Source organism: Paracoccus hibiscisoli (genome assembly GCF_005048265.1).
In the GTDB taxonomy this organism is placed as follows: Bacteria; Pseudomonadota; Alphaproteobacteria; order Rhodobacterales; family Rhodobacteraceae; genus Paracoccus; species Paracoccus hibiscisoli.
In genome coordinates this window covers 1-55416 of the sequence record NZ_SUNH01000006.1, presented here as the reverse complement: position 1 = coordinate 55416, position 55416 = coordinate 1, and the positions used below count along the sequence as shown (strand labels likewise).

Sequence of the window (55416 nt, the reverse complement as noted above, 5' to 3'; positions counted from 1 at the left end):
CCCCGCGCCCTGGTCCAGCATTACGGGCGGCTGTATGGCGCACGGACCCGCGACGTGGTGGCGGGCGCCCGGTCGCTGGAGGGGTTGGGCCTGCATTTCGGCGGCCAGCTTTACGAGGCCGAGGTGCGCTATCTGGTGGCCCGCGAATGGGCGCAGACCCCCGAGGACATCCTGACCCGCCGTACGAAACATTACCTGCACCTGACCCCCGATCAGCAGGCAGCCTTTGCCGACTGGTTCGCCGCATCGGATCTGGCGCAGGCCGCCTGAGAGGACATCATGCCCCTGACCCTGTCGCTGAACACCAACCCGCTGGTCAACCGCATCGCCGATCCGGACGACCTGATCGACACGGTCGCGCGCGACCTTCGCATCCGCGACCTGCAGCTGACGCATGAGTTCATCAACCCCTCCTGGCCCGCGCCGGTCATCCGCCGCCTGACGCGGCAGATGCGCGCGGCGCTGGACCGGACCGGGGTGCGGGTGACCAGCGGCATGACCGGGCCGTATGGGCGGCTGAACCATTTCGGCCATCCCGACGCGGATGTGCGGCGATATTACATCGACTGGTTCAAGACCTTCGCGGACATCACCGCCGATCTGGGCGGGAGGTCGGTCGGCACGCAATTCGCGATCTTTACCTGGCGCGACTATGACGCGCCCGCCCGCCGCGAGGACCTGATCCGCATCGCCATCGACTGTTGGGCCGAGGTTGCCCAGCACGCCGAGGCCGCCGGGTTGGACTACATCTTCTGGGAACCGATGAGCGTGGGCCGCGAATTCGGAGAGACGATCCCCGCCGCGATGGCCCTGCAGGACCGGCTGACGGCGGCCGACATGGCGGTGCCGATGTGGATGATGGCCGATATCGACCATGGCGACGTGACCAGTGCGGACCCCGACGATTACGATCCCTATGCCTGGGCGCGGGCCGTGCCGCGGGTCAGCCCGATCATCCATATCAAGCAGTCGCTGATGGACAAGGGCGGCCACCGCCCCTTCACCGCCGAATTCAACGCCAGGGGCCGGGTCCAGCCTGAACCCGTGCTGGAGGCGCTGGCCCAGGGTGGGGCCGTCGACAACGAGATCTGCCTGGAGTTGTCCTTCAAGGAACGCGATCCCAATGACCGGCAGGTGATCGCCCAGATCGCGGAAAGCGTGGCATTCTGGGCGCCGCATATCGACACCGGCGCGGATAAGCTGAATATCTAGCGCATCGCAGTCCGGGATGCCGCCATGACCAGCCCCTTCGCCTTTGCCACCGCCACGCAGATCCTGTTCGGACGCGGCCAGTCGGCCGAGGCGGCGGGCCGCATCGCGGCGATGGGGCGGCGGGTGCTGCTGGTGCAGGGGGCGACGGCGGCGCGCGCAGACTGGCTGGCCGATGCGCTTGCGGCGCAGGGCTGTACGGTCACGCGCCTGTCGGTGCCGCGCGAACCCGACTTGCCAATGATCCTGTCGGCCATGGATACTGCACGCGGGGCCGAGGTCGTCGTGGCCTTGGGCGGCGGAGCGGTGATCGACGCGGGCAAGGCGCTGGCGGCTTGCCTGACCATGACCCGCCCGGTTTTGGACCACCTGGAGGTGGTGGGGCAGGGCCTGCCGCTGGACCATGCGCCCTTGCCCTTTGTCGCCATCCCCACCACCGCCGGCACCGGGGCCGAGGTCACGCGCAACGCGGTGATCGGCGTCCCCGAGGCACGCCGCAAGGTCAGCCTGCGCGATGCGCGGATGCTGCCCGCGCTGGCCATCGTCGACCCAGGCCTGACCGATGGCTGTCCGCGGGGGGTGACGCTGGCCTCCGGGCTGGATGCCATCACGCAGGTGATCGAGCCCTACGTCTGCACCCGCGCCAACCCGCTGACCGATGCGCTGTGCCGCGACGCGATCCCGCGCGGCCTGACGGCGATCATGCGCCTGATGGAGGCCGAGGACCCGCAGGCCCGCGACGAAATGGCCTGGGTCAGCCTGTGCGGCGGTCTGGCTCTGGCCAATGCGGGCCTGGGCGCGGTGCATGGGCTGGCGGGCCCCTTGGGCGGGCTGACCGGGGCCGCGCATGGCGCGATCTGCGGTGCGCTGCTGCCGCATGTGCTGCTGGCCAACCGGCAGGCGGTGACCGATCCGGCCCTGGCGGCGCGGTTGGATCAGGTCGGCGCCTGGATCGGCGCGGCCTTCGGGCGGGGCGGTGCCACGCTGCCGCAGGCGGTGGCGCTGCTGGGTGACTGGTCGCGGGCGGCGGGGCTGCCCGGCCTTGCCGCGCAGGGGATCGACGCGGCTGCCCAGCAGGCGGCGGCCGAGGCGGCGGCGACATCCTCCTCCATGAAGGCCAACCCGGCGCCCCTTTCCGTGGCCGCGTTGCGGGCCGTCATGCAGGCGGCATCGTGATGACGCGGCGCGGCCCGATCGACCCCGAGCAGAGCCTGGCGACCCGCGCCGCCTGGCTGCATTACGCGGGCGGGCTGACGCAGGCGGCGGTGGCCAAGCGGCTGGGCGTGACCGGTGTCAAGGCGCATCGCCTGATCGCCCGCGCGGTGGCCGAGGGCGTGGTCAAGGTCACCATCGACGGAGAGATCGTCGAATGCGCCATGCTGGAGGACCAGCTCTGCGCGCGCTTCGGCCTGGCGCATTGCGAGGTGGCCCCCGACCTGGGAGAGGAGGGGATGCCCCTGCGCGCCCTGGCCCTGGCCGGTGCGGGCTTTCTGCGCCGCGCCATCGAAAGCGGGGAACATCAGGTCATCGGCCTGGGCCACGGTCGGACCCTGGCGGCGGCAGTCCGGCAGCTGCCCCGGTTCGAGGCGCGCGACATTAGGTTTGTCGCGGTGCTGGGCGGCCTGACGCGGAACTATGCCGCTAACCCGCATGACGTGATGCACACCCTGGCCGAAAAGACTGGCGCGCAGGCCTATGTGATGCCGGTGCCGTTTTTTGCCAATTCCGAGGCCGACCGCGCGGTGCTGTTGTCCCAGCCCGGCGTGCGCGACATCTTCGATCTGTCGAACAGCGCGACCCTGACCCTTGTGGGGATGGGCACGGCGGATGGGGGGGCGCAGCTGGTTGCATCGGGGATGATCGAGCGGCGCGAGATCGCGGAAATCAACGCGGCCGGCGGGATGGGAGAGATGATGGGCCACTTCTTCGACGCACGTGGCCATGTGCTTGAAACGACCCTGACGGCGCGGACCCTGGCGGTCGAACTGGACCGCGCCGAAGGTCAGCGCATCGTCGTCATCGCGGGCGGTCCTGACAAGCTGGCGGCGATCCGTGCGGTGCTGAACAGCGGCCGCCTGTCCGGCCTGATCACCGACGAGATCACGGCGCGCGGCCTGATGTCGGTGTGATCCGCACGGGGGCGTGTCGGGGAAACCCCGACCCGGTCGCTGCCGCTGGGCCCCGCGCGCGCTTTGCGCGCGTGGGGAGCATCGCGTCGAGGCCGCTTGCGGCCTTGACCTTTGGATCAGTGGCCGGTCACCAGACGGGCGCGGGCGATGATGGCCGCGGGGGTGATGCCGAACTCCTGGTACAGGCGGTCGATGGGGGCCGATGCGCCGAAACCGGTCATGCCGATCACATCGTCCTCGGTCGCGACATAGCGGGTCCAGCCGAACTTGCCCGCGGCCTCGACGGCGATGCGGGGCGCGGTGCCCAAGGTCTGGGCGCGGTAATCGGCGGATTGCGCCTCGAACAGCTCCCAGCTTGGCATCGACACGACGGCCACGGCCATGCCTTCTGCGGCCAGCGCCTCGGCGGCCTGAACGGCGATGGCGACCTCAGTGCCGGTGGCGATCAGGGTCACGTCGCGGCCGTCGCCGAACTGGCGGATCACATAGGCGCCCTTGGCGGTCAGGTTCTCGGTCCCGGCCTCAAGGCGCAGCTGCGGCACGTCCTGGCGGGACAGGGCCAGCAGGGATGGCACATTGCGGTTGCGGATCGCGATGTCCCAGGCTTCCAGCGTCTCGACCGTGTCGGCGGGGCGCAGGACGGTCAGGCCGGGAATGGCGCGCAGCGAGGCAAGGTGTTCCACCGGCTGGTGGGTCGGGCCGTCCTCGCCCAGGCCGATGCTGTCATGGGTCATGACATAGATCGTGCCGACCCCCATCAGCGCCGACAGGCGGATCGCGTTGCGGGCATAGTCGGAAAACACCAGGAACGTGCCCCCATAGGCGATCACCCCGCCATGCAGGTTCAGCCCGTTCATCGCGGCGGCCATGCCGAATTCGCGCACGCCATAGCCGATATAGCGGCCGGGCGCGTCGCGGGTGTATTGCGTGTCGACCGCCTTGACGCGGGTCAGGTTCGATCCGGTCAGATCGGCCGATCCGCCGATCATCGCGGGCACGGCCCCGGCCAGCGCCTCCAGCGCCATCTGGCTGGCCTTGCGGGTCGCGGCCTTTTTCGGCGCGGCAAACAGGGCGTCGCGGGCGGCGGTGACGGCGGTGTCATAGCCCGCGGGCAGATCGCCCGACAAGCGCTGCGTCAGGGCCGCGCCCTTTGGCGATGCGGCCAGACGGGCCTCCCATGCCTCGCGGTCAGCAGTGCCGCGCGCGCCGATCTGGCGCCACTCAGTGGCCAGATCGTCGGGGATCACGAAGGCGTCATGCGTCCAGCCCAGGGCCTCGCGGGTCAGCGCGCCCTCATCGGCGCCCAAGGGCGAGCCATGCACGGAATAGCTGCCCGCCCGGTTGGGCGAGCCAAACCCGATGATCGTCTTCATCGCGATCAGCGAGGGCTTGCCCGTCTCGGCTTTGGCGGCCGCCATCGCGGCATCCAGTGCGCGACCATCATGGCCGTCGCAGGTCTGGACATGCCAGCCGCAGGCTTCGAGGCGCGCCGGGATGTCCTCGGAAAAGCTGACCGAGGTCGGGCCGTCGATGGTGATGCTGTTGTCGTCGTACAGCACGATCAGCTTGCCCAGGCCCAGATGGCCCGCAAGACTGATCGCCTCCTGGCCGATGCCCTCCTGCAGGCAGCCGTCGCCCAGCATGACCCAGGTGCGGTGATCGACCAGGTCGTCGCCGAACTCTCCGGCCAGCGCGCGTTCCGCCAGCGCCATGCCCACGGCGGTGGCCAGGCCCTGACCCAGGGGGCCGGTCGTGGTCTCGATCCCCTTGGCGTGGCCGTATTCCGGGTGGCCCGCGGTGATCGCGCCCCATTGGCGGAAGTTCCGGATCTGCTCCAGCGTCATGTCCTGATACCCGGTCAGGTGCAGCAGGCTGTAGAGCAGCATCGACGCATGCCCGTTCGACAGCACGAAGCGGTCGCGGTCGGGCCAGTCGGGGTTCGCCGCATCGAATTTCAGGTGGTTGCGGAACAGCATGGTGGCGGCATCGGCCATGCCCATCGGCGCGCCGGGATGACCGCTGTTGGCGGCATTCACGGCGTCGATGGTCAGCGCCCGGATGCAGTTCGCCAGGGCGAAGTTCTGCGGGTCCAGATCGGCTTTGGCGGCGATGGCGGGGTCTTTGGGGGTGTCTAAGGGCATGGGGGTCCTCCTGTTGCGCCCTCCATAGCCTGTCGGCGGTGTCATCACAACGAAAAATCACAAAGTAACATTCAGGGTGTTGTTATGTGCGGTCTGCGTGTTATGAATGGTCCTCGAACCAGGGAGGACAGTGTGAAACGCGATGAACGCAGGCAGGCGATCATGGATCTGCTGGTCGCGGCCCGGGCCGTGGACCTGGACGACCTGGCGCTGCGCTTTGCGGTCAGCCGGATGACCATCCACCGCGATCTGGACGACCTGGAACAGGCGGGCCTGCTGCGCAAGGTGCGCGGCGGCGCCACCATCGAGGCCGGCACCCAGTTCGAGAGCGATTTTCGCATCCGCGAATTGCAGGACGGCGACGCCAAGGCGCGCATGGCCCAGGCCGCGCTGGAGCTGGTCGAGCCGGGGATGACCGTGATGGTCAATGACGGCTCGATGGCGGCGCTGCTGGGGGCGCGGCTGACGGACCGCGCGCCGCTGACGGTCATCACCAACAACGCCGCCGTCATCGACCGGCTGCGCGATGCCCCGCGGGTGACGCTGATCGCGCTTGGCGGCATCTACAGCGTCAAGTTCAACGGATTTTTCGGCATGGTGACCGAGGATGCGCTGTCGCGGCTGCGGGCGGATCTGGCGTTCATCTCGACCCCGGCGGTGGCAGGGCTGCGGGCGTTTCACATGGATGACGGCGTGGTGCGGACCAAGCGCGCGATGATGCAGGCGTCGGAACGCTGCGCGCTGCTGGTCAACCACGCCCGCTTTGGCCGCAGCGCGCTGCATGCGCTGGCCGACCTGTCGGATTTCGACGCCATCATCACCGACGCGCCCCCCGCGCCCGAGGATCGCGCCGCGATCGACCGGGCGGGCATCGCGCTGACCATCGCAAAGGACCCCGCATGACCCAATTCTGGATCGGCACCAGCTGGAAGATGAACAAGACCCTGGCCGAGGCGATGACATTCGCGGACGGCCTGCGCGGCACGCCCGCCCCCGCAGGCATCCAGCGGTTCGTCATCCCGCCCTTTACCGCCTGCCGCCAGGTGGCCGACGCGCTGTCGGACACCGACGTCAAGGTCGGCGCGCAGAACATGCACTGGGACGATGCCGGTGCCTGGACCGGAGAGATCAGCCCCGTGATGCTGACCGATTGCGGGCTGGACATCGTGGAACTGGGCCACAGCGAACGCCGCGAGCATTTCGGCGAGACCGACGAGACGGTGGGCCTGAAGACCGCCGCCGCCGTCCGACACGGCCTGATCCCGCTGATCTGCATCGGAGAGACCCTGGCCGAGCGCGAGGCGGGCCGCGCCACGCAGGTGCTGGAGGCTCAGGTCCGCACCGCGCTGGACCCCGTGGCCGGGTCTGACGCCGCGATCCTGCTGGCCTACGAGCCGGTCTGGGCCATCGGCGCGAACGGCATTCCCGCGACCTCGGATTACGCCGATGCGCGGCAGGCCGAGATCATCGCGGTGTCGCAAGACGTGCTGGGCCGCCGCGTGCCCTGCCTCTATGGCGGGTCGGTCAATCCGGGCAATTGCGCGGAACTGATCGCCTGCCCGCATATCGACGGGCTGTTCATCGGGCGCTCGGCCTGGGACGTGAACGGCTATCTGGACATCCTGGCGCGCTGCGCCGCAACCATCGGAGAGAACGCATGAAACTGGCAATCGCAGGCGACAGCGCGGGCGAAGGTCTGGCCAAGGTGCTGGCCGACCACCTCAAGGACCGCTTCGACGTGTCGGAAATCAGCCGCACGGACGAAGGCCCCGACGCGTTCTATGCCAACCTGTCGGACCGGGTGGCCAGCCAGGTCATGGACGGCACCTATGACCGCGCCATCCTGGTCTGCGGAACGGGCATCGGCGTCTGCATCGCGGCCAACAAGGTGCCGGGCATCCGCGCAGCCCTGACGCATGACACCTATTCCGCCGAACGCGCCGCGCTGTCGAATGACGCGCAGATCATCACCATGGGCGCCCGCGTGATCGGGGCAGAGGTCGCCAAGACCATCGCCGATGCCTGGCTGGCGCAGACCGAAAGCTTTGACCGCAACGGCAAATCCGCGGGCAATGTCGCGGCCATCGACGCGGTCGGTGCGAAATACGCAGGGCGCTGATGCTGCGCCTGCCGACGGACGGGCCCGCGACGGGGCCGCTGCTGGACGATCTGCTGGCGCGTGACGGCGCGCCTGCCATCGTGGCGGCCATCGCCCGCGCGCTGCCGCCACTGGCCGCGCGTCTGGCGGCGGGGCGCCTGCACGGCGACCCCGAGGCCATCGTCGGCACCAATGACAGCGGCGACAGCCAGAAGGCGCTGGACATGGCGGCCCATGACCACATGATCGCCGCCCTGCGCGCGGCGGGCGTCCGTCAGGTCCTGTCCGAAGAGGCCCTGGACATCATCTTGCTGAACGACGGCGGCGCCTTCGACGTGGCGATCGACCCTATCGACGGGTCGGGCAGCATCGGCATCGGCGCGCCCCTGGGAATGCTGTTCAGCATCCTGCCCGCCGATCCGCAGGGGTTCCAGCGGACGGGCAGGGCGGTGGTGGCGGCGGGTTACGCGTCCTTTGGGCATTCGGTCGATTTCGGCTGGTCCACCGGCGCGGGCGTCCATGTCGCCACCTGGGACGCAGAGGCCGCAGCCTTTCGCGTCAGCCGACAGGATCTGCGGCTTAAGCCCCAGGCCTCGACCATTGCATATAACGCGTCGAATGAACGCCACTGGGCGCCCGGGCTGCAGGCTTGGGCCAGTGACCTGCGCGCAGGCCGTGACGGTCCGCGCGGGCGCGATTTCAACATGCGCTGGCTGGCCGCCGCCGTGGGTGAATTGCACCGCATCCTGCTGAAGAGCGGCGCGTTCCTGTACCCCGCCGATGCGCGGCCGGGATATGGCGACGGCCGGCTGCGGCTGATCTATGAATGCGTGCCCATCGCCTTTCTGATCGAACAGGCGGGCGGGCAGGCGACCGACGGGCACGGCCCCATCCTGGACCGCGTGCCGCGCGGCCTGCACGAATTCACCCCCCTTTATTTCGGCGCCTCGGACGAGATCGACGCGCTGCATGACGCCCTCAGAGGATAACCCCCATGCCCATGATCACCCTGCGCCAGCTGCTGGATCACGCGGCCGAGCATGGCTATGCCGTGCCCGCCTTCAACATCAACAACATGGAGCAGGGGCTGGCCGTGATGCAGGCGGCGCAGGCCACGCGCAGCCCGGTGATCCTGCAGGCCAGCCGCGGCGCACGGGCCTATGCCAATGACGCGGTGCTGGCCGGGCTGATCGGGGGTCTGGCGCGGGCTTATCCCGACATCCCGATCTGCATGCATCTGGACCACGGCAACGGGCTGGAGACCTGCGCGACCGCGATCCAGAACGGGTTCACGTCGGTGATGATGGACGGTTCGCTGAAATCCGATGGCAAGACGCCCGCCGATTACGCCTATAACGCCGACATCACCCGCCGCGTGACCGAAATGGCCCATGCCTGCGGCGTGTCCGTCGAGGGAGAGCTGGGCGTGCTGGGCAGCCTTGAGACCGGCATGGGCGATGCCGAGGACGGCCACGGCGCCGAGGGCAAGCTGTCCGAGGATCAGCTGCTGACCGACCCCGACGAGGCCGTGCGCTTTGTCCAGGAGACCGGCGTGGACGCCTTGGCCATCGCCATGGGCACCAGCCACGGCGCCTACAAGTTCACCCGCAAGCCCGACGGCGACATCCTGGCGATGCATGTGATCGAGGAGATCCACCGCCGCCTGCCCAACACCCATCTGGTGATGCACGGCTCCAGTTCGGTCCCCGAGGATCTGCAGGCGATCATCAACGCGCATGGCGGCGACATCCGCCCGACCTGGGGCGTCCCCGTCGACGAGATACAGCGCGGCATCCGCCATGGCGTGCGCAAGGTGAACATCGACACCGACAACCGCCTGGCCATGACCGCCGCGATCCGCCGCGTGCTGGCCGAACACCCGGCGGAATTCGACCCGCGCGCCTATCTGAAGCCCGCGATGGCGATGATGGCGCAGGTCTGCCGCGACCGGTTCGAGGCCTTCGGGACCGCGGGCAATGCTGACAAGCTGCGCCCGCTGTCCCTGCCGGAAATGGCCGCGCGTTACTGATCCACGCGGGTCAGCAGCGCCTCGACCTCGGGGCCGATGGCGTCCACGATCTGGCGGACGCCCTCGGCATTGGGGTGGATGCGGTCGTCCTGCATCAGGTCGGCCAAGGACAGGCCCTGCGTGGCCTTTTCCCCGATCGGTCCCAGGAAATCGGGGACCAGAACCGCGTCGTATTCGGCGGCCAGATCGACATACATCCCCTCGAAGTCGCGGGCGAAATCGGGGCCGTAATTGCCCGGCGCGGGCAGGCCCGCCAGCAGGACCGGCACGCCGGCCGCCTGCGCCTTGGACAGGATGGCATCCAGGTTCGCCCGGCTGGAGGCCGGGTCGATCCCGCGCAGCAGGTCGTTGCCGCCAAGCGCCACGATCATCGCATCAGGCGCATCGGCCAGCGTCCAGTCGACGCGCGCCGCACCCCCCGCCGTCGTGTCGCCCGACACGCCCGCGTTGATGACCGTCACGTCATGGCCGCGGCCCTGCAGCCAATCCTGCAGCACGGGCACGAACCCCTCCTCCTGAGGCAGGCCGTATCCCTGCGTCAGACTGTCGCCCAGGGCTGTCAGGCGCAGCGCCTCTGCGTCAGCAGGGGTTGCCCCCGATGCCATGACCGTGACCGCCAGCGCCGCCAAGGCGGCCCGGGCGCGGTTGCCAATCGCGGCGCGGCCCCCGTATCGTGCCGCCAAAGCCCAAGATGAGAGGACCGAGCCCATGGCCGACCCGGTGATCCGCCTGCGCGACGCGCAATTGACGTTGCAGGGCAATGCGGGGCCGGTCGATATCCTGCGCGGCATCACGCTGGAGGTGGTGCGGGGGGAGACGGTCGGGTTGGTCGGTCCTTCGGGGTCGGGCAAATCATCGCTCCTGATGCTGATGGGCGGGCTGGAACGGGCCACCGGCGGACAGGTCCATGCATTGGGTCAGGATCTGACCGCGCTGGACGAGGACGCGCTGGCACGCTTTCGTCTTGGCAATATGGGGGTGGTGTTCCAGTCCTTCCACCTGATCCCGACGATGACGGCGCTTGAAAATGTCGCGACCCCGCTGGAGCTGGCGGGCGCGGACGATGCCTTTGACCGCGCGGCGGCCGAACTGGGCCGCGTGGGTCTGGGCGGACGGCTGGACCATTACCCCGCCCAGCTGTCGGGGGGCGAACAGCAGCGCGTGGCGCTGGCCCGCGCCGCGGCGCCGCGTCCCGCGATCCTGCTGGCGGATGAGCCCACCGGCAATCTGGACGGCACCAACGGGCAGGCGATCATGGATCTGCTGTTCGCCCTGTCGCGCGATCATGGCGCGACGCTGGTGCTGGTCACGCATGATCCGGTGCTGGCCGCGCGCTGTGACCGGGTGATCCGCCTGAACGATGGCCGCGTCGATGCGGGGGTCCCGGCATGAGCCTGGCACTGGCGGCTCGCATCGCGCGGCGCGATCTGCGCGGCGGCTTGCGGGGGTTCTGGGTGCTGCTGGTGTGCCTGGCGCTTGGGGTCGCGGCGATCGCGGCGGTGGGGTCCGTGCGCGCGGCCATCCAGGCGGGGCTGACAGAACAGGGCGCGGCCCTGCTGGGTGGCGATGCCGAGGTCAGCCTGACCTATCGCTTTGCCGATGAGGCCGAGCGGGACTGGCTGGAGGACCGCGCCGCGACCGTCTCAGAGATCGTCGATTTCCGGTCGATGGCTGTGGTGGGCCAGGACGGTGCCGCCGAACGCGCGCTGACCCAGGTCAAGGGCGTGGACGCGGCCTGGCCGCTGGTGGGGCAGGTGGTTCTGGACCCGCCGATGCCGCTGGCCGAGGCACTTGGCCCGACGCCGCAGGGTCTGCCCGGCGGGGTAATGGCGCCGCTGCTGGCCGACCGTCTGGGGCTGGCCCTGGGCGACGTGTTCCGGCTGGGGGTGCAGGATTTCGTCCTGACCGCGCGCCTGCAGGTCGAACCCGATGCGGGGGCGGCGGGATTCGGCTTTGGTCCGCGCACGCTGGTCCTGCGATCCGCGTTGGAGGACAGCCAGCTGCTGGGTGCAGGCACGCTGTTCGACAGCCGCTATCGGCTGATGCTGGCACAGGGGGCCGATCCCGACGCGCTGCGCGACGACTGGCGCGGGGCATTCCCGGACAGCGGGGCACGATGGCGCGACAGCAGGCGGGGCGCGCCGGGCATCGACAATTTCGTGGACCGGATCGGCGCCTTTCTGGTGCTGGTCGGCCTGACGGGGCTGGCCGTGGGTGGGGTCGGCGTGTCGGCGGCGGTGCGCGCGCATCTGGCTCGCAAGACGCAGGTCATCGCGGTGCTCAAGACGCTTGGCGCGTCGGGGCGCACGATCTTTCAGGTCTATCTGCTGCAGGTGGGGGCGGTGACGCTGATGGGGGTCGCCCTGGGGCTGGTGCTGGGCGCGCTGGTGCCGCTGGCGCTGGCGCCGCTGCTGTCGGCGCGGCTGCCGGTGCCGGCGGTCTTTGCGCCCTATCCCGGCCCGCTGGCCGAGGCGGCGCTGTACGGCATCCTGACGGCGGCGATCTTCACCCTGTGGCCGCTGGCGCGGACCCGCCAGATCCGGGCGGCGACGCTGTTCCGCGATGCGGGCGGCATCGGTGCGGGCTGGCCGCAAGCGCGGTTCCTGGCGGTGATCGGGCTGGCGGCGGCGCTGCTGGTGGGGTCGGCTGCCTGGTTCTCGGGGCTGTGGGCGCTGACGCTTGGGGTGGCGGGGGGCGTGATCCTGGCCTTTGGCGTGCTGGTCGCGGCGGCGGGCCTGGTCCGGCGCGCGGCACGCGCGGGCGGACGGTCGCGGCTGATGCGCGGGCGTCCTGTGCTGCGGCTGGCGCTGTCGGCCATCGGCGGACCGCGCGACGAGGCGCTGTCGGTGATCCTGTCCCTGGGGTTGGGGCTGACCGTGCTGGCGGCGGTGGGGCAGGTGTCGTCCAACCTGAACCAGGCGATCCGCACCGAACTTCCGGACCGGGCGCCGACCTATTTCTTTCTGGACATCCAGCCCGATCAGTTGGACGGGTTCCTGACCCGGCTGCGGGACGATCCGCTGGTGGATGACGTGGCGACCGCGCCGATGCTGCGCGGCATCATCACCGGCCTCAAGGACCGCCCCGCGCGTGAGGTCGCGCCCGACCACTGGGTGCTGCGCGGCGACCGGGGCATCACCTATGCCGCGTCCCCGCCGCCCGGCACCCGCATCACCCAGGGCGAATGGTGGCCCGAGGATTACGCAGGCCCCCCCCTGGCCAGCTTTTCCGATGAGATCGCGACCGAGATCGGGCTGCAGATCGGCGACACGATCACGGTCAACATCCTGGGCCGCGACATCACCGCCACCATCGCCAACCTGCGCGAGGTCGATTTCAGCGACGCGGGCATCGGCTTCGTGATGGCGCTGGACCCCGGCGCGATGCAGGGCGCGCCGCATACCCATATCGCCACCGTCCATGCCGACCCCGCGGCCGAGGCGCCGATCCTGCGCGATCTGGGCAGCCGCTATCCCAACGTGACCGCCGTCCCCGTGCGCGAGGTCATCGACCGCGCCGCCGAGGCGCTGTCGGGCATCGCCGCCGCCACGGCCTGGGCGGCGGGCGCCACGCTGCTGACCGGGTTCGTGGTGCTGATCGGGGCGGCCGCCGCGGGCGAACGCGCCCGTGTGCATGAGGCGGCAGTCCTGAAGACGCTTGGCGCGTCGCGGGCGCGCATCCTGGCCAGCTTTGCCCTGCGCTCGGCGCTGCTGGGGGCTGCGGCGGGGGGCGTGGCGCTGTTGGGCGGGGGCTTGGCGGGCTGGGCGGTGTCGGTCCTGGTGATGGAGGTGCCGTTCCGGTTCGACCTGGTCTCGGCCCTGATGATCGTGGTGGGGGGCGTGTTGGCCACGCTGCTGGCGGGTCTGGGCTTTGCCTGGCGGCCGTTGGCGGCGCGCCCGGCCCGGGTGCTGCGGGCGCAGGACTAGGCGCGTCGACGCATCATTTCTGCGCGGGACGTCATGGCCACTGGCGGGACGGGGGCCGCCGCCCTATCTTGGGGCTTGCGGCTGCCTGGCCGCGCCTGCCGGAACGACGCGTCAGCCATGCACGCCCCCTGTGACCCCATCCCGATGCTGCACCCCACCGCCGGCCATGCGGTGATGCCTGCTGACCGGGGTCCGGCGGGCCGTCGCAGCGCGCTGGCGGCCTGGGCGACGGTGCTGGTGATGATCGTCACGCTGGTGGCGGCCCTGGCGCTGGCGCGGCCCATGATTCCGGGGCACGGACCCGAGGATCGCTTTTCCGACAGCGTCCTGCCCGCCTCCAACGCGCTGGCCGAGCGCCCCAAACCCGGCACGCCGTTGGGCGATGACGCGACCCTGCCGGAGCATCGTGTCACCCATGCGCGCCCCGGAGCCACGGATGTCGCGCCCAGGCCCCGCGCGGTGGATCATCCGCCCGTTGCGCATCGCTGCCCGCGATGCAGGCCGCGTGCGCCGCCAATCCCTCCGACGATGACGATCTGAACCCGGACCGCCTGGCCTTCAGGGGTCTGCCCGCTGTTTCGTATCCGAGGACGACAAGATGACCGATCTGGCACCCCGATCGGGGGCACGGACCCCGCATGACCAGCCTGATGCCGATGACGGGTTCCCCATGCCCCCGACCCGCCCGCAGCCGGGCGTTGCCCGACAGGTTCTGCTGCACTGGCTGGCTTTTCTGGGCGGCACGGCGGCCCTGCTGGGCGCGGCCGCCTGGCTGTTCTGACCCGCGCGCGACGGCCCCCGTCCGGGGATGCCGTCGCGCCTTACGGCCCTAGCGGTCGCGGGTATTCACGGGATAGGCGGTCGTGTGCCGCAGGCGTTCCATCGCGAACTGTGCCGTGACGGTCTTGATGGCGACGGCATCGGTCAGGGCCGTGTAAAAGCGGTCATAAGCGGCCATGTCTGGCACCACGACGCGCAGCAGATAGTCGATGTCGCCGGCCATGCGCCAGGCCTCCATGACCTGGGGCAGGGCGTCGATGGCGCGGGCGAAGGCCAGGCGCCATTCGGTGCCGTGATCGGGCGCCTGGACCCCGACAAAGACGGTCAGCCCAAAGCCCAATTTGGCCGGGTCGGCCAGGGCCACGCGGCGGGTCAGCACGCCGGTGGCCTCCAGCTTCTGGATGCGCTTCCAGCAGGGGGTCTGGGACAGGCCGACCTTGTCCGCGATCTGCGCGATGGGGGTGGTGGCATCCGTCATCAACACCGCCACGATCTTGCGGTCGATCAGGTCCAGGGGGGCAGTCTGGGTCATCGGGACGATTCCTTTCCCGGACAGCATGCGATAATAATTTACAATGTCTAGTGTCATTGTCGTCTTTAATCGGACAGGCCCATCGGGTCCTGCCGGGCGGGCGGGGCCCGCGTAAAAACCCCGTGGTCGGGTCGTCTTTTCTTTTGCAGCGTGGCGAACTGGCCTATATCCGGCGGACAGCAACGCATCCGGGGGCCGCGCCATGATCACACAAAAGATGAAATACGCGCTGAAGGCCCTGCTGGTGCTTGGGGACGAGGCGCGCCGCGACCGCCCCGAGGCGCTGACCATCGAGGTGATCGCCCGGCGCTCCGGCACGCCCAAGCGGTTTCTGGAACAGATCCTGCTGGAGGTGCGCAACGCGGGGATCGTAGCGTCGATCCGGGGGCGGTCGGGAGGATATATCCTGATCAAGCGCCCCGAGGACGTCTCGATCTCGGAGCTGCTGCGGCTGATCGACGGGCCGATCGCGCCGCTGCCCTGCCTGTCGCGCCGCGCCTATCAGCGCTGCGAGGATTGCACAGACGAGGCCACATGCCGGTTGCGGCGCGTGTTCTCGGAGGTGTTCTGGTCCTACCTGATCCTGATCGAATCGCTGAGCCTGGCCGACATGCTGGGTTCCGAGGCGGTCGCGGCTCAAGTCACCGGCGCCTGATCGTGGCCCCGTTTTAGGGTATCTGACAGCCATTGATCCGCAGTCTGAAACGGACGTGAGGGGGGGCGATGCGCGTGGAGAAGGATCTTCTCTTTAGACGACAAAATCAGCCGATTTAATTATGTTGATAAAAACGACTTTCCCTGTCGATATTAGCGTATCGAAACGCCGCACGGGCCACAGGAAAGGACGACAGATGATCCCGCAACCGACCGGCACGATCCTCTTGCGGGCCGGCCTGCGCCCGGTGAACCGCGCCGCCCCGGTCGCAGCCTGCCCCCGATCACCAGGATGCCGAACGCGCCGCCCGCAGTCCCGCCCGACACACCCCTCAGCCAAGAGAGACCGCCATGTTCGCCACCATCAACACCGGCCCCCACAGCAGCGCCCAGGGCCCGCGCGTCACCGAAGCTGCCGATGGCCGCGTCACCATGTCGACCGGGCGCGGCACGCTGACCGGGTTTCCGGTCGGCAGGCTGGCCCCGATGGGCGTCTGACGCCCGCTAGCCCCTGATCGAACCGCCATGAGGTCGCCCATGTTTCTACGCACAACCGCCCTTGCCCTGCTGATGCTGACGCCTGCCGCCCATGCCCAGAGCCTGCTGAATGTCAGCTATGACCCCACCCGTGAGCTGTATCGCGACGTCAACGAGGCCTTCGCCGCCCATTGGCAGGCCCAAGGGAATGACGCCCCGACCATCGAGACCAGCCACGGCGGGTCTGGCGCGCAGGCGCGATCCGTGATCGACGGGCTGGCCGCGCAGGTGGTGACGCTGGCGCTGGCCTCCGATATTGATCAGATCGCCGCCGCGGGCAAGCTGCCCGAGAACTGGCAGACCCTGCTGCCGCATAATTCCAGCCCCTACACCTCGACCATCGTGTTCCTGGTCCGTGACGGCAACCCCAAGGGCATCCAGGACTGGGGCGATCTGGTGGCCGAGGGGGTCGAAGTGATCACGCCGAACCCCAAGACATCGGGCGGGGCCCGTTGGAACTATCTGGCAGCCTGGGCCTGGGCTGAGACGAACGGCCGCGATCCGGCCGAGTTCGTTGGCCAACTGTTCGCCAACGTTCCGGTCCTGGATACCGGCGCGCGCGGGTCGACCACGACCTTCGCGCAACGCGGCATCGGCGACGTGCTGCTGGCCTGGGAGAACGAGGCCTATCTGGCGCTGGCCGAACTGGGCGAGGATCAGTTCGACATCGTCGTCCCCAGCCTGTCCATTCTGGCCGAACCGCCCGTCGCGCTGGTCGAGGGCAACATCGCGGACGACGCGCAGCGCGCACTGGCCAGCGCCTATCTGGACTATCTCTATACGCCGGAGGGGCAGGCGCTGGCCTTCAAGCACTACTATCGCGCATGGGACGCCAGCGCCGCGGACCCCGAGGATGTCGCCCGCTTCCCTGAGCTGGAGCTGGTCAGCATCGACGACTTGGGCGGATGGGCCACGCTCCAGCCCCGACATTTCGGTGATGGCGGGATCTTTGATCAGATCTATGTGGCGCCATGAGCGGCACTCCCCTGATCCAGCGGACCGCCATGCCCGGTCTGGGCCCTTCGGCCGGGATCACCGTCTTCATGCTGACGCTGGTGGTGGCGCTGCCCATCGGCGCGCTGCTGTGGCAGGGCGCGGAATTCGGCGCGGCCAACATCTGGGCCACGATCAACCGCGACCGGGTCTGGGCGGCTTTGTGGCTGTCCTTCCGGCTGTCCTTTCTGGCCGCCTGCTTCAACCTGGTGTTCGGGGTGATCCTGGCCTGGGTGCTGGTCCGGTACCGCTTTCCGGGGCGGCGCATCATCGACGCGGCGGTCGATCTGCCCTTTGCCCTGCCCACCGCCGTCGCGGGCATCGCGCTGACCGCGCTCTATGCCCCGAACGGGGTGCTGGGCCAACTGACGAACCAGATCGGCTGGCAGGTCGCGTATACGCAATGGGGGATCTGGCTGGCACTGGTCTTCGTGGGCCTGCCTTCGTGACCCGCACCGTCCAGCCCGTGATCGAGGAGATCGAGACCGAGGTCGAGGAGGCCTCCGCCACCCTTGGCGCAAGCCGCGCGCACACCCTGCGCCACGTGATCGTGCCGATGCTGATGCCCGCCGCCCTGACCGGGTTCGCGCTGTCGCTGGCCCGTGCGGTCGGCGAATACGGATCGGTGATCTTCATCGCCGGCAACATCCCGCTGCGCACGGAAATCGCCCCCCTGCTGATCGTGATCCAGCTGGAGGAATACAATTACGGCGCCGCCGGGGCCATTGGCCTGGCGATGCTGGCCATCAGCTTTTCCATGCTGCTGCTGATCAACCTCATACAGATCTGGTCACGCCGGAGGATCGGTCATGTCTGACGCCACCCCCGTGTTTCACTCTGCCACCCAGGAATCGCCCGCCGCCCGGTGGGCGCTGATCGCAGTAGCGGTCGGCGGTCTGGCGCTGCTGGTCGGCGCGCCGCTGGTCATCGTCTTTGTCGAGGCGCTGTCGCGGGCTGGGCCGCAGCAGTGGGCAGCCTGGCCAGCCGCGACGCGCAATCGGCCATCCGCCTGACCCTGCTGATCACCGCCATCGCGGTGCCGATGAACGCGGTCTTCGGCATCGCGGCGGCGTGGTTCATCACCAAGTTCGACTTTCGCGGCAAGGCCTTCCTGATCACGCTGATCGACCTGCCCTTCAGCATCAGCCCGGTCGTGGCCGGCCTGTGCATCGTGCTGCTGTTCGGGGCCAATTCCGCGCTTGGCGACTGGCTGGTGGCCAGCGGCTATCCGATCGTCTTTGCGGTGCCCGGCATCGTGCTGGCCACCGTCTTCGTGACCTTTCCCTTCGTCGCGCGCGACCTGATCCCCGTGATGATCGAGCAGGGCCGCGCCGAGGAGGAGGCCGCCCTGACGCTCGGCGCCACTGGTTGGCGGACCTTCCGCACCGTGACCCTGCCCAACATCCGGTGGGCGCTGCTTTATGGCACGCTTCTGTGCACCGCCCGCGCGATGGGCGAGTTCGGTGCCGTGGCCGTCGTGTCGGGCAAGATCCGCGGACAGACCGCGACCATGCCGATCACCATCGAGATGTTCTACAACGAATACCTGTCGGTCGCGGCCTTCTCCATGGCGGCGACGCTGACGGGGCTGGCACTCCTGACGCTAATGCTCAAGACCGCGCTGGAACTGCGCCATGCCGACGCGCTGTCGGCCACACGCCGCCATTAGGGAGGGACCCCATGCACATCCAGATCGATGAGATCGCCAAGGATTTCGGCACCACCACCGCGCTGCACCCGGTCAGCCTGCCTATCCCCTCGGGCGCGCTGGTCGCGCTGCTGGGGCCGTCGGGCTCGGGCAAGACAACGCTGCTGCGCATCCTGGGCGGGCTGGAGTTCCCGACCTCGGGGCGGGTGCTGTTCAACAGCCAGGACGCCACCGGAATGTCGGTGCAGGACCGTCGCGCGGGCTTCGTGTTCCAAAGCTATGCCCTGTTCCGCCACATGACGGTGTTCGAGAACATCGCCTATGGCCTGCGTGCCCGCCCGCGCGCCACGCGTCCCAACAAGGCCGAGATCGACCGACGGGTGCTGAAGCTTCTGGACCTGATCCAGCTGCCCCAGATCGCCGACCGCTATCCGACCCAGCTGTCGGGCGGCCAGCGCCAGCGCGTGGCCTTGGCCCGCGCGCTGGCCATCGAGCCGCGCATGCTGCTGCTGGACGAGCCCTTCGGCGCGCTGGACGCCAAGGTCCGAAAGGAACTGCGCCAGGGCCTGCGCGACATCCATGACGAAACCGGCCTGACCTCGGTCTTCGTCACCCACGATCAGGACGAGGCGATGGCGCTGGCCGATCTGGTCGTCGTCATGTCCATGGGCCGGATCGAGCAGATCGGCAAACCCGCCGACATCCGCGCCAAACCCGCAACCGAATTCGTCCGCGATTTTATTGGGGTGTGACGGTTAGTGCCCCAGCTGGCGCGTCAGAAGCGTCGCCACTGCATCCGGGTCGAAGGGTTCACCCAGGAATTCGAAGATGTGGCGCAGATAGTCCGGGCCGTGCGCAAGGCCCTCATAGGCGATGATCCGGCTGCGGACGGGATGCGCGGCGGCAAAACCGCGAAACAGGGCGTCGGCGCGCGCCAGATCGGCCAGCACATGGTTGCGCGGCTGATCGGCCCATCAGCCCGACCGCGCGACGGCGTCGTGACGGCGCGTCTGGAACAGGAACCGCGCCTGCGGAAAGCTGTCGCGCAGCACGGCCATATGGGTGGGAAAGAACTCCGGGTCCTCGTGGAAGTGGATCTGCTTGAAGCCGCAGACCCGGCAGCCTGGATCGGGACGCAGCACCTGCGCGACAAAGGCGCCCGGTATGCAGCACCGCGCAAATCGGCAGCGTGACCTCGGGGCGGACGGGCATCCGCGTGCCGGTCTGCCGCAGGATCACGGGCGTCGCCTCGGGTCGTATGCCGGTCAGCGCATAGCGGCGCACGCCTGCCTCCGGGGGCTGGACGGGGGCGGTCAGCATCGACACCAGGAACCGGTATTTCGGCTGCACCATGCCGGGTTGAAGCGTGCTCAGTTCGAACCAGTCGTCGTCGATGCCCAGATAGCAGCGCGCGATGTCGGGCGTGCAGACATAGCGCGCGGCCAGCAGCGTGCCGCCCTCGATCTCCAGGTGCAGGGTCGCGCGGCCCAGATCGACGGCCTGTTCGGAATAGAGGTGGTTGCGAAAACTCATGATCTGCGACGTTGCGGCGGGCTGCGGGCGCAGGACCGACGCGGCCTGATGGTTCTGCGGGTCGACCGGGTCGGGCAGGGGGCGGCGCGGGGTGCGGGCGGCCAGCCAGGCGGCCAGGCGGTCGGCGACAATCTCGGCGCAGAGCGTCATCAGCACGGGGCGCTGGTAATGCGCGGCGTCGCCATAGACGCCCGGCATATCGTGGACGTCCCGGCCGAACCGTTGCACCAGCGCCATGTTCACATCCGCCAGCGGCAGGTCATAGTGATGCGCCAGGTAATGGACGCCGCCATGCAGCACGTTGATCGAATTGCGGTGCTGTCCCGCCCGTGCCGCCAGGATGACCGGCAGCACGATGATATCGGGATTGGCCTGCCGGGCGATGCGGATCGCCCCCTCGAACGACCGGGTCCAGGCCTTGAACGTGGCGACGCTGCGCGCGAATACGGTCGTGTCGTTCAGCGTGTATTCGATGATCAGCAGATCCGCCCCCGCCAGCAGGTCGGGATTCTCCAGCAGCTTCATCAGGCCCATCTGGATCGTGGTGTTGCCGACGGCCAGGTTGGCCTGCAGATCCATCGCGATGCCATGCGCGGCCAGCGCCCCGGGCAGGGCGGTCAGCCAGCCGGGCTTCATCACCGTGTTCGATCCGCCGATTGCGATGGTCCTGAGGGGCTGCATGCCGGTCCGCCTTTTCGATGTCGGGAGGGATGCGGCGCCCGCCGGGGGCGCCGCATCGGGTCATGCGGTTGCGGGAACCGGCTCGGGCGCCGCCGGGGCGGGCTCGGGCGTGTGGCCCGCCGCCAGGGTGGCCAGATACGGCTTGGGCTTGAGCCCCGCGGCCTGCAGGAAGGCCACATAGCGGGCCGCCTTGCCGGCGCGGTGGCTGTCATAGGTCGCCCCGTCGAACTTGATCGCCTCCTTCAGCGTGGTGCGCGTCAGCGGGAAGGTCAGGTCCGCCGCCCGCAGGAGGGGACGCCGGTCTCGCGGCACATCTCTTCGGTCCGGGTGTCGATGGTCACGGTGCAGGCCATGCGCTCGGCCTGGATGGCCAGCTGGGCGCCGTGAAAGCGCGGCCCGATCAGCAGGTCGTGGCGGCGCAGCTCATCCATCCACGCGGTGACGTCATAGTAGGAGCGCGCGTAGTTCAGCGCCCATTGCCGGAATTCGTCTGCGGTATAGTGGGGGCTTCCTTGGCTTCATCGACATCACGTCTATCCGCCTCCGGGTTCGCCTTTTGTCAACATGAGCTAAGTAATTAAGTCTGCTTTTTATTTGTATGTACAGAACAGTTCACTTTTTAAGTCGGTATACATCTGAGCGGCGGTCAGTCGTTCCTTACGGGATGATTTGTGCACTGGTTATGAAAATTGTCAGGAAAAAACGTGGGTTTATCTTTGGCGTTTCCGTGCTTCGCGCGGCAAAGAGGCAACCAGTAAATAAACTGATCGTTTCACATAAGCGCGTTAAACGTGTGCCTGCATCCTATGCAAGCTTTTCCTGCACTGTAATCAGCGAGTCGCCTGACCCTAGGTCCACCAGATAAAAGCTGCGCATGGCGCAAGGCGAATCGCCGCGATACGGCGCGGCGGATTCAGTCGCGGCGAGGGGTCAGCCCAGGATGCCGGGCCGGTCGATTCGCAGCCGGTCTAGGATATGTTCGATATGGCTGAGATGGTCGCGCACGGCGGCGGCGGCGGCGTCCGGGTCGCGGGCACGCAGGGCTGCCAGGATGGTGCGATGCTCGATCCAGGCGGTCGAGCTGCCATAGGACAGCGACAGGAACCGCGCCCGGTCCATATGCCCCTTGTTGTCGCGGACCAGGTTCCAGACGAACTCCTTGCCCGCGGCGGCGCAGATGTCGCGGTGGAACTGGTCGTCCAGCGCGTGGAAATCGGCGCGGCGGTCTGCGTGGCTGGCGGCCTCCTGCAGCTCGATCAGGCGGTCCAGGCTGTCCCAATTGGCGGGCTGCAGGCGCAGGGCCGCCTCGCGCATCGTGGCCTCCTCCAGCGCGCTGCGCACGAAATAGGCCTGCATGACCGCCTCGGTCGAGATGGGCGTCACGGTGGTCGCCCGCTGCGGGCGGATCTGGATGAAGCCCAGCTGCGACAGTCGATAGAACGCGTCCCGCACCGGCTGGCGCGACACACCCATCTGGGCCGCCACCTCGGCCTCGGATAGCTTGGCGCCGGGGGGCAGGGTCAGGTTCACCACCCGCGCATACAGCGCCTCGAAGATCTGGTCGGTGACCGAACGCGGGCGCAGATCCTCCATCGGGGGCAGGCTGTCGGGTTCCAGCACAGGCATGTCCGCACCTTTGTTGACGCATCCTGTAAACTAGCATATTAGACGACTAGCAACATGGCAAGTGAGTCGGAGGAGGATCGCATGGCCTTGCTGGACGAAGACCGGCTGTTCCCCACCGACCCGCGCAGCCGCGATCTGGCCCGCGCGTTGTATGACGGCGTGCGCGACCTGCCGATCCTGTCCCCGCATGGCCATACCGATCCGCGCTGGTTCGCCGAGGATCAGCCTTTTCCCGACCCCGCGCAGCTGTTCGTAACGCCCGACCATTACGTCTTTCGGATGCTGTGCTCTCAGGGGGTCGCGCTGAGCGATCTGGGCGTGCCGCGCGTCGATGGCGGCCCGACCGAAACGGACGGGCGCACCATCTGGCGGCTGTTCGCGCGCCATTATCATCTGCTGCGGGGCACGCCGTCGCGGCTGTGGCTGGATCATTCGTTCCAGCATGTCTTCGGCATCGACCGCCGCCTGTCGGAGGCCACGGCCGACTGGTATTACGACCACATTGCCGACTGCCTGGCCCGGCCCGACTTCCGCCCCCGCGCGCTGTTCGAGCGGTTCAACATTGAGGCCATCGCCACGACCGAGGCCGCCACCGACGATCTGCGCTGGCACAGGATGATCGCCGACAGCGGCTGGCGGGGCAGGGTCATCACCGCCTATCGCCCCGACGGCGTGATCGACCCCGAGATGTCGGGTTTCGCCGACAACGTCGCCCTGATGGGCCAGCAGACGGGGTTCGATACGACGACCTGGGCGGGCTATCTGGATGCGCACCGGGCGCGGCGGGCGTTCTTCATCCAGCACGGCGCGACCTCCAGCGACCATGGCCATGCCAGCGCCCGGACCGAGGATCTGCCGCAGGCCGAGGCGGCGGCCCTATTCGCAAAGGCTCTGCGCGGCCAGTGCACCGCCGATGAGGCCGACGCATTCCGCGGCCACATGCTGACCGAGATGGCGCGGATGAGCCTGGAGGACGGGCTGGTCATGCAGATCCACCCCGGATCGCGGCGCAACCATTCCGACGATGTGCTGGCCATGTTCGGGCGCGACAAGGGCTTCGATATTCCGGGCCGCACCGATTACGTCGCGGCCCTGCGCCCGCTGCTGAACGCGGTGGGCATGGACCCGCGCCTGACGGTGATCCTGTTTACCCTGGACGAGACGGCCTATGCCCGCGAACTGGCGCCGCTGGCGGGCGTCTGGCCCTGCCTGCGCCTTGGCCCCGCCTGGTGGTTCCATGACAGCCCCGAGGGGATGCGCCGTTTTCGCGAGATGACGACGGAAACGGCGGGCTTTTACAACACGGTGGGGTTCAACGACGACACCCGCGCCTTCTGTTCGATCCCGGCGCGTCATGACGTCGCCCGGCGGGTGGATTGCAGCTATCTGGCGACGCTTGTCGCCACGGGACGCCTTGCGGAAGACGAGGCGCCCGAGGTCGCGCGCGACCTGACCCATGGCCTGGCGAAACGGGCCTACAAACTCTGAGCGTTCATATCTGGGAGGATAAGATGAAGTTCCTGACAACCACGTTCGCCGCCCTGCTGGCCTCGGCCAGCTTTGCCGCCGCCTGCGAGGTCACGCTGCGGTCCTCGGATACGCATCCCGATGGCTATCCGACCGTCGAGGGCGTCAAGGCCATGGCCGAGGAGGTCCGCGAAAAGACCGACGGCCGCGTCTGCATCGAGGTGTTCCCCTCGGCCCAGCTGGGCGAGGAGCGTGACACGATTGAACAGACCCAGTTCGGCGTGATCGACATGGTCCGCGCATCCTTCGGCACGTTCAACGACATCGTGCCGGTGACGCAGACGTTCTCTCTGCCCTATTTGTTCCGCAACGTGGACCACATGCACGCGGTCATGGACGGCCCCATCGGCGAGGAGATCGGCGCCGCCTTCGAGGAGCGCGACCTGGTCGTGCTGGCCTATTACGACGGCGGTGCGCGCAGCTTCTACAACTCTCAGCGCCCGATCACGTCGATCGAGGATCTGGCCGGCCTCAAGATCCGCGTCATCCAGAACGACGTGTTCGTGGACATGATGGACGCGCTTGGCGCGACCGCGACGCCGATGCCCTATGGAGAGGTCTATTCGGCCATCCAGACCGGCGTCATCGACGGGGCCGAGAACAACTATCCCAGCTATGACAGCTCGGGTCATGCCGAGGTCGCGAAATACTTCACCCTGGACGAGCATCTGATGGTGCCGGAACTGGTCGCCATGTCCAAGACCAGCTGGGACGCGCTGTCCCCCGAGGACCAGACCGTGATCCGCGAGGCCGCGCGCAATTCCTCTACCACGCAGCGCCAGCTCTGGGCCGAGGCCGAGGCCGCCTCCGAGGAAAGCGTCATCGCCGCGGGCGCCGAGATCGTGCGCGACATCGACAAGCAGCCCTTCATCGACGCGATGGGCCCGGTCTACGAGAAATACGCGACCAGCCCCGAGGCGCAGGACCTGGTCGAGCGCATCCGCGCGACCCAGTGACCGACACGGCCGCCCGCAATCCCTGCGGGCGGCCTTTTCTTTTGGGGGAACGCGCGATGCGCGAAGGCTTGATCCGATTTGCCACCCTGACCGGCGCCGTGGCGCAGGCGGCGCTGTGGCTGGCGGGGACGGGGCTGGTCCTGATGACCGCCTTTGTCTTTGCGCAGGTCTTTTACCGCTATGTCATCGGCTCCAGCCTGTTCTGGGCGGAACCGGCTGCGGTCATGCTGATGGGATGGTTCATCTTTCTGGGCGCCGCCGTCGGCGTCAAGGAGGGGTATCACCTGTCCTTCGACGTGGGCCTGATGGTCGTCCCGGAAAGCTGGCGGCCGTGGTTTCACACCCTGTCGGACGTGGTCGTGACGGGTTTCGGGTTCGGCATGGCGTGGTTCGGCTGGCAGCTGGCGGCGCGCGCCTCTACCGGGGTGGTGCCGGGCCTGGGCATCTCGCGGCTGTGGGATTTCGCGCCGCTGATCGGGGGCGGCATCCTGCTGATGCTGTTCTCGGCCGAGCGCATCCTGCGCCGCGCGGCGGGCCTCAAGACGATGCGCTTTGGCGACATGGACGATGCCGCCGACGGGGCGCGCGACGGCGTGCCGGGGCCGGTTCCGGCGCGCGATGTCCTGGACGGCGCCGCGCCCCGTCCGCGCAACGGGGACTAGACGCATGGAATTGTGGATCTTGTTCGGCAGCTTCGTCACGCTGCTGCTGATCGGAACGCCGGTGGCCTTCTGCCTGGGCGTGGCCAGCTTTCTGACGGTCCTTTATATGGGCCTGCCGCCGGTGGTGGTGTTTCAGCGCCTGAACAGCGGTATCTCTGTCTTTGCGCTGATGGCGATTCCGTTCTTCATCTTTGCGGGCGACCTGATGGTGCGGGGCGACATCGCCCGGCGGCTGGTCGCGTTGGCGGGGGCGATGATCGGCCATGTGCGCGGCGGCCTGGGTCAGGTAAACATCGTGGCCAGCCTGATGTTCGGCGGCGTGTCGGGATCAGCTGCGGCGGATGCCAGCGCGGTGGGCGGCCTGATGGTCCCCCAGATGAAAGAGCGCGGCTATGACGTCGATTACGCCGTCAACATCACGGTGGTCAGCTCGATCATCGCGCTGATGGTGCCGCCCAGCCACAACATGATCATCTATTCCATCGCCGCAGGGGGCCGGCTGTCCATCGCGGACCTGTTCACCGCCGGAATCGTGCCCGGCCTGCTGCTGGCCTTCCTGCTGATGGTCGCCGCCTGGTGGGTGGCCCGCAAGAAGGGCTATCCGACCGAGCCGTTCCCCGGCTTGCGCATGCTGGGCACGCTGCTGGTGGCCGCAGCCCCCGGCCTGATCCTGATCGCCATCATCTTCGGCGGCGTGCGGTCGGGGCTGTTCACGGCCTCGGAATCGTCGAACGTGGCGGTGGTCTATGCGCTGCTGATCACCACGCTGGTCTATCGCAGCCTGCCCTGGTCCGAATTCGTCGAGGCGACCAAGGGCGCCGTGCGCACCACCGCGATGGTGCTGCTGGTCATCGGCTGCGCGGCCTGTTTCGGCTGGCTGCTGGCCTATCTGCGCGTGCCCACGCAACTGGTCGAACTGCTGCAGAGCGTGTCGAACAACCCCATCGTGATCCTGCTGCTGATGAACATCATCCTGCTGATCCTGGGCACGTTCATGGACATGTCGCCGCTGATCGTCATCACCACGCCGATCTTCCTGCCCGTGGCCACGGCATTCGGCGTCGATCCGGTGCATTTCGGGGTCATCCTGATCCTGAACCTGGGGATCGGGCTGTGCACGCCGCCCGTGGGCGCGGTGCTGTTCGTCGGCTGCGCGGTCGGGCGCATCAGCATCTGGCAGGCGATGCGCACGATCTGGCCCTTCTATGGCGCGGCCTTCGCCACGCTGATGCTGGTCACCTACATCCCCGGCCTGTCGCTGTGGCTGCCCTCGCTGTTCCGTTGAAAGGCCCATCATGACCGATCCCGTCCGCACCGTGCTGGCGCATGCGCCCGACCTGATGGTGGTCCGCTTTGCCTTTGGCGCGGGCGACCGGGGCGCGCTGCACAGCCATCCGCATGTGCAATCGACCTATGTGCAATCGGGGCGCTATCGCTTCACCATCGACGACCGCGACTTCGAGGTCGGGCCGGGTGATGCCTTCATCATCCCGTCGGGCGCCGTCCACGGCTGCCTCTGTCTGGAGGAGGGCGTGCTGATCGACAGCTTCACCCCCCGCCGCGACGATTTTCTGTGAAAAGGACCATCCCATGACACATGTCGAGACCCGCCACGCGATCCACCCACAGCACGCCCGCGGCATGGACACCGCGCAACTGCGCCAGCATTTCCTGGCCGAGGGGCTGTTCGCCGACGGTGAAGTCCGGCTGGTCTATACCCATTACGATCGCTTTGTGGTCGGCGGCGCGGTGCCTGCCGGCGGATCGCTGGTTCTGGACCAGATCGCCGAAACCAAGACCCCAAGCTTTCTGGACCGCCGCGAGATGGGCATCGTCAATATCGGCGACGCGGGCCGGGTCGAGGCCGCGGGCCAGGGCTGGGACATGGCCAATGGCGACGTGCTGTATCTGGGCATGGGCGCGGGGGCGGTGACGTTTTCGGGCGGGGGGCGGTTCTACATCACGTCGGCGCCCGCGCATCGCGCGCTGCCGCATCGTCTGATCACCGTCGATCAGGCCAAGAAGGTCGAGATGGGCGCGACCGCAACCTCCAACAAACGCGTCATCAAGCAGTTCATCCACCCGCTGGTCATGGAAAGCTGTCAGCTGGTGCTGGGCTACACGTCGCTGCAGGAGGGCTCGGTCTGGAACACCATCCCCAGCCACGTCCACGACCGCCGGATGGAGGCGTATCTGTATCACGGCATGGCGCCGGAATCGCGCGTCCTGCATCTGATGGGCGAACCGCAGGAGACGCGCCACCTGTTCGTGGCCAACGAACAGGCCGTTCTGTCGCCGCCCTGGTCGATCCATTCGGGCGCGGGCATTGGCGAATACACCTTCATCTGGGCGATGGCGGGGGACAATGTCGATTACACCGACATGGACTTCATCCAGCCGGAGGACCTGCGGTGAGCGCCTTTTCCCTTGCAGGTCGCACCGCGCTGGTCACCGGCGCCAATACCGGGATCGGCCAGGCCATCGCGGTCGCCCTGGCGCAGGCTGGGGCGGATGTCATCGCATCGGGCCGCCGCGATTGCGATCAGACGGTGGCGCTGATGGGGCAAGTGTCTGACAAGGCGGGGCGGTCGCTGACCCTGGATTTCGCCGACCCGATGGCGGCGCGCGACGTGTTCGCGGAGCAGCCGATTGACATCCTGGTGAACAACGCGGGCATCATCCGCCGCGACGATGCGGTGGATTTCACCGAGGCCGATTGGGACGCGGTGATGGACGTGAACGCCAAGGCGCTGTTCTTCACCTGCCAGGCCTTCGCGCGCGCCGCCCTGCCACGGGGCCGGGGCAAGATCGTCAACATCGCCTCGCTGCTGTCGTTCCAGGGCGGCATTCGGGTGCCGTCCTATACCGCGTCGAAACATGGCGTGGCCGGGCTGACCAAGCTGATGGCCAACGAATGGGCGGGCCGAGGCCTGAACGTCAACGCCATCGCCCCGGGCTATATCGAGACCGCCAATACCGAGGCGCTGCGCGCCGACCCCGACCGCAGCCGCGCGATCCTGGAGCGCATCCCCGCAGGCCGGTGGGGCCGCCCCGAGGACATCGCCCAGACCGCCGTCTTTCTGGCCGCCCCGGCATCGGATTACGTCAACGGCGCGATCCTCAACGTCGATGGAGGCTGGCTTGCCCGATAGGTTGCACCGCACCCCGTCCACCGCCCCCGCGGGCATCGTCCATCTGGGCCTGGGCGCGTTCTTTCGCGCGCATGGCGCGGTCTATGTGGCCGAGGCCATGGCCCGGTCGGGCGGCGATTGGGGCATCATCGGCGTCTCGCTGCAATCGCCCGGCACGCGCGACCGGCTGGCCCCGCAGGGCTGGGCCTATACCGCGCTGGAGCTGGGACCGGAGGGAGAAACCCCGCAGGTCGTGACCGTCCTGCGCGATGTGCTGGTCGCCCCCGAGGATCCGCAGGCGGTGCTGAACGCGATGGCCGCGCCGACGGTGCGCATCGTCAGCCTGACCGTGACCGAAAAGGGCTATTGCCATGAGCCGTCCACGGGCCGCCTGAACGCGGACCACCCCGATATCCGCCACGATCTGGACCACCCGCTGCCAAAATCCGCGCCGGGGTTCCTGGTGCGCGCACTGGCCTTGCGCCGAGACCGGGGGTTGCCGCCCTTCACCGTGCTGTGCTGCGACAACCTGCCCGAGAATGGCCGCGTCGTGCGGGGCGTCGTGCTGGACCTGGCGCGCCTGATCGACCCGGAGCTGGCCGACTGGATCGCCGCGCATGGCGCCTTTCCCGCGACCATGGTGGACCGGATCGTGCCCGCCACCACCCCCGCCGATCTGGACCGGCTGGAGGCCCTGACCGGTCAGCGCGACGAGGCCCCGGTCATGCACGAGCCCTTTCGGCAATGGGTGGTCGAGGACCGCTTTGTCGGCGGTGACCGCCCTGATCTGGGCGCCGTGGGCGTGCAGATGGTGACCGACGTCACCCCGTTCGAGCATATGAAGCTGCGCATGCTGAACGGCACCCACTCTGCCCTGGCCTATCTGGGCTATCTGGCCGGGCACCAGACCATCGCCGACACGGTGGCCGACCCGGCCTTTGCCGGTCTGCTGACGCGGTTGTGGCAGGATGAGATCATCCCCGCGCTGACCCCGCCCCCCGGGGTCGATCTGGGCGCCTATGCCGATGCGCTGGCGGCGCGCTTTGCCAACCCGGCGATCCGGCACCGGACCTGGCAGATCGCCATGGATGGCAGCCAGAAGCTGCCGCAGCGCATCCTGGGCACCATCGTCGAAGGGCGCGCGGCGGGACGGCCGGTGCCGGGCCTGACCTTGGCCGTCGCGGCCTGGATGCGCTATGCCTCGGGGCGGGACGAGGCGGACGGGCCGATCGATGTCCGCGACCCGCTGGCGCCCACGCTGGCGGGGCTGTGGGACGAGGATGCGGCGCGCACCGTCCAGGGCTTCCTGGCGCTGGAGCAGGTGTTTCCGCAGGCGCTGCGCGCCGATGCGGGCTTTGTGCGCGACCTGTCGCGGACGCTGCACATGCTGGTCGAACGGGGGGCGCGGGACACGGTCGCCGCGCTGTGATCCGCGGGGGCTGCCCCCGCGGATCGTCCCGCATCACGCGGGGGGCACGGCCGCGCGCACCAGCGCGCCCGGATGGCGGATCACCTGCCGGCTGAGCGCATGGCCCGCACGCACCGCCGCGTCACAGTCGGGCCGCGCCAGCCAGGCCGCCAGATAGCCCGCGTTGAAGCTGTCGCCCGCGGCGGTGGTGTCGACCGGCGTCTCGGGGCGCAGATCGTCGATGGCGCCCGCGCCGTGGGCACCGTCCCAGCAGATCGGCCCGCCGCCATTCTTGACCACCACATGCCCCGCCCCCAAGGCCAGATAGCGGGCCAGCGTGGCGGCCGGATCGGCATCGCCGAAATGGGTGGCTTCGTCATCAAAGCTGGGCAGGAGCAGGTCGGATTGCGCCGCCGCCTGCTGGATCGTGGCGCGCATCATGTCGGCATCGGCCCACAGGCGCGGTCGCAGGTTGGGGTCGAACACCACCAGCGTGCCGCGCGCGCGGGCCTGGGCCAGCGCCTGCATCAGGCGCAGCCGCCCGTCGAGGGGCAGGATCGCCAGCGTGATGCCCGACAGATAGGCCAGCGTGCATCCCGCCAGCGCATCGGCCAGCGCCGCCGGATCGTCCGCCAGCCGCCGTGCGGCGGAGCTGTCGCGCCAGTAGGAAAAGCTGCGCTCTCCGTTCGCCAGGCTGATCGCGTAGAGGCCGATCTCGCGGGTCGGATCGCGGGTGACATGGGTGGTGTCGATCCCCTCGGCCGCCATGAAATCCAGCGCGCGCCCCGAGAAATCGCCCATGCCGATGCGGGTCAGATAGCCGACCTGCACATCAGTGCCCATCAGGCGGCGCAGATACCAGGCGGTGTTCAGCGTGTCGCCCGCGATGCCCATGCGCCACAGATCAGGCTGGGGCGCTTGCGACATCTCGACCATCGCCTCGCCGATGCACAGGATGCGGGTCATGGGCGGGGCTTTCGCGACAGGGCGGCCTCGACCCCGCGCAGCTCGGCCAGGCCCTTCAGGCGGCCGATGGCCGGATAGCCCGGCTGACCGCCGCGCCCGATATCGTCCAGGATGTCCTGGCCGTGGTCAGGACGCATGGGGATGACGGCATCTGTGCGGCCCGCTGCGCGGCGGCGGGCCTCCTCGTCCAGGATGGCGTCGATCAGGTCCACCATGTCGGTCTGGCCGCCCAGATGCTCGTCCTCAAAAAAGCTGTCGGGGATGGTGTCGCCGTCGCGGTGCACGTTGCGCAGGTGCAGGAAATGCACCCGGTCGCCAAGGCGGCGCATCATGCCCGGCAGATCGTTGTCCGGCCGCGCCCCCAAAGAGCCTGAACACAGCGTGATCCCGTTCGCCGGCAGATCGACCGCAGCCATGCGTTCGGCATAATCGGCCTCGGTCGACATCACGCGGGGCAGGCCCAGCAGCGGAAAGGGCGGATCGTCGGGGTGACAGCACAGCCGCATCCCCAGATCCTGCGCGACCGGGGCCACCTGTTCCAGGAAGTCGTGGAAATGGCGGCGCAGCACTGCGTCGGTCACGGGCGCATAGCTGTCCAGCAGGGCGCGCACGCCCTCCATGCTCAGATGATCGGCGGCACCGGGCAGGCCAAAGACGACGTTCTTGGCCAGCTCCGCGCGGCGGTCGTCGGACATCTCCGCAAAGCGGCGGGCGGCGGCGTCGCGCAGGGCTTCGGGGAAATCCTCGGCCGCAGCGGGGCGTTCCAGGATATGGATGTCGAAGGCCGCGAAATCGGTCAGGTCGAAGCGCATGCAGCGCGCGCCGTTCGGGCGCCGCCAGGCCAGGTCGGTGCGCGTCCAGTCCAGCACCGGCATGAAGTTGTAGCAGATCACCCGCAGCCCCGCCGCATGCAGGTTGTGCAGCGACTGGACCCAGGCATCAATGTGGGCGCGCCAGTCGCCGGTCTGGGTCTTGATCGCCTCGGAGACGGGCAGGCTCTCGACCACCTCCCATGCCAGCCCGGAGGGCGCGCCGTCGCGCATCACCGCGATGGCCTCCTGGCGGGCGCGGATCTGGTCCGGGGACCAGACCTGGCCCGTGGGAATGTGGTGCAGGGCGGTCACGACGCCTTGCACCCCCGCCTGCATCATGTCGTCGATGGAAACGGGATCGGCTGGTCCGAACCAGCGCCAGGTCTGTCGCATCTGGGGCCTCTCAGTCGGTGAAATAATCGGGATGGGCGGCCGCCATCTGCGGCAGCTCGGTCAGCATCTGGCGCAGATGTGCGCGGATCGCGGTGTCGGCCGCCGCGCCGTCGCCCGCCTGCAGCGCCGTCAGGATGGCGCGGTGCTGGGCGATGGTCTGGCTGCGGTCAAAGACGCGCATCGACAGGTGGCGCAGGCGGTTTATCTGGGCCTTCAGCCGCTCCAGGTCCTGCCAGACGGCGGGGTGGCCCGCCGCATCGGCCATGGCACGGTGAAGGCGGTCGTCGGATTCGATAAAGCCGGGCACGTCGCCCGCCGCATCGGCGCGCTCTTGCACCGCCAGTTCGGCCGTCATGGCCGACAGGTCGGGGCGTGTCGCGGCGACGGCGCGGGCCAGATCGCTCTCGACCGCTTCGCGGATGAAGCGGGCCGACAGCACCGCGCGCATCGAGATGCGCCCGATATAGGTGCCGCGTTGGGGCCGCACCTCGGCCAGGCCATCGGCGGCCAGGCGGATGAAGGCCTCGCGCACGGGCTGGCGCGACAGGCCGACCTGGGCCGCGATCTCGGTCTCGGACAGGCGGGTGCCGGGCAGCAGGTCGCCGCGCACCACGCAGCCATAGAGCCAGTCATGGACCTGGCTGGCCGTCGTCGCAGAGCGGATCGGAATCATGGCGTCCCCGTCATCATTGACATGTGTATATTCCATACTTCCATACCAGTAAAGACCGTATGGGACCGCATCCGGGCCAAGCCTTACAGGAATTCGCGACGCAGATCCTCGGGGCGGCGCAGCTCCAGCAATTCGTTGGAATAGGCCCAGGCATCGGCCAGCCGCCGCGGGTCCCGCGCCAGGTCGGTGCCAAAGCTGGGCACCAGATCGCGCACCCGCGACTGCCAGGCGGCCGAGGCGAAGCGGTCCGGGAACATGGTCTGCAGCGCGTTCAGCATGATCGACGGCGCGGTCGAGGCCCCCGGCGATGCCCCCAGCAGCGACACAAAGCTGCCATCGTCCGAGGCGACCAGCTCGGTCCCGAACTGCAGGCTGCCGCCGCCCTGTTCGGTGCGCTTGATGATCTGGACGCGCTGGCCGGCCTGGGTCAGCGACCAGCCCTCGGACGGGGCGTCGGGGAAATACTCGCGCACCTGGTCGATGCGGGCGTTCTGGGTCTGCATCACCTGGCCCGCCAGATAGGTCACCAAGCCGAAATCGTCGATGCCCACATCGATCATCGGACGCAGGTTGGCGGAATTGATCGACCGGAACAGGCCGGTAAAGCTGTCCTGCATCAGGAAATTCGTCGAGAAGGTCGCGAAGGGCCCGAAGGCCAGCTTGCGCACCCCGTCGACATAGCGCGTGTCCAGATGCGGCACCGACATGGGCGGGCTGCCCGCCGCCGCGCGGCCATAGGCCTTGGACAGGTGGCGGTCGGCCACCGCGGGGTCCTCATGGACCAGGAACGAGCCACCGACCGGAAAGCCGCCATAGTCGCGCGACTGCGGGATGCCGCTTTTCTGCAGCAGCAGCAGCGCGGCGCCGCCCGCGCCGTTGAACACATGCGTGGCGTCGATGGCGCGGGGCGCGTTGTCGGCGCCGATATTGCGGAAGGTGATCCGCCAGGAGCCGTCGGCGTTGCGCGACAGATCCTCGACCTGGGTGTCCAGGAACAGGCTGCTGTTCTCCTGCGCGGCATAGGAGGCGACCAGCTGGCGCGTTACCTCGCCCCAATTGGCGTCTGTGCCCATCGGGTGCCAGGTCGCGGCGATGGGCTGGCCGGGGTCGCGCCCCTGGGTCAGCAGGGGGGCCCATTCCGCGATGCGGCCCGCATCGGCCGAATACTCCATCCCCGCGAATAGCGGGTTCTGCGTCAGCAGATCGTGGCGCTGCTGCTGGAAGGCGACATCCTCGGTCCCCATGCCAAAGCCCATATGCGGGACGGAATTCAGGAAGCGGCGGGGCTCGCGCATCTCTCCGATGCGGATCATCGAGGCCAGGAACTGGCGCGTGACCTGGAACTGTTCGTTGATGCGCACGGCCTGGTCGATGACCATCTGCCCGTCGCGGATCGGGGTATAGTTCGGCTCGCACAGGGCGGAATGGCCGGTGCCGGCATTGTGCCACACGCCCGAGCTTTCCAGCGCGGGGGCGTCCAGACGCTCGAACATGGCCATGCGAAAGCCGGGCTGCAGCTGGCCCACCAACGCGCCCAGGGTGGCGCCCATGATGCCGCCGCCGATGATCGCCACATCCACGCGCCCCTCGGCCGACAGCGCGCTGCGCCCGCAACCGGCCAGGGCCACGGTCCCCAGGGCGGCGCCGCCCAGCAGGACATGGCGGCGGTTCGGACGGGGCGCGCGGTCGGCCTGGGCCATCTGGTGCAGGGGGTTCATGAGGCAATCCTTTGTGCAGGTCTGGCCGCATCCCCTAGCGAAGGGGGGCGCGGGACGAAACCGCAGGCACCCCCGCTTTTGCCAAGCGGGCGGCAGCCATGCGTCAGGCGAATGGCTGGCCGGTGACCGCCCGGGGGTTGCCCGTGCGACGGGCGGGCGGCACGATGCCCCCAACCACAGCAGCCCAAAGGCCCGCCATGCCCACACGTCCTTCCTCCAACGCCGCGTGCCGCGCATGACCGGGCTGGCGCAGGCGATCGCGGGCCTTGACGTGGTCGCGCTGGCGCGGCGGCTGATCGGGGCGCGGCTGGATGTGGAGGACGCGGGCGGCCTGATCGTCGAGACCGAGGCCTATGCCCAGGACGACCCCGCCTCGCACAGCTTTCGCGGGCCGACGGCGCGGAATGCGGCCATGTTCGGGCCTGCGGCGCGGGCCTATGTCTATCGGTCCTACGGGATCCACCTGTGCCTGAACGTGACGGCGGGGGATGGCGCGGCGGTGCTGATCCGCGCGCTGGTCCCGGACCGCGGCCTGGCCGCGATGCAGGCGCGGCGGGGCAGCGCGATGCTGTGCAACGGGCCGGGGCGGCTGACGCAGGCGCTGGCGGTCCGCCCCGAGGATGACGGCGCGCCCCTGGACGGGCCGCGCCTGAGGATCGTGCTGTCCGACCCGGTGGCCGATCTGCTGGTCGGCCCGCGTATCGGCATCAGCCGGGCGCAGGACCTGCCCTGGCGGTTCGGCCATGCGCGGGCGGGCGGGTTCAGCAGGCCCTTTCCGCGCTGAACCCGCGCATCAGCCGCCGATGGCGATGCCCTCGCGGCGGGGATCGGCGCCGCCCTCCAGCCCGTCGGGCGTGATCACGATGCCCTGCAGGCCCGATGTCAGCGCGGTCTCGTTCAACTCGAACCCCATCTGGGTCAGCCCGTCGGTCAGGGCGGCGGGCAGGCCCGCCTCGATGTCCATCGGGCCAAAGCGGTTGACCAGGTTCGGGGCCGCGATGGCCTGTTGGATATCCATGCCCCAGTCCAGATGCGCGACGATGGCGCGGGCGACATAGCCGATGATGCGGCTGCCGCCGGGCGAGCCGATGACCATCGCGGGCGCGCCGTCGCGCAGCACGATGGTCGGCGCCATCGACGACCGCGGCCGCTTGCCCGGCGCGATGGCATTGGCGATGGGCCAGCCATCCGCGTCATGGGTCTCAAAGCTGAAATCGGTCAGCTCGTTGTTCAGCAGGAAGCCTGCCGCCATCACGCGCGAGCCGAACCCGTTCTCGATGGTGGTGGTCATCGACAGCGCGTTGCCGTCGCCGTCCACGATCGAGATATGCGTGGTCGAGGGCAGCTCCAGCGCGCTGTCCTGACCCCACAGCGCCGCATGGCTCCAGCCCGGCTGGCCCGCCGTGACCTCGGGCAGGCTGTCGTCGCCCGCCAGCAGCGCGGCCCGTTCGGACAGATAGGCCGGGTCCACCAGCCCCTCGGTCGGCATCGGCACGAAATCGACATCGGCCATGAACCGCCCCCGGTCGGCAAAGGCCAGCCGCGAGGCATCCCCGATCAGCCGCCAGGCCTCCGCGCTGTCGGCGCCCATTTCGGCCAGGTCATAGCCGCCCAGCATGCCCAGGATCTGCCCCACCGTCAGCCCCCCGGACGAGGGCGGCCCCATCCCGCAGACATCGTGGTCGCGGTATTCGACGCAGACCGCCGGACGTTCGATCACCCGATAGGCGGCCAGGTCGGCGGCGCTCAGCAGGCCCGGATTGCCCTCGGCCCCGCGCACGGCGGCGACGATCTGTTCCGCGATGGGACCGCTGTAGAAGGCATCGGCCCCGTCCCGCGCCAGCGCCCGCAGCGTGTCGGCATAGGCGGGGTTGGTCAGGGTGCTGCCCTGGGCCACGGGCTGGTCGTCGGGAAAGAAATAGGCGGTCGTGTCGGGGAAACGCGCCAGCGCATCGCCCTCATCCGCGACCAGGGTGGCCAGCCGCGGGGAGACGGTGAACCCGTCCTCGGCCAGGCCGATGGCGTCGTCGAACAGCCCCGCCCAATTGGCGCGGCCCCATTTGCGATGCGCGACCTCCAGCAGGCGGGGCGTGCCGGGGGTGCCGACCGACAGACCGCCCACGACCGCGTCCATGAAGGACAGCGGCTCTCCGGCGTCGTTCTGGAACAGGGTGGGGGTGGCGGCCATGGGGGCGGTCTCTCGCCCGTCCAAGGTGGTCACCGCGCCGGTCGCGGCGTCGTACCAGACCAGGAACGCGCCGCCCCCCAGGCCCGAGCTTTGCGGCTCGACCAGGCCGAGGACGGTCTGGACCGCGACCATCGCGTCGGCCGCGCTGCCGCCCTGTTCCAGCACCCGCGCCCCGGCCTGAACCGCCAGCGGATGGGCCGCGCTGACCATCCAGTCGCTGCCGGTGACGGCGCGACCCTCGGCCTTGGCGGTCAGCCCGGCGCGGGCCGCATCGGTCAGATCGCCAAAGCCGTCGGTCGCCACCTGATCGCCCGATGCCCCTTCGGGCGCGATCGCGTCGGTCGCCTGCTGGGCCCCCGCCCAGGTCGCGCTTGTCATCAGCAAGGCCAGTGCCAGTCCGGTCCGTGTCATCTGCCATCCCTTCCGTCTTGTGCATACCATTCGGGGCAGCATGGCGCGGCAGGGGGCGTGACGCAAGCGCGGCTAGTCCTGGGCCTCCAGCGCGCGCTCCAGCTGGGGCAGGAAGCGATGGGTGTAATCGGCATCGACCAGCGGCCCGGCATGGCGATAAAGGACGCGCCCCTCTCCATTCAGGATGAAGGTCTCGGGCGGGGCGGTCACGCCCCAATCGATCGCGGTGCGGCCGCGCGGATCGGTGGCGATGGCCGCGAAGGGATCGCCGTCGGCCTCAAGGAAGGCCAGCGCATTCTGGTCGATGTCGCGCAGATCGACGCCATAGACGGGCAGCTGTTCGGACAGCGCCATCAGGGTCGGATGCTCCAACCGGCAGGGGGGGCACCAGCTGGCCCAGAAATTCACCAGCTTGACCCCGGGCTGGCGCAGCATCTCGTCGGTCAGGGGGGTCTTGCCGGGCAGGGTGGTGTCGGGGATGGGCGGCGCCTCGCGGCCCACCATGGCCGAAGGGACCGCGCCGGGGTCGTCGCGGTTCATGCCCCAGAGGAACATCCCCGCCAGCGCGGCAAAGACCACCGGCGGCAGCGCCATCAGCGGAGAGATCCTAGCCATGGCGGTCATGCTCCTCCAGGGCGCGGCGGGCGCGGGCGTTGGCAGCGACGGTCTGCCAGACCAGTCCCACGATCAGCGCGATGCTGACGCCATAGGCCATCAGCACGGTCGTGGCGTATCGTCCCAGGTCGATCATGCACGCATCTCTCTCGCTTGCAGGGCGGCCAGACGGCGCCTGCGGATTTCGGTTCGGGTGCGGATCAAGAGCAGCGCCAGGAACAGCAGAAAAAAGCCCAGCATCGCCAGATACAGCGGATAGCGATAGACATGGCTCATCCGTTCGCCGGACTGCACCGACAGGCTGGCCCCCTGATGCAGGCCCTGGTTCCAGAACAGCACCGCATAGCGCGACAACAGCGCAAAGACCGACCCCACCAGGCACAGAACGCCGGTCAGGTCGGCGGCGCTGTCAGGGTCCTCGACCGCCGACCACAGCGCGATATAGCCGACATAGAACAGGAACAGGATCAGGAACGAGGTCAGCCGCGGGTCCCATTCCCACCAGGTCCCCCACATCGGCTGGCCCCAGATCGCCCCGGTGGCCAGCGCGATCAGCGTCATCACCGCGCCGATGGGGGCGGCGGCCTTGGCGGCAAGCGCGCTGACATGGTGGCGGCGGATGATCCAGATCAGCGACGCTATCAGCATCATCACCCAGATGTTGATCGCCATCATCGCGGCGGGCACGTGCAGGAACACGATCTTGACCGTCGATCCCTGCCGGAAATCGTCGGGCGTCAGAAAGCCCCAGACCACCCCCGCCGTGCAGCAGATCGCAGCAGCGCCGACCAGCCAGGGCAACAGCCCGTCGGTCGTGCGCATGAACTGGGCCGGGTTCGCGTATTTCCAGATCGACATGTGCCCTCTATCCCCCGTTTCGCGCGGCCCCTCAAGGGGGCGGGCGCGTCTCTCACCGCAGATTGACCCGCAGCGCCGCCGCCGCGGCCCAGGGGATCAGCGCCAGCACGCCAAGCGTGATCCCGGCCAGAAACAGCAGCGGCGTGGCGGTCGCCTGACCCTCGGCCCCGCGGCGCGTGATCTCGGCGCCAAAGATCAGCGTCGGGATGTACAGCGGCAGCACCAGAAGCGACAGCAGCAAACCGCCGCGCCGCAGCCCCACCGTCAGCGCCGCGCCGAACGCGCCGAGCATCGACAGCGCCGGCGTGCCCACCGCCAGCGACACGACCAGCCAGGGCATCGCCTGGCCAGGCAGCTGCAGCAGCACCCCGAACAGGGGCGCGGCCAGCACCAGCGGCAGGCCGGTGGTGATCCAATGCGCCAGCGCCTTGATGGCGACGGTCCCCTCCAGCGGCAGGGGGGCGGTGGCCAGCAGGTCCAGGCTGCCATCCTCGTGGTCCAGCGCGAACAGGCGGTCCAGCGACAAAAGGCACGCCAGCAGCGCGCCGACCCACAGGATGCCCGGCGCGACCGGGGCCAGCGTGGCGCGGTCGGGGCCGACGCCAAAGGGCACCAGCGCCGACAGGATCAGAAAGAACGCGACGCCCAGGCCAAAGCCCCCGCCCGCCCGCGTGGCCAGCCGCAGATCGCGGAGCAGCAGCGCGATCACGCGAAAGCCTCGTTGAAGCCCGAGGGGCGTGTGGCCCGCGTGCCGGGACGGGCGCGATAGGGGGTCAGGTCCAGGACGCGGGCCTGGGGCAGGCCCAGGTCGATATGCGTGGCGATCAGTGCCGCGCCGCCCTGCGCCATGTGACCCGCCAGCATCTGCGCAAAGCGCCCGACCGAGGCCGTGTCCAGCGACACCGTCGGCTCGTCCAGCACCCAGATCGGGCGGGCCGTCACCATCAGCCGCGCCAGCCCCAGACGGCGTTTCTGCCCCGCCGACAGCGCCGCCGCCGGGCGATGGGCCAAGGCCGTCAGATCCATCGCCGCCAGTGCCCGATCGATGCCGCCGCCGCCGAAGACCTGCGCCCAAAAGGCCAGGTTCTCGGACGCGGTCAGGGCGGGTTTCAACCCGTCGGCATGGGCGGCATAGGCGACGGTATCCTCCCGCATCTCGATCCGGCCCGCGACGGGGGCCTGAAGGCCCGCGACGGCGCGCAGCAGCGTGGTCTTGCCTAGGCCGTTCGGGCCGCGCAGGATCAGCGCCTGTCCGGCCTCAAGGGCAAAGGTCACGCCCTCGACCGTCCGCAGACCGCCGCGCGCGACGGCCAGGTCGTGGACGGAGAGCAGGCTCACACGGGCAGCAGGGCGCAGGCGACGCGGCGACCCTCGGAGAGGGTCACGTTATAGGTGCGCGCGGCCGTGGGCGTGGTCATCGTCTCGACCCGCAGGCCCAGGAACGACAGGGCCGCGATCAGATCCTGGGGGGCAAGGGCGACCTGTTCGCCCATGCCCAGAAACAGCACATCCACGCGGCCCGCCAGAGCGCGCAGGGGCGCGTCGTCCGACAGCCCGCCCCAGGGGGTGACGCGGTCGCCCTCGACCACCTGGGGGCCGTGGCTGACCTTGCCGCCGATGCGGAAGAAGCCGGGGCCATAGCTGTCCACCGCGTTCTGGCCCGAGAAATCGGTGGGGATCAGCTGCGGCATCAGACCTCCTCGGCGCCCTCGAAGGGCGAGACGTTCTTGCGCGGCGCCTTGGGGTCCTTGGGGTCGGACGGGCCCCAGTCACGGCGCACGCCCAGCCACAGGACAAAGTTCTTGGCGACATAGATCGACGAATAGGTGCCGATCAGGATGCCGAAGGTGATCGCGAAGACAAAGCCCCGGATCACGTCGCCGCCCAGCACCAGCAGCGCGATCAGCGCCAGGAGCGTTGTGCCCGAGGTCATCACGGTCCGCGACATGGTCTCGTTCACGGACAGGTTCATCACCTCGCGCAGCGCCCGGGTCTTGTACTTGACCAGGTTCTCGCGCAGGCGGTCGAACACCACCACCGTGTCGTTGATCGAATAGCCGACGATGGTCAGCAGCGCCGCGATGGTCGTCAGATCAAAGCGGATCTGGAACAGCGCAAAGATGCCCATGGTGATCAGCACGTCATGGAACAGCGACACGATCGCGCCCACCGCGAACTGCCATTCGAACCGCAGCCAGATATAGACCGAGATCGCCGCCAGCGAGGCCAGGACCGAATAGATCGCGGTCTTGACCAGTTCGGCCGAGACCTTGGGCCCGACCGATTCCACCGAGGGGAAGGTCATGTTGGGGTCGATCTGGCGCAGTGCCTCCTCGACGGTGGCGATGGTCTGGGGCGTCACGGCCTCGGTGCCGTCCTGGGCGCTGATGCGCACCTGGGCCACGTTCTGATCGGCGCGGAAACCGGGGTCGAACACCTCGGTGATGGCCACGTCGCCCAGATCCAGGCCCGTCAGGGCCGCGCGATAGGCCGCCACATCCACCGACTGGGACGATTCCGTGCGGATCGTGGTGCCGCCGCGAAAGTCGATGCCAAAGTTCAGCCCGTTCACGAACAGCACGACGACCGAAGCCAGCATCAGGAACGAGGACAGGCCGAAGGTCACGAACTGCCAGCGGAAGAAGTCGATATTGGTCTGGTCGGGGACCAGTTTCAGACGGAAACCCATGTCACACCTCGATCTGCTTGGGGCGCGCGCGCTCGAACCACATGATGGTGATCAGGCGGGTCACGAACAGCGCGGTAAAGACCGAGGTCACGATCCCGATGGTCAGCGTGACCGCGAACCCCTTGACCGGGCCAGAGCCCAGGACGAACAGGATGCCCGCCACGATCAGCGTGGTGATGTTGGCATCCACGATGGCCGACATCGCCTTCTCATAGCCCAGCTCGATCGCGCGGGCGGGGCCGCGGGCGCTGCGCAATTCCTCGCGGATACGCTCGAAGACCAGGACGTTGGCATCGACCGCCATGCCGATGGTCAGCACGATGCCCGCGATGCCGGGCAGGGTCAGCGTGGCCCCGATCAGCGACAGGACCGCAAACAGCAGGATCATGTTGAAGCTGAGCGCGACCGTCGCGAACAGGCCGAACCGGCCATAGGACAGGATCATCAGCGCGATGACCGCGATGAAACCCACGCCCGCCGCGACCTTGCCCGCGTCGATGCTGTCCTGTCCCAGTTCGGGACCGACGGTGCGTTCCTCCAGGAACTCCAGCTCGGCGGGCAGGGCGCCCGCGCGCAGCAGGATGGACAGCTGATTGGCCTCCTCGAAATTCATCGACCCCGAGATCTGCCCCGAACCGCCGGTGATGGCCGAGCGGATGACCGGGGCCGAGATGACCTCGTTGTCCAGCACGATGGCAAAGGGCTGGCCGATATTGGCCGAGGTATAGGACCCGAAGGCCCGCGCGCCGGTGGGGTTGAAGCGGAAGTTGACCGAAGGCTGGCCGTTCTCGTCGCTGCCGGGCATGGCGTCGACCAGATCCTCGCCGGTGACGACGGGACTTTGTTCCAGGATATAGAACAGGTTCGGCTGGTCGATCGCGGGCGCGATGATCTGGCCCGCGCCGGGCTGGGCCTGCGGATCGGCGGTGGTGCCCAGAACCGGGTTGAAGGTCAGCTGCGCGGTCGTGCCGATCAGCGCCTTGAGTTCGGCGGCAGAGCCGATGCCGGGCACCTGGATCAGGATGCGATCCTCGCCCTGGCGCATGATGGTGGGTTCGCGGGTGCCGACCTCGTCGACGCGGCGGCGCACGATCTCCAGCGATTGCTGGATGGTGCGGTCGTCGGTCACGGATTTTTCGGCATCCGACAGCTGCACGGTCAGGGTCGCGCCCTGGGCGCTGATGGCCAGCGACTGCTGGCCCGCGCCGGTCAGCGTGGTGACGGGGGTCGAAAATCCGCGCACGATCTCGGTGGCGCGGGCCATCTGGTCGGGGTTGCCGATCTCGATGGACAGGGTGCCGTCGGGCGACTGGACGCGGCGGACCGCGCCGATGGTGTCGCGTTCGGCGGCCAGGGCGCCGCGCAGTTCGGGCCACAGCGCGTCCATGCGCGACTTGTAGACCTGGGCGACCTGAACCTCGCCCAGCAGGTGGGCCCCGCCGCGCAGGTCCAGCCCCAGATTGACCAGATTGGACGGCATCCACGACGGCCAGCCGTCCCGCGCCGCGATCAGGTCGGGCGTCTCGACGCCGGTGGCCTCGATCCGGGCCACGGCATCGTTATGCGCCTCGACACGGGCGTAGAAGGCATTGGGCAGCGCGTAGAGCAGGCCCAGAAGGCAGATCCCGAAAATCAGGACGCGCTTCCATCGGTCGATCTGAAGCATGGGGGCGTGGGCCTTTTATCAGCTGTTGGCGGCGACGGGTTCGGTCTTGTTGACCACCTGCGCCAGGGTCGAGCGGATCACGCGGACGCGCACGCCCTGGGCGATCTCGACCTCCAGCTGGTCCTCGCCGACGCTGGTGACCTTGCCCATGATGCCGCCCTGGGTGATGACCTGATCGCCCTTCTTGACGGCCTCGACCATGGCGCGATGGGCCTTGAGGCGCTTTTGCTGCGGACGGATCATCAGGAAATACATGATCGCGAAGATCAGGATCAGCGGGATGAACTGCGCGAAGGCGGCTCCGGCTCCGGCGCCACCGGCGGCCTGGGCATAGGCGGGGGTCACGAACATCAATCGTCCTTTCGGTCTGGGGGCGCGACCGGGGCCGCGTCAGGATTGGCGCGCAACCTAGCCGCGCCGCCCGCCCTTGGCAAGAAAGCGCCGTGGCCCCTCCGGGCAAGGGCGGGCAACGGCTTCGTGATCAAAGGGACGCAGGTTGTGCACGCTCGACCAGGCGGGCGAAGAAGCTGGCGCCAATGGGGGCAATGGCGTCGTTGAAATCATAGGCGGGGTGATGGACGCCCGCGCTGTCGCCCTGGCCCAGGAACAGATAGCAGCCGGGCCGCGCGTTCAGCATATAGCTGAAATCCTCGGCGCCCATCTCGCGGCCCGCATCGGGGTGGACGCCGCCCGTGCCCGCGATCTCCTGGGCGACGCTGACGGCAAAGGCGGTCTGGTCGGGGTCGTTCACCGTGGCCGGATAGCCCTGCTGATACTCCAGCCGCACGGCCACGTCATAGGCCGCGCCCTGGCCGTCGCAGATCTGGGTCATCCGGCGGCGTACCATGTCGCGCACATGCGGCGCGAATGTCCGCACCGTGCCGCAGATGTAGGCCGTGTCCGGCACGATGTTGTCGGCGCTGCCGGTATGGATCTGGGTGACCGACAGGGCCAGGTCGTCGGCGGTGTGGTGGTTGCGGCTGCTGATCGTCTGAATCGCGCCGACGATGGCCACGGCGGCCACGATCGGATCGGCGGTCAGATGCGGCATGGCGCCATGCCCGCCGCGGCCCTGGACATGGATCTCGAACGTGTCGACGGCGGCCATGATCGGGCCGGGCGTGGTCTGAAAGCTGCCCATCGCCTGGCCCGGGTTGTTGTGCATGGCAAAGACGCGGGCGATGTCGAACCGATCCATCAGGCCGTCCCGCACCATCGCGTCGCCGCCGCCGCCGTTCTCTTCGGCGGGCTGAAAGATCAGCGCGACGCGGCCCGCGAAGTTGCGCGTCTCGGCTAGGTACTTGGCCGCCCCCAGCAGCATGGTCGTGTGCCCGTCATGGCCGCAGGCATGCATCCGACCCGGCACGGTCGAGGCCCAGGGCGCGCCGGTCGTCTCGGTCATGGGCAGGGCGTCCATGTCGGCGCGCAGTCCGATGGTCGGGCCCTCGCCACGCCCGCGGATGATGCCCACGACGCCGGTGCGGCCGATCCCCTCGTGGATCTCGTCCACGCCGAAGTCGCGCAGCCGGTCCGCGACGAACGCCGCCGTCTGATGGCAGTCGAAGCCCAGTTCGGGATGCTGGTGCAGGTGACGGCGCCATTCGGTCATCTGATCGGCGAAATCGGCGATGCGGTTCAGGACGGGCATGTGGACTTGGACCTTTCGCTGTGGCAGTCGAAGACGGCATCATCCGCGTGACGAAGGGAATTGCAATGGCCGACCCCCGCGACCCCGCAGCCGAAATGACCCGACTGCTGGGCATCATGGCTGCCCTGCGCGACCCCGACACGGGCTGCCCCTGGGATGTGGAGCAGACATTCGCCACCATCGCCCCCTATACCATCGAGGAGGCCCATGAGGTCGAGGACGCGATCCAGCGCGAAGCCTGGGACGAGCTGCCCGGAGAGCTGGGCGATCTGCTGCTGCAGGTGGTGTTCCAGGCGCAGATCGCGCGCGAGGCCGGGATGTTCGATTTCGCCGATTGCGCCGCGGCCATCAGCGACAAGCTGATCTTTCGCCATCCGCATGTCTTTGGCGACGAATCGCGCGACAAGACCGCCGAACAGCAGGTCGCGGATTGGGAGGCGATCAAGGCTGTCGAACGCGCGGGCAAGGCCGAACGCGGCACGCTGGACGGCGTGGCGATGGGCCTGCCGGCGCTGACGCGCGCGGTCAAGCTTCAGAACCGTGCGGCGCGGGTGGGGTTCGACTGGCCCGGTCCCGGCGATGTGCTGGCCAAGATCACCGAGGAGACGGCTGAGCTGGTCGAGGCGCGCGACACCCTGGGCCCCGAGGCGATGGAGGAGGAGTTCGGCGACCTGCTGTTCGTCATGGCGAACCTGGCGCGGCACCTCAAGATCGACCCCGAGCTGGCCCTGCGCCGCGCCAATGCCAAATTCACGCGGCGGTTCGCGTCGATCGAGGCGGCGTTGGCCGCCGAAGGCCGCCGCCCCGAGGACAGCGACCTGGCCGAGATGGACCGGCTGTGGGACGCCGCCAAGGTCGCGGAACGGGCGGGCTAGGCCGCCTACGTCACCTGCGCCAGGGCGTCGTCATAGACCTCGATGCCGCCCCTTGAGGCGCCCTCGGACAGGGTGCGCTTCCACGCGCGGGCGCCGGGCAGGCCGTGGAACAGGCCCAGCATATGGCGCGTCATCTGGTGCAGGCGCCCGCCCTGCGACAGATGCGTGACGATCATCGGCCGCATCGCCAGCGCGACATCGGCGGGGGTCGCAAAGGGCGGGGCGTCGCCCCACAGCGCATCCGCCGCACCCAGGATGTTCCAGGGTTCGTGATACGCCGCCCGCCCGACCATCGTCCCATCCATCACGGCCAGCTGGTCGCGCGCCTGATCCAGCGTCGCGATGCCGCCATTGATGGACAGGTGCAGGTCGGGGAACTGCGTCTTCATCGCATGCACCAGCGGATAGTCCAGCGGCGGGATCTCGCGGTTCTCCCTGGGGCTGAGGCCTTTCAGCCAGGCCTTGCGGGCGTGGATGGTCACGCGGCGGATGCCCGTATCCTGCAGCATCGCCAGGAATTCGGGCAGGACCCGGTCGGCCTGCTGATCGTCGACGCCGATGCGGCACTTGACCGTCACGGGGACGGGGCTGGCATCCTGCATCGCGCGCAGGCAGGCCGCGACACGCTCCGGCATGGTCATCAGGATCGCGCCGAAGGCCCCCGACTGCACCCGGTCACTGGGGCAGCCGCAATTCAGGTTGATCTCGTCATAGCCCCAAGCGGCGGCGATGCGGGTCGCCTGACCCAGCTCGGCCGGGTCCGATCCGCCCAGCTGCAGGGCCAGCGGGTGTTCTGCCGCGTCGTAATCCAGCAGGCGCGGGCGGTCGCCATGGATGATCGCGGGGGCGGTCACCATCTCGGTGTACAGCAGCGCGCGGCGCGACATCAGGCGATGGAACCGCCGACAGTTGCGGTCGGTCCAGTCCATCATCGGCGCGACGGACAGGCGCGCGGCAAGGGCGATCGGGTCGGGCATGGGGTATCCGGTCTGACGGTGTCGCTGCGCGATATAAGGGGGCGGGGCCGAAAGCGCAAACCGGAGGGGGAATGGTGGGTGATAAGGGATTTGAACCCCTGACATCTTCGATGTGAACGAAGCGCTCTACCACTGAGCTAATCACCCGCTGCGCAGGCTCTTACCGCCGCCCGCGCCCGGTTGCAAGAGGGCGAAAACCGTTTCCCTCAGCTCTTTTCGCCGGGACCGGGCCTGCGGCGCAGGCGCAGGGTGATCACGTCGCCGCCGCGCGCATCGCGTTCCAAGTTGATTCGCGCGCGCCCCAGGGGCGGCACCGCCAGCGTCTGCCCCGAGGACAGCACCATGCCCAACTGCGCCAGCGTCGCCTCGATGATCGGGCGGGCATCGCTGCGCCGGGCCCCGGTGGCGGCGACCACGCGGTCGATGAAGTCGCGTTTGTTCACCACCAGCGCGGCATGAGGTTCGGGCAGGGCGGGTGGACTATCGGTTCCGACGGTCTCGGACGGCATGGCTGAGCCCCCAGATCAAGGCGATATCGTCCAGCCTAACCTAGTCTGACCCTGCGTCAACCGTCATGACGGCCGCCGGGCCGGGGAGGGTCCCCGGCCCGGCAGTCCTGCATCAATGCGCGACAGTACTGCCCTGTCCGTCGGTGCCGCGTTGACCGGCCAGGCGGGCGGCCTCGGCGGCCTCTTCGGCGGCCTCGTCCCACTCGATCGCCTTGGGCTGGCGCACCAGGGCGTGGCGCAGGACCTCGCGGACATTGCTGACCGGGATGATGGTCAGGCCCTGTTTGACGTTGTCCGGGATCTCGACCAGATCCTTTTCATTGTCCTGCGGGATCAGCACGGTCTTGATCCCTCCGCGCAGCGCCGCCAGCAGCTTTTCCTTGAGCCCGCCGATGGCCAGCACATTGCCGCGCAGCGTCACCTCGCCGGTCATGGCGATGTCCTTGCGCACCGGGATGTTGGTCATCACCGACACGACGGATGTCACCATCGCGATGCCCGCCGACGGCCCGTCCTTTGGGGTCGCACCCTCGGGGACGTGAACGTGGATGTCGCGCTTGTCGAATTCCGGGGGCCTGACCCCGATCTCGGGCGCGACCGAACGGACAAAGCTGGAGGCTGCGTCGATCGATTCCTTCATCACGTCGCCCAGCTTGCCGGTCGTCTTCATCCGGCCCTTGCCGGGCAGACGCAGCGCCTCGATCTGCAGCAGGTCGCCCCCGACCGAGGTCCAGGCCAGACCCGTCACGACGCCGACCTGGTCCTCCTTCTCGGCCAGGCCATAGCGGTGGCGGCGCACGCCCAGATACTCCTCGACCTTCTCGGGCGTCACGTCGACCGACGTGACCTTGCCCTTGAGGATCTCGGTCACGGCCTTGCGGGACAGCTTGGCGATCTCGCGCTCCAGCGAACGGACCCCGGCCTCGCGGGTGTAATACCGGATCATATGAGTCAGCGCCTCGTCGGACACGCTGAACTCTCCCTTGCGCAGACCATTGGCGGCGATCTGCTTGGACAGCAGGTGGCCGCGCGCGATCTCGCGCTTTTCATCTTCGGTATAGCCCGACAGGCTGATGATCTCCATCCGGTCCAGCAGCGGGCCCGGCATGTTGTAGCTGTTGGCCGTGGTGACGAACATCACGTTCGACAGATCGTATTCCACCTCCAGATAGTGGTCGACGAAGGTCGCGTTCTGTTCCGGGTCCAGCACCTCCAGCATGGCGGATGCCGGATCGCCCCGGAAATCCTGGCCCATCTTGTCGATCTCATCCAGCAGGATCAGAGGGTTGGTGGTCTTGGCCTTCTTCAGCGCCTGGATGATCTTACCTGGCATCGAGCCGATATAGGTCCGGCGATGGCCGCGGATCTCGCTCTCATCGCGCACGCCGCCCAGGCTGATGCGGATGAACTCGCGCCCCGTCGCCTTGGCGATCGAACGGCCGAGCGAGGTCTTGCCCACGCCCGGGGGGCCGACCAGCGTCAGGATCGGGCCTTTCAGCTTGGTGCTGCGGGCCTGCACGGCCAGATACTCGACGATACGCTCCTTGACCTTGTCCAGACCATAGTGGTCGGCATCCAGGATCGCCTCGGCGCGGCCCAGATCCTTGCGGGTGCGCGACTTCACGCCCCAGGGCAGCGACAGCAGCCAGTCCAGATAGTTGCGGCTGACGGTCGCCTCGGCCGACATGGGCGACATCGACTTCAGCTTCTTCAGCTCGCTGTCGGCCTTGTCGCGGGCTTCCTTGCTGAACTTGGTGGCGGCGATCTTCTGCTCCAGCTCGGTCAGCTCGTTCTGGCCGTCCTCGCCGTCGCCCAGCTCCTTCTGGATCGCCTTCATCTGCTCGTTCAGATAGTATTCGCGCTGCGTCTTCTCCATCTGGGTCTTGACGCGGGACTTGATCTTCTTCTCGACCTGCAGGACCGACATCTCGCCCTGCATGTGGCCATAGATCTTCTCCAGACGCGCGGCGATCTCCAGCGTGTCCAGCAGGTCCTGCTTGCGGTCCAGGTCGATCCCCATATGGCCCGCGACCAGATCGGCCAGCTTGCCGGGATCGGTCGTCTCGGACACGGCGGTCACGACCTCGTCGGGGATGTTCTTGCGGACCTTGACGTAACGCTCGAACTCCTCGGTGACGGTGCGGACCAGCGCGGTCAGCGTCGCTTCGTCGCCATCCGTCTCGTCCAGGATGCGGGCCTCGGCCATGAAATGGTCGTCATGGGGCACGAAATCGGTGATTTCCACACGCTCTCGGCCCTCGACCAGCACCTTGACGGTGCCGTCGGGCAGCTTGAGCAGCTGCAGCACATTGGCCAGCACGCCGGTGCGATAGATGCCTTCCTCGGTCGGCTCATCGACCGCGGCATCCATCTGGGCGGCCAGAAGGATCGGGCTGTCCTGTTCCATCACCGCTTCCAGCGCGCGCACCGATTTCTCGCGGCCCACGAACAGGGGCACGATCATGTGCGGGAAAACGACGATGTCCCGCAGCGGCAGCACCGGATAGGTCTGGGTGGAGAATTCCGTCATGGTATGTCCTTTCTGCCCGAAGCCGCGGCCCCGTCATGGCGACGCGCGGCCTCTGCACCGCATCAATCTAGGGCCGTCGCCCGGCGCGTTCAATATGACAGCAAGAATGCTGCCTATTATGGCCTCATCGGGGGATCACGATCTCGGCGCGCAGCCCCCCCAGACGGGGACCGCGACCCAGGCGCAGCTGCCCGCCATGCGCCCGCGCCACGTCCGCCGCGATGGCCAGGCCCAGCCCCGCGCCCTGGCCGCTGTTCCTGCGCCGCGACGTGTCCAGCCGGGTAAAGGGCCGCATCGCCGCGTCCAGGCTGTCCTCGGGGATGCCGGGGCCGTCATCCTCGATGCCGATGCGCAGGCTGCGCGGGCCCAGGGCCGCGTCCATCTCGGCCCGGTTGCCATAGCGGACGGCATTGCCGATCAGGTTCTCCAGCGCGCGGCGCAGCATGTCTGGGCGGAACGTCGCCAGCCCGTCGCGGTCGCCCTCGAACTGGACCAGCTGCGCCTGCTGGCCCGCACGCTGCGCATCGGCCACCAGCGTCTCCAGGAACCCGGCCGCCGCCACCTGCTGGGCGGGGCTGTCGCCCGCATCGTCGCGGGCATAGTCCAGGAATCCGTCCACCATGCGGTTCATCTCGGCGATGTCGGCCTCCATCGCGCTGATGTCGCCCGGTTCGGGCGGCATGTCCGGCCCCACCATCGACAGCCCCAGACGCAGCCGCGTCAGGGGCGTGCGCAGGTCGTGGCTGATGCCCGACATCATCAGTTTGCGCTGATCGTTCTGCCGCTCCAGCCGGTTGCGCATGTCCAGAAAGGCCGTGCCCGCGATGCGGATCTCGACCGCGCCCGAGGGGCGATAGGGCACGATCCGCCCCTTGCCATATTCCTCGGCCGCATGCGCCAGCCTGCGGATCGGGCGCAGCTGGTTGCGCAGAAAGATCGTGGCGATCCCCGTCATCAGCAGCGATGTCAGCACCATCAGCACCAGCAGCTGATGCGGGTTCGACGCGCTGACCCGCCGCCGGTCAAAGCTCAGCGCATAGGGCCCCTGCGGCCCGTCCAGCGCCACGACCACGCGCTTGTCATCCGTGGCCAGATCGACCGAGACGATCTGCGGCAGCGCCTCGCGCAGCACCTGCGTGACGATCCGCCCCGAGAAATCATAGCGCAGCCTGCGGTCCGCCGGGGCAGGCACCGCGGGCAGGGTCAACTCCAGCTCCAGCGGGCGGGCGACCGACACGCCTGCGCGGCGTGCGGCCTCCGGGCCGCCGGCGCTGTCGATCAGCCTGGCGACAAAGGCCACCTCATGGGACATGCTGGCGGTCATCTGCCGGGTCACGCCCTCGAAATGGCGCTGCAGGAACATCACGCTGACCACCAGCGTCACCACCACCACCGGCAGGAACAGGATCAGCGCCGCCCGCGCATACAGCCCGCGCGGGATCAGCTTGCGCAGCGTGGTGGGGTCTGCGGGGTTGGTCATGGCGGCCTCCGGCTTGCCGCGCTAGGCTAGCGCCATGAGCACGCCCGCGAAAGAGCCGCTGCCGATTCTGGCGCCAAACCCCTCGGACCTGACCGGGCCGGGCACCACGACCTGGCTGATCGGCACCGACAGCGTCGCGGTCATCGACCCCGGCCCCGACATGCCCGCCCATCAGGAGGCCGTGGCCCGCGCCGGTCAGGGCCGCATCAGCCATATCCTGGTGACCCACGCCCATCGCGACCACAGCGGGGGCGCCGCGCGCCTGTCGCGGCTGACCGGCGCGCCGGTCCTGGCCTTCGGCGATGCCGGGGCAGGGCGCTCGGCGCTGATGACGCGGCTGGCCGCAACGGGACTGGGTGGGGGCGAGGGGCTGGACCACGACTTCGCCCCCGACCGCCTGCTGCGCGATGGCGAGGTGGTGTCGGGGCCCGACTGGTCGCTGACCTCGTTGCACACGCCCGGCCATGCAGCGGGGCATCTGTCCTTTCAGTCGGGCGACACGATCCTGTGCGGCGATGTGGTGATGGGCTGGTCCTCGACGCTGATCTCGCCGCCGGACGGGGATCTGGCCGATTATTTCCGCACGCTGGACCGGCTGGCGGCGCTGGCCCCCCGCTGCCTGCTGCCTGCCCACGGTCCCGCGATCGAGGCCCCGCTGCCCCGCCTGGCCGATCTGGCCCGCCACCGCCGCGCGCGCACGGCGCAGATTCTGGCCGCCCTGCGCCAGTCGCCCGATTCCGCCGCAGGGCTGGCGGCGCGCATCTACACGGTGCCGCCCGGGCTGCTGCCGGCGGCGACACGCAACGTCCTGGCCCATCTGATCGCCCTGGCCCAAGTCGGAGCCGTTGATTTTACGGACGAATTATCCCTCGATACGGTTTTTTCGGCTGCCTGACGAAAAAGCGCCAAACGGCTCTGGACGCCCCCGGAACAGGTTGCTATATCCCGCCTCGTGTTCCGGCGTAGCTCAGCGGTAGAGCAGTTGACTGTTAATCAATTGGTCGTAGGTTCGATCCCTACCGCCGGAGCCAATATATTGAAAGATCTATATAGATCAAATAGCTACGCGTAGTCGCTGCGATTACAGACAGCTTTAACGTCCTCTGTGCCCATCCCTGTGCCCGGGTCTGTGCCCGGAGACGACTGAAAATGCCCAGGACCCCCTATCTCGTAAAGCGCGGACACATGTTTTGGTGGCGCCGGCGAAAGCCGGCTTTAATTCTTCCGCAACCTTTTTGTGGCACTGAAACTCTCGGCACGGTTCCGGCTGGCACCGGGTCCGGCTCGCTTGGTCATTTCGCCGTCAGCCTGCGCACAACCTGTCCAAGGGAAGCTGGCAGACGGGCTGCGAGGATGAACATCCTGTTCGAGGAGAAACGGCGAAGCATCGAGACCGCCATGGTGAGGGACGACGTGATGAACGACGAGAGCTATCGTGACCGCGCCGTGGCGGACATGGCAGCCGCCCTTCGCGCACAGGCGGAAATGTTGGCGCGTCAATTGGCATCCCCCCGACCAGACCTCCTCGCGGTCCTGCCGCTAGAGCCTGCCGCGCGTGCTTCATCGACGGTCGCACCTCCGCTGGTGGGAGAAGCCCTGACCGGCATCGCAGGCACGAGCCGGATCGACGATCCGCAGTTTGAGCGTGCCGTTCTCAAGATGGCTGACCGTGAAGGCTGGTAGCACGACGATCCCAACGAGATCGTCGCACAGTTCGACATGATGCTGACCGGGCTGTTCACTCTCTAGGAAGAATACCTGCGCTACTGCGTGAGAAAAGGTCTCGATCCTGCCGCCGCTCTCCCCTCACTCGCGCCTCTCGATGGCGCGCTCTCGTCAGTTGCGAACGACATCCGCGTAGTCATCAACCCTCTTGCGAGCGCTGTGCCACCGGACGAAGCCCCAGCGGAGACCCTCGGAAAGCAGCGTATCAGGAAGAGCAAGGCCGGACGCCGCTTCTCGGAGCACACCGCGCGGTTCCTCGATCTCCGGTCCGAAGGGTTCGATCTGAAGAAGCGCCATGAGGTGCCGGACACCAAGGCCGGCCAGCGTTTCACCAAGACCAGCCGGGCGAACTTCCAGGGGACGGTCCGCCTCTTTCTTGAAGCCCATGGCGATATCTTCGTCGAAAACATCGACGAATCATTGCTCTCGGATTTCTTCTCGCTTCTTGACCGGATACCGGCCAGCCACGGCAAGTCGTCCAAGGACCGTCGTCCGGTCCGAAAGGTCATCGAAGAGACCGACCGCGAGCAACGGAACGCGATCGAGCGGCGCCGCGCCGAGATGCAACGCGACGGACTGAATCCCGGCGAGATCGAAGATTGCCTTGACGGACTACGTATCCCGCGGCTCAGGACCAACACTTGCAAACGTCATATGGACACGATGGATCAGATCTTGGGATTCGCGGTTTTCGAAGGCTTGCGGCCAGACAACCCCGTCAAGCAGGTCAAATGGACTTACAAGGAACTCTCCCGGCGCCTAGCGAACGAGGAAGATGCCGATCGCTTGCCTTGGGGAGATCGCCTGCCCAAGCTTCTTGGCTCGCCGATTTACCGGCAACCGCTTTCGGAACCGGGCGATCCGCTGTTCTGGGCACCGCTGGTGGGCCTCTTCGCCGGATTTCGGATGGAAGAGTTTCTGCAACTCGGAACACATGATTTCGATACGGTTGAGGGGTCCCGGTGATCAACGTCCTGATCACGGGATCATCGCAAAGCAGGAAGCCCAAGGCGGCAAAACGAGGCATCCCCATCCCCGACGCACTTCTTGATCTCGGACTACTGAAGCTGGTCCGGTTGCGTCGTGCGGCGAACCAGAAGAGGCTGTTCACTTACCTCGATCGCGGTCAGGCAAAAGGCACCTTCAGCGAAATTTTTTCGAAGAGGTTCACCCACTACCGCAGGAGATGCGATATCTACGACCGTGCCCGGGATTTCCACTCGCTCCGGAAAGGTTTCCAGACAAAGCTCACTCGGGCGGAGGTGCCGTATTACTCACGCAAGCTGCTTATGGGACATGAACTCACCGACGTGACCCACAAGCATTATTATCCGGAAGGCGACACTATCGAGATGATGCGCGACTACATCAATCGGATCGACGTTGACTGCTCGCAGATATTGCGTCCCTTCGACACTGTCAGCGATACGAATGTCCACAGACTGTCCGTGATCGAGAAACACGCATGACGACGCGTGAAACACGGCTGCGAGACTACGCAACGGGCAAACGGCAGATCAGGGACGGATAATCATGCAGAATGACGCCACCAGTATCCAAGTGATCAGCACTGCCTTCAACGAGATCTATGGCCGCGCTGACATCGTGCCTGAGCAGGAAGGGGACGCCACCTTGGAGTTTCTCATCAAGGCCGCCGTTACGGCGGTTGATGCCGTCTGCCTCTACACGCATGCCAGCGCGAATGACAACGACCGCCGAGAGAGGCCTTCGCCCGTATCGCGGCCCTGCTCACGCGTCCCGATGTTCATCGTCCCGCGTGCGCCGACTGGCGCATGATTGCCGACCATAGCTCAATCCGACTGATGCCGGCTGACGACATCAACATGCATTTCAACGGTCTTTACGAGACGGCCTCCGAAGAAACTCCGGAATGTAAAGGCCAACTCGAAAAGCTGATTGTTCTGGCCTGCGAGGCGCTTGACGCAGTCACCTACTGCACGCACGAAGACGAGGACACCGATCTGGAGGCGGACGCAATCCAAAGGGTCCGGGAACTCGTGATACTGGCAGGCCATTCCTGCATCGGCCAGTCCGCCTGAGGTGCACAGACCAGACCGGAGGTTACGACACATGCACTTCGGTCTGGCCTTGCCCCGGAACCCCCTTGTTTCCGGATCAAGGCAGCCTTCGCACGGGCGTTCAACATATCGTGTCACCACGTAGCCGCGGCACCAATGAGGACCCGACTTAGCGCGCGTCCACAATGGTTACGACAGCAGTCCATGTATAGAGAGAGCCGCTCCATCAGCGCTGACGCAGAACGGTAAGGACCGGGCTTGACGCGCTCGTTTATTGTTCCGCTCGCCCCGTATTTCCGCCAAGCGGCCGGCTAACATGCGTATTCCACGGAAGATGGGCATCGATTCCACGGCATCGTGGGCAGCCATTCCACGCCTCGGGCAGTCTGGCCGACTGGTGCATGGGGTCAGGCCCGACCTGACAGGTCAAGCGGTTTCATGGTG

At 68.1% G+C, this 55416-nt stretch carries 59 protein-coding genes, 2 tRNA genes and 2 pseudogenes (1 of these 63 only partly in view); 36 read left to right on the top strand and 27 right to left on the bottom strand.

From position 1 onward, the window contains the following. The 4 genes in view from FA740_RS04295 to FA740_RS04280 are tightly spaced (at most 24 nt apart) and all read left to right on the top strand, a layout consistent with a single transcriptional unit that may run on beyond the window. On the top strand, window positions 1-270 hold the final stretch of the coding sequence (locus FA740_RS04295; RefSeq protein WP_136855545.1) for a glycerol-3-phosphate dehydrogenase. The gene continues 1242 nt to the left of window position 1, outside the view; 270 of the gene's 1512 nt are visible here — the last part of the coding sequence; the start codon falls outside the window, past its left edge; its stop codon occupies window positions 268-270. A gap of 9 nt (window positions 271-279) precedes the next feature. After that, window positions 280-1212 (top strand): sugar phosphate isomerase/epimerase family protein, encoded by a 933-nt coding sequence (locus tag FA740_RS04290; RefSeq protein WP_136855544.1) that lies wholly within the window; start codon window positions 280-282, stop codon window positions 1210-1212. Between the two features lie 24 nt (window positions 1213-1236). Further along, window positions 1237-2385 carry an iron-containing alcohol dehydrogenase gene (locus FA740_RS04285; RefSeq protein WP_136855543.1) on the top strand — a complete coding sequence of 383 codons (1149 nt, stop codon included), beginning with the start codon at window positions 1237-1239 and terminating at the stop codon, window positions 2383-2385. Beyond that, window positions 2385-3338 carry a sugar-binding transcriptional regulator gene (locus FA740_RS04280; RefSeq protein WP_136855542.1) on the top strand — a complete coding sequence of 318 codons (954 nt, stop codon included), beginning with the start codon at window positions 2385-2387 and terminating at the stop codon, window positions 3336-3338. Before FA740_RS04285 ends, FA740_RS04280 begins: the two co-directional genes overlap by 1 nt. Window positions 3339-3454: 116 nt before the next feature. Here the strand turns inward: FA740_RS04280 and tkt are convergent, their stop codons facing one another. Beyond that, on the bottom strand, window positions 3455-5479 hold the full coding sequence (gene tkt, locus FA740_RS04275; RefSeq protein WP_136855541.1) for a transketolase: 2025 nt from the start codon (window positions 5477-5479) through the stop codon (window positions 3455-3457). A gap of 132 nt (window positions 5480-5611) precedes the next feature. Between tkt and FA740_RS04270 the strand changes: the two genes are divergently transcribed. Genes FA740_RS04270 through fba form a run of 5 tightly spaced genes read left to right on the top strand, consistent with a single transcriptional unit; the run spans window position 5612 to window position 9606 of the window. Then, entirely contained in the window at window positions 5612-6382 is a 771-nt protein-coding gene (locus FA740_RS04270) for a DeoR/GlpR family DNA-binding transcription regulator (protein WP_136855540.1), read from the top strand. Next, entirely contained in the window at window positions 6379-7140 is a 762-nt protein-coding gene (locus FA740_RS04265; RefSeq protein WP_136855539.1) for a triose-phosphate isomerase, read from the top strand. Before FA740_RS04270 ends, FA740_RS04265 begins: the two co-directional genes overlap by 4 nt. Next, window positions 7137-7598, top strand: coding sequence for a D-erythrulose-4-phosphate isomerase (gene derI / locus FA740_RS04260; RefSeq protein ID WP_136855538.1), 462 nt, complete (start codon window positions 7137-7139; stop codon window positions 7596-7598). Before FA740_RS04265 ends, derI begins: the two co-directional genes overlap by 4 nt. Further along, entirely contained in the window at window positions 7598-8566 is a 969-nt protein-coding gene (locus FA740_RS04255; protein ID WP_136855537.1) for a class 1 fructose-bisphosphatase, read from the top strand. The genes derI and FA740_RS04255 overlap by 1 nt, the downstream gene beginning before the upstream one ends. A 5-nt stretch (window positions 8567-8571) precedes the next feature. Next, complete coding sequence (gene fba / locus FA740_RS04250; protein WP_136855536.1) at window positions 8572-9606, top strand: class II fructose-bisphosphate aldolase; 1035 nt, start codon at window positions 8572-8574, stop codon at window positions 9604-9606. Here fba and FA740_RS04245 read toward each other — a convergent pair. Then, on the bottom strand, window positions 9600-10316 hold the full coding sequence (locus FA740_RS04245) for an arylesterase (RefSeq protein WP_420873130.1): 717 nt from the start codon (window positions 10314-10316) through the stop codon (window positions 9600-9602). The genes fba and FA740_RS04245 overlap by 7 nt on opposite strands. On the opposite strand from FA740_RS04245, the gene FA740_RS04240 reads away from it, so the two are divergent. The 4 genes from FA740_RS04240 to FA740_RS04225 all read left to right on the top strand — a co-directional run bounded on the left by FA740_RS04240 (window position 10315) and on the right by FA740_RS04225 (window position 14313). Further along, window positions 10315-10998, top strand: coding sequence for an ABC transporter ATP-binding protein (locus FA740_RS04240; RefSeq protein WP_136855535.1), 684 nt, complete (start codon window positions 10315-10317; stop codon window positions 10996-10998). The two genes, FA740_RS04245 and FA740_RS04240, sit on opposite strands and share 2 nt — an antisense overlap. Beyond that, window positions 10995-13532, top strand: a complete 2538-nt coding sequence (locus tag FA740_RS04235; RefSeq protein ID WP_136855534.1) for an ABC transporter permease — start codon at window positions 10995-10997, stop codon at window positions 13530-13532. Before FA740_RS04240 ends, FA740_RS04235 begins: the two co-directional genes overlap by 4 nt. Before the next feature lie 117 nt (window positions 13533-13649). Further along, window positions 13650-14072, top strand: coding sequence for a hypothetical protein (locus FA740_RS04230; protein WP_136855533.1), 423 nt, complete (start codon window positions 13650-13652; stop codon window positions 14070-14072). 58 nt (window positions 14073-14130) lie between these two features. After that, the gene (locus FA740_RS04225) at window positions 14131-14313 is read left to right on the top strand and encodes a hypothetical protein (protein WP_136855532.1); all 183 of its coding nucleotides are present in this window, start codon (window positions 14131-14133) and stop codon (window positions 14311-14313) included. Window positions 14314-14361: 48 nt separating this feature from the next. Here FA740_RS04225 and FA740_RS04220 read toward each other — a convergent pair whose 3' ends face one another. Continuing rightward, window positions 14362-14844 carry an Lrp/AsnC family transcriptional regulator gene (locus FA740_RS04220; RefSeq protein WP_136855531.1) on the bottom strand — a complete coding sequence of 161 codons (483 nt, stop codon included), beginning with the start codon at window positions 14842-14844 and terminating at the stop codon, window positions 14362-14364. 202 nt (window positions 14845-15046) lie between these two features. Here FA740_RS04220 and FA740_RS04215 point away from each other — a divergent pair, with 202 nt between their 5' ends. The 6 genes and pseudogenes from FA740_RS04215 (at window position 15047) to FA740_RS04195 (ending at window position 19428) form a co-directional block, all read left to right on the top strand. Next, the gene (locus FA740_RS04215; RefSeq protein ID WP_136855530.1) at window positions 15047-15499 is read left to right on the top strand and encodes an RrF2 family transcriptional regulator; all 453 of its coding nucleotides are present in this window, start codon (window positions 15047-15049) and stop codon (window positions 15497-15499) included. A gap of 350 nt (window positions 15500-15849) precedes the next feature. Next, a complete protein-coding gene (locus FA740_RS19585; RefSeq protein WP_169306209.1) occupies window positions 15850-15996 on the top strand; it encodes a hypothetical protein in 147 nt (48 codons plus the stop codon). A gap of 39 nt (window positions 15997-16035) precedes the next feature. Continuing rightward, complete coding sequence (locus FA740_RS04210; RefSeq protein WP_211243642.1) at window positions 16036-17010, top strand: sulfate ABC transporter substrate-binding protein; 975 nt, start codon at window positions 16036-16038, stop codon at window positions 17008-17010. Then, window positions 17007-17845, top strand: a pseudogene (cysT, locus tag FA740_RS04205) (sulfate ABC transporter permease subunit CysT). Before FA740_RS04210 ends, cysT begins: the two are co-directional and overlap by 4 nt. Further along, window positions 17838-18697 (top strand): annotated as a pseudogene (gene cysW / locus FA740_RS04200) (sulfate ABC transporter permease subunit CysW). The pseudogenes cysT and cysW overlap by 8 nt, the downstream one beginning before the upstream one ends. An 11-nt stretch (window positions 18698-18708) precedes the next feature. After that, window positions 18709-19428, top strand: coding sequence for a sulfate/molybdate ABC transporter ATP-binding protein (locus FA740_RS04195; protein ID WP_136855528.1), 720 nt, complete (start codon window positions 18709-18711; stop codon window positions 19426-19428). Between the two features lie 112 nt (window positions 19429-19540). Here FA740_RS04195 and FA740_RS04190 read toward each other — a convergent pair whose 3' ends face one another. The 4 genes from FA740_RS04190 to FA740_RS04180 form a co-directional block, all read right to left on the bottom strand. After that, window positions 19541-20890 carry an SGNH/GDSL hydrolase family protein gene (locus FA740_RS04190; RefSeq protein WP_136855527.1) on the bottom strand — a complete coding sequence of 450 codons (1350 nt, stop codon included), beginning with the start codon at window positions 20888-20890 and terminating at the stop codon, window positions 19541-19543. 60 nt (window positions 20891-20950) lie between these two features. Continuing rightward, window positions 20951-21202 carry a hypothetical protein gene (locus tag FA740_RS19995; protein ID WP_246053465.1) on the bottom strand — a complete coding sequence of 84 codons (252 nt, stop codon included), beginning with the start codon at window positions 21200-21202 and terminating at the stop codon, window positions 20951-20953. Continuing rightward, window positions 21160-21321, bottom strand: a complete 162-nt coding sequence (locus tag FA740_RS19990; protein WP_246053464.1) for a hypothetical protein — start codon at window positions 21319-21321, stop codon at window positions 21160-21162. The genes FA740_RS19995 and FA740_RS19990 overlap by 43 nt, the downstream gene beginning before the upstream one ends. 499 nt (window positions 21322-21820) lie before the next feature. Next, complete coding sequence (locus tag FA740_RS04180; RefSeq protein WP_246053463.1) at window positions 21821-22516, bottom strand: GntR family transcriptional regulator; 696 nt, start codon at window positions 22514-22516, stop codon at window positions 21821-21823. Window positions 22517-22597: 81 nt separating this feature from the next. Here FA740_RS04180 and uxaC point away from each other — a divergent pair, with 81 nt between their 5' ends. From uxaC to FA740_RS04140, 8 genes are read left to right on the top strand one after another with little or no spacing between them, the layout of a single operon-like run. After that, a complete protein-coding gene (uxaC, locus tag FA740_RS04175; protein WP_136855695.1) occupies window positions 22598-24004 on the top strand; it encodes a glucuronate isomerase in 1407 nt (468 codons plus the stop codon). Window positions 24005-24027: 23 nt separating this feature from the next. Further along, entirely contained in the window at window positions 24028-24999 is a 972-nt protein-coding gene (locus FA740_RS04170) for a TRAP transporter substrate-binding protein (protein ID WP_136855526.1), read from the top strand. Window positions 25000-25055: 56 nt separating this feature from the next. Next, window positions 25056-25661 carry a TRAP transporter small permease gene (locus FA740_RS04165; protein ID WP_136855525.1) on the top strand — a complete coding sequence of 202 codons (606 nt, stop codon included), beginning with the start codon at window positions 25056-25058 and terminating at the stop codon, window positions 25659-25661. Between the two features lie 4 nt (window positions 25662-25665). Then, window positions 25666-26946, top strand: a complete 1281-nt coding sequence (locus FA740_RS04160) for a TRAP transporter large permease (protein WP_136855524.1) — start codon at window positions 25666-25668, stop codon at window positions 26944-26946. 10 nt (window positions 26947-26956) lie between these two features. Next, window positions 26957-27238 carry a cupin domain-containing protein gene (locus tag FA740_RS04155; protein WP_136855523.1) on the top strand — a complete coding sequence of 94 codons (282 nt, stop codon included), beginning with the start codon at window positions 26957-26959 and terminating at the stop codon, window positions 27236-27238. A 13-nt stretch (window positions 27239-27251) separates the two neighbouring features. After that, window positions 27252-28076 (top strand): 5-dehydro-4-deoxy-D-glucuronate isomerase, encoded by an 825-nt coding sequence (gene kduI / locus FA740_RS04150; RefSeq protein ID WP_136855522.1) that lies wholly within the window; start codon window positions 27252-27254, stop codon window positions 28074-28076. Continuing rightward, on the top strand, window positions 28073-28813 hold the full coding sequence (gene kduD / locus FA740_RS04145) for a 2-dehydro-3-deoxy-D-gluconate 5-dehydrogenase KduD (RefSeq protein ID WP_136855521.1): 741 nt from the start codon (window positions 28073-28075) through the stop codon (window positions 28811-28813). The genes kduI and kduD overlap by 4 nt, the downstream gene beginning before the upstream one ends. Then, window positions 28791-30221: a mannitol dehydrogenase family protein gene (locus FA740_RS04140; RefSeq protein ID WP_136855520.1), complete on the top strand. Its 1431-nt coding sequence runs from the start codon at window positions 28791-28793 to the stop codon at window positions 30219-30221. The genes kduD and FA740_RS04140 overlap by 23 nt, the downstream gene beginning before the upstream one ends. A gap of 33 nt (window positions 30222-30254) precedes the next feature. On the opposite strand, the gene FA740_RS04135 is transcribed toward FA740_RS04140, so the two are convergent. From FA740_RS04135 to mqo, 4 genes are all read right to left on the bottom strand, one after another. Further along, complete coding sequence (locus tag FA740_RS04135) at window positions 30255-31166, bottom strand: sugar kinase (protein WP_136855519.1); 912 nt, start codon at window positions 31164-31166, stop codon at window positions 30255-30257. After that, entirely contained in the window at window positions 31163-32371 is a 1209-nt protein-coding gene (gene uxuA, locus FA740_RS04130) for a mannonate dehydratase (protein WP_136855518.1), read from the bottom strand. Before uxuA ends, FA740_RS04135 begins: the two co-directional genes overlap by 4 nt. Window positions 32372-32381: 10 nt before the next feature. Then, window positions 32382-33044: a GntR family transcriptional regulator gene (locus FA740_RS04125; RefSeq protein ID WP_136855694.1), complete on the bottom strand. Its 663-nt coding sequence runs from the start codon at window positions 33042-33044 to the stop codon at window positions 32382-32384. Window positions 33045-33127: 83 nt separating this feature from the next. Beyond that, a complete protein-coding gene (mqo, locus tag FA740_RS04120; RefSeq protein WP_169306208.1) occupies window positions 33128-34762 on the bottom strand; it encodes a malate dehydrogenase (quinone) in 1635 nt (544 codons plus the stop codon). Window positions 34763-34997: 235 nt separating this feature from the next. On the opposite strand from mqo, the gene FA740_RS04115 reads away from it, so the two are divergent. Further along, window positions 34998-35546, top strand: coding sequence for a DNA-3-methyladenine glycosylase (locus FA740_RS04115; RefSeq protein WP_136855516.1), 549 nt, complete (start codon window positions 34998-35000; stop codon window positions 35544-35546). Between the two features lie 9 nt (window positions 35547-35555). Here the strand turns inward: FA740_RS04115 and ggt are convergent, their stop codons facing one another. The 11 genes from ggt to FA740_RS04060 all read right to left on the bottom strand — a co-directional run bounded on the left by ggt (window position 35556) and on the right by FA740_RS04060 (window position 44837). Further along, window positions 35556-37361 (bottom strand): gamma-glutamyltransferase, encoded by a 1806-nt coding sequence (gene ggt, locus FA740_RS04110; RefSeq protein ID WP_136855515.1) that lies wholly within the window; start codon window positions 37359-37361, stop codon window positions 35556-35558. Window positions 37362-37433: 72 nt separating this feature from the next. After that, window positions 37434-37976: a DsbE family thiol:disulfide interchange protein gene (locus FA740_RS04105; RefSeq protein ID WP_246053462.1), complete on the bottom strand. Its 543-nt coding sequence runs from the start codon at window positions 37974-37976 to the stop codon at window positions 37434-37436. Beyond that, the gene (gene ccmD, locus FA740_RS04100; RefSeq protein WP_136855514.1) at window positions 37969-38112 is read right to left on the bottom strand and encodes a heme exporter protein CcmD; all 144 of its coding nucleotides are present in this window, start codon (window positions 38110-38112) and stop codon (window positions 37969-37971) included. The genes FA740_RS04105 and ccmD overlap by 8 nt, the downstream gene beginning before the upstream one ends. Further along, a complete protein-coding gene (gene ccmC, locus FA740_RS04095) occupies window positions 38109-38834 on the bottom strand; it encodes a heme ABC transporter permease CcmC (protein ID WP_136855513.1) in 726 nt (241 codons plus the stop codon). The genes ccmD and ccmC overlap by 4 nt, the downstream gene beginning before the upstream one ends. A gap of 52 nt (window positions 38835-38886) precedes the next feature. Next, on the bottom strand, window positions 38887-39543 hold the full coding sequence (ccmB, locus tag FA740_RS04090) for a heme exporter protein CcmB (protein ID WP_136855512.1): 657 nt from the start codon (window positions 39541-39543) through the stop codon (window positions 38887-38889). Continuing rightward, entirely contained in the window at window positions 39540-40172 is a 633-nt protein-coding gene (gene ccmA / locus FA740_RS04085) for a heme ABC exporter ATP-binding protein CcmA (protein ID WP_136855511.1), read from the bottom strand. Before ccmA ends, ccmB begins: the two co-directional genes overlap by 4 nt. Continuing rightward, the gene (locus tag FA740_RS04080; protein WP_136855510.1) at window positions 40169-40525 is read right to left on the bottom strand and encodes an Mth938-like domain-containing protein; all 357 of its coding nucleotides are present in this window, start codon (window positions 40523-40525) and stop codon (window positions 40169-40171) included. The genes ccmA and FA740_RS04080 overlap by 4 nt, the downstream gene beginning before the upstream one ends. After that, entirely contained in the window at window positions 40525-41523 is a 999-nt protein-coding gene (gene secF, locus FA740_RS04075; RefSeq protein WP_136855509.1) for a protein translocase subunit SecF, read from the bottom strand. The genes FA740_RS04080 and secF overlap by 1 nt, the downstream gene beginning before the upstream one ends. A gap of 1 nt (window position 41524) precedes the next feature. After that, window positions 41525-43189 (bottom strand): protein translocase subunit SecD, encoded by a 1665-nt coding sequence (gene secD / locus FA740_RS04070; protein WP_136855508.1) that lies wholly within the window; start codon window positions 43187-43189, stop codon window positions 41525-41527. A gap of 18 nt (window positions 43190-43207) precedes the next feature. Next, complete coding sequence (gene yajC / locus FA740_RS04065; protein WP_136855507.1) at window positions 43208-43540, bottom strand: preprotein translocase subunit YajC; 333 nt, start codon at window positions 43538-43540, stop codon at window positions 43208-43210. 130 nt (window positions 43541-43670) lie between these two features. Continuing rightward, window positions 43671-44837, bottom strand: a complete 1167-nt coding sequence (locus FA740_RS04060; RefSeq protein ID WP_136855506.1) for a M20 aminoacylase family protein — start codon at window positions 44835-44837, stop codon at window positions 43671-43673. A 65-nt stretch (window positions 44838-44902) separates the two neighbouring features. On the opposite strand from FA740_RS04060, the gene mazG reads away from it, so the two are divergent. Next, window positions 44903-45712 (top strand): nucleoside triphosphate pyrophosphohydrolase, encoded by an 810-nt coding sequence (mazG, locus tag FA740_RS04055; RefSeq protein ID WP_136855505.1) that lies wholly within the window; start codon window positions 44903-44905, stop codon window positions 45710-45712. Window positions 45713-45717: 5 nt separating this feature from the next. Here the strand turns inward: mazG and dusA are convergent, their stop codons facing one another. The 5 genes from dusA to FA740_RS04030 all read right to left on the bottom strand — a co-directional run bounded on the left by dusA (window position 45718) and on the right by FA740_RS04030 (window position 51208). Beyond that, window positions 45718-46689 (bottom strand): tRNA dihydrouridine(20/20a) synthase DusA, encoded by a 972-nt coding sequence (gene dusA, locus FA740_RS04050; RefSeq protein ID WP_136855504.1) that lies wholly within the window; start codon window positions 46687-46689, stop codon window positions 45718-45720. A gap of 72 nt (window positions 46690-46761) precedes the next feature. Further along, window positions 46762-46836 (bottom strand) — tRNA-Val (locus FA740_RS04045). A 59-nt stretch (window positions 46837-46895) separates the two neighbouring features. Further along, the gene (locus tag FA740_RS04040) at window positions 46896-47198 is read right to left on the bottom strand and encodes a DNA-binding protein (RefSeq protein WP_136855503.1); all 303 of its coding nucleotides are present in this window, start codon (window positions 47196-47198) and stop codon (window positions 46896-46898) included. Between the two features lie 112 nt (window positions 47199-47310). Next, a complete protein-coding gene (gene lon / locus FA740_RS04035; protein ID WP_136855502.1) occupies window positions 47311-49728 on the bottom strand; it encodes an endopeptidase La in 2418 nt (805 codons plus the stop codon). A gap of 124 nt (window positions 49729-49852) precedes the next feature. Then, entirely contained in the window at window positions 49853-51208 is a 1356-nt protein-coding gene (locus FA740_RS04030; protein WP_136855501.1) for an ATP-binding protein, read from the bottom strand. 34 nt (window positions 51209-51242) lie between these two features. On the opposite strand from FA740_RS04030, the gene FA740_RS04025 reads away from it, so the two are divergent. The 7 genes from FA740_RS04025 (at window position 51243) to FA740_RS03995 (ending at window position 54993) form a co-directional block, all read left to right on the top strand. Then, window positions 51243-52103 carry an MBL fold metallo-hydrolase gene (locus tag FA740_RS04025; RefSeq protein WP_136855500.1) on the top strand — a complete coding sequence of 287 codons (861 nt, stop codon included), beginning with the start codon at window positions 51243-51245 and terminating at the stop codon, window positions 52101-52103. Window positions 52104-52164: 61 nt separating this feature from the next. Then, window positions 52165-52239: transfer RNA gene (locus tag FA740_RS04020), tRNA-Asn, on the top strand. A gap of 322 nt (window positions 52240-52561) precedes the next feature. Further along, window positions 52562-52891, top strand: a complete 330-nt coding sequence (locus FA740_RS04015) for a hypothetical protein (RefSeq protein WP_136855499.1) — start codon at window positions 52562-52564, stop codon at window positions 52889-52891. Window positions 52892-52978: 87 nt separating this feature from the next. Continuing rightward, window positions 52979-53899, top strand: a complete 921-nt coding sequence (locus FA740_RS04010) for a site-specific integrase (RefSeq protein WP_136855498.1) — start codon at window positions 52979-52981, stop codon at window positions 53897-53899. Next, a complete protein-coding gene (locus FA740_RS04005; protein WP_136855497.1) occupies window positions 53896-54402 on the top strand; it encodes a site-specific integrase in 507 nt (168 codons plus the stop codon). Before FA740_RS04010 ends, FA740_RS04005 begins: the two co-directional genes overlap by 4 nt. A gap of 64 nt (window positions 54403-54466) precedes the next feature. Then, window positions 54467-54730 (top strand): hypothetical protein, encoded by a 264-nt coding sequence (locus FA740_RS04000; RefSeq protein WP_136855496.1) that lies wholly within the window; start codon window positions 54467-54469, stop codon window positions 54728-54730. Window positions 54731-54756: 26 nt separating this feature from the next. Beyond that, the gene (locus FA740_RS03995; protein WP_136855495.1) at window positions 54757-54993 is read left to right on the top strand and encodes a hypothetical protein; all 237 of its coding nucleotides are present in this window, start codon (window positions 54757-54759) and stop codon (window positions 54991-54993) included. The last annotated feature ends 423 nt before the right edge of the window (window positions 54994-55416 follow it).

Coding starts and splice junctions, on each gene's coding strand:
- FA740_RS04290 (WP_136855544.1), top strand. CDS start 280: ATGCCCCTGACCCTGTCGCTGAACACCAACCCGCTGGTCAACCGCATC.
- FA740_RS04285 (WP_136855543.1), top strand. CDS start 1,237: ATGACCAGCCCCTTCGCCTTTGCCACCGCCACGCAGATCCTGTTCGGA.
- FA740_RS04280 (WP_136855542.1), top strand. CDS start 2,385: ATGACGCGGCGCGGCCCGATCGACCCCGAGCAGAGCCTGGCGACCCGC.
- tkt (WP_136855541.1), bottom strand. CDS start 5,479: ATGCCCTTAGACACCCCCAAAGACCCCGCCATCGCCGCCAAAGCCGAT.
- FA740_RS04265 (WP_136855539.1), top strand. CDS start 6,379: ATGACCCAATTCTGGATCGGCACCAGCTGGAAGATGAACAAGACCCTG.
- derI (WP_136855538.1), top strand. CDS start 7,137: ATGAAACTGGCAATCGCAGGCGACAGCGCGGGCGAAGGTCTGGCCAAG.
- FA740_RS04255 (WP_136855537.1), top strand. CDS start 7,598: ATGCTGCGCCTGCCGACGGACGGGCCCGCGACGGGGCCGCTGCTGGAC.
- fba (WP_136855536.1), top strand. CDS start 8,572: ATGCCCATGATCACCCTGCGCCAGCTGCTGGATCACGCGGCCGAGCAT.
- FA740_RS04240 (WP_136855535.1), top strand. CDS start 10,315: ATGGCCGACCCGGTGATCCGCCTGCGCGACGCGCAATTGACGTTGCAG.
- FA740_RS04245 (WP_420873130.1), bottom strand. CDS start 10,316: ATGGGCTCGGTCCTCTCATCTTGGGCTTTGGCGGCACGATACGGGGGC.
- FA740_RS04235 (WP_136855534.1), top strand. CDS start 10,995: ATGAGCCTGGCACTGGCGGCTCGCATCGCGCGGCGCGATCTGCGCGGC.
- FA740_RS04230 (WP_136855533.1), top strand. CDS start 13,650: ATGCACGCCCCCTGTGACCCCATCCCGATGCTGCACCCCACCGCCGGC.
- FA740_RS04225 (WP_136855532.1), top strand. CDS start 14,131: ATGACCGATCTGGCACCCCGATCGGGGGCACGGACCCCGCATGACCAG.
- FA740_RS04220 (WP_136855531.1), bottom strand. CDS start 14,844: ATGACCCAGACTGCCCCCCTGGACCTGATCGACCGCAAGATCGTGGCG.
- FA740_RS04215 (WP_136855530.1), top strand. CDS start 15,047: ATGATCACACAAAAGATGAAATACGCGCTGAAGGCCCTGCTGGTGCTT.
- FA740_RS19585 (WP_169306209.1), top strand. CDS start 15,850: ATGTTCGCCACCATCAACACCGGCCCCCACAGCAGCGCCCAGGGCCCG.
- FA740_RS04210 (WP_211243642.1), top strand. CDS start 16,036: ATGTTTCTACGCACAACCGCCCTTGCCCTGCTGATGCTGACGCCTGCC.
- FA740_RS04195 (WP_136855528.1), top strand. CDS start 18,709: ATGCACATCCAGATCGATGAGATCGCCAAGGATTTCGGCACCACCACC.
- FA740_RS04190 (WP_136855527.1), bottom strand. CDS start 20,890: ATGCAGCCCCTCAGGACCATCGCAATCGGCGGATCGAACACGGTGATG.
- FA740_RS19990 (WP_246053464.1), bottom strand. CDS start 21,321: ATGGATGAGCTGCGCCGCCACGACCTGCTGATCGGGCCGCGCTTTCAC.
- FA740_RS04180 (WP_246053463.1), bottom strand. CDS start 22,516: ATGCCTGTGCTGGAACCCGACAGCCTGCCCCCGATGGAGGATCTGCGC.
- uxaC (WP_136855695.1), top strand. CDS start 22,598: ATGGCCTTGCTGGACGAAGACCGGCTGTTCCCCACCGACCCGCGCAGC.
- FA740_RS04170 (WP_136855526.1), top strand. CDS start 24,028: ATGAAGTTCCTGACAACCACGTTCGCCGCCCTGCTGGCCTCGGCCAGC.
- FA740_RS04165 (WP_136855525.1), top strand. CDS start 25,056: ATGCGCGAAGGCTTGATCCGATTTGCCACCCTGACCGGCGCCGTGGCG.
- FA740_RS04160 (WP_136855524.1), top strand. CDS start 25,666: ATGGAATTGTGGATCTTGTTCGGCAGCTTCGTCACGCTGCTGCTGATC.
- FA740_RS04155 (WP_136855523.1), top strand. CDS start 26,957: ATGACCGATCCCGTCCGCACCGTGCTGGCGCATGCGCCCGACCTGATG.
- kduI (WP_136855522.1), top strand. CDS start 27,252: ATGACACATGTCGAGACCCGCCACGCGATCCACCCACAGCACGCCCGC.
- FA740_RS04140 (WP_136855520.1), top strand. CDS start 28,791: ATGGAGGCTGGCTTGCCCGATAGGTTGCACCGCACCCCGTCCACCGCC.
- FA740_RS04135 (WP_136855519.1), bottom strand. CDS start 31,166: ATGACCCGCATCCTGTGCATCGGCGAGGCGATGGTCGAGATGTCGCAA.
- uxuA (WP_136855518.1), bottom strand. CDS start 32,371: ATGCGACAGACCTGGCGCTGGTTCGGACCAGCCGATCCCGTTTCCATC.
- FA740_RS04125 (WP_136855694.1), bottom strand. CDS start 33,044: ATGATTCCGATCCGCTCTGCGACGACGGCCAGCCAGGTCCATGACTGG.
- mqo (WP_169306208.1), bottom strand. CDS start 34,762: ATGAACCCCCTGCACCAGATGGCCCAGGCCGACCGCGCGCCCCGTCCG.
- FA740_RS04115 (WP_136855516.1), top strand. CDS start 34,998: ATGACCGGGCTGGCGCAGGCGATCGCGGGCCTTGACGTGGTCGCGCTG.
- ggt (WP_136855515.1), bottom strand. CDS start 37,361: ATGACACGGACCGGACTGGCACTGGCCTTGCTGATGACAAGCGCGACC.
- FA740_RS04105 (WP_246053462.1), bottom strand. CDS start 37,976: ATGGCTAGGATCTCTCCGCTGATGGCGCTGCCGCCGGTGGTCTTTGCC.
- ccmD (WP_136855514.1), bottom strand. CDS start 38,112: ATGATCGACCTGGGACGATACGCCACGACCGTGCTGATGGCCTATGGC.
- ccmC (WP_136855513.1), bottom strand. CDS start 38,834: ATGTCGATCTGGAAATACGCGAACCCGGCCCAGTTCATGCGCACGACC.
- FA740_RS04080 (WP_136855510.1), bottom strand. CDS start 40,525: ATGCCGCAGCTGATCCCCACCGATTTCTCGGGCCAGAACGCGGTGGAC.
- secF (WP_136855509.1), bottom strand. CDS start 41,523: ATGGGTTTCCGTCTGAAACTGGTCCCCGACCAGACCAATATCGACTTC.
- secD (WP_136855508.1), bottom strand. CDS start 43,189: ATGCTTCAGATCGACCGATGGAAGCGCGTCCTGATTTTCGGGATCTGC.
- yajC (WP_136855507.1), bottom strand. CDS start 43,540: ATGTTCGTGACCCCCGCCTATGCCCAGGCCGCCGGTGGCGCCGGAGCC.
- FA740_RS04060 (WP_136855506.1), bottom strand. CDS start 44,837: ATGCCCGTCCTGAACCGCATCGCCGATTTCGCCGATCAGATGACCGAA.
- mazG (WP_136855505.1), top strand. CDS start 44,903: ATGGCCGACCCCCGCGACCCCGCAGCCGAAATGACCCGACTGCTGGGC.
- dusA (WP_136855504.1), bottom strand. CDS start 46,689: ATGCCCGACCCGATCGCCCTTGCCGCGCGCCTGTCCGTCGCGCCGATG.
- FA740_RS04040 (WP_136855503.1), bottom strand. CDS start 47,198: ATGCCGTCCGAGACCGTCGGAACCGATAGTCCACCCGCCCTGCCCGAA.
- lon (WP_136855502.1), bottom strand. CDS start 49,728: ATGACGGAATTCTCCACCCAGACCTATCCGGTGCTGCCGCTGCGGGAC.
- FA740_RS04030 (WP_136855501.1), bottom strand. CDS start 51,208: ATGACCAACCCCGCAGACCCCACCACGCTGCGCAAGCTGATCCCGCGC.
- FA740_RS04025 (WP_136855500.1), top strand. CDS start 51,243: ATGAGCACGCCCGCGAAAGAGCCGCTGCCGATTCTGGCGCCAAACCCC.
- FA740_RS04015 (WP_136855499.1), top strand. CDS start 52,562: ATGAACATCCTGTTCGAGGAGAAACGGCGAAGCATCGAGACCGCCATG.
- FA740_RS04000 (WP_136855496.1), top strand. CDS start 54,467: ATGCAGAATGACGCCACCAGTATCCAAGTGATCAGCACTGCCTTCAAC.
- FA740_RS03995 (WP_136855495.1), top strand. CDS start 54,757: ATGCCGGCTGACGACATCAACATGCATTTCAACGGTCTTTACGAGACG.